Source organism: Cryomorphaceae bacterium (assembly GCA_017798125.1).
Lineage (GTDB): Bacteria > Bacteroidota > Bacteroidia > Flavobacteriales > ECT2AJA-044 > ECT2AJA-044.
The window spans coordinates 2,422,201-2,479,871 of sequence record CP059070.1 but is presented as its reverse complement, the minus strand read 5'-3'; the positions used below and the strand labels follow the sequence as shown (position 1 = coordinate 2,479,871).

The window sequence follows — 57,671 nt, the reverse complement described above, 5'->3', positions numbered from 1 at the left end:
ATGAAGGGCAAACAGATGCCTTCTTTGACGCGGCTCAAATACTTGTACGAACCTCCTTGAGCACGCCGAACAATGGGAATGACAACTACGTCATGCGCACCACAGACGGCTTGACCATGTACCTTGCTATTCAGTCAAAAGTAAATGTCCTCATCAATGGAAACTAAGAAAAGACTATCGCTAGCTGCAGCCCTTTTCGTCGGACTTTTGACGTTGGCTCAGCCGAATCAGACCTTAACTAATTTTTATACTGTTCCGCAGTCAACTTTGATTAATCCTGCTTTGCGTCCTGAAGGAGACCTTCATATCGGTTTGCCTGGATTATCAAGCGTAGGAGCATACTTTAATCAGACGCTTTTCAGCCTATCACTTTTTAGCCCGGACACGGATTTTCAACAAGAGCTCGAGTCCCAAGTGGGCGATCTTACTGTGGACGATTATTTTCAAACGAGTGTTGATTATGACCTTCTGTTTGTGGGCTTCGGTTTAGGAGAGAAGGGCTATTTAAGTCTTGGTGCTTCTTATCGTATGGCGCAGACGGCCAAGTTGGCCCCTGATATGATGAAGTTCTTGGTCAATGGAAATGCTCCGTACATCGATGAGCAATTGGATTGGTCGCCAACATCCACGACAGGCCACCATTACGCTTTTTACCACGTGGGGTATAGCCATTCCTTGCTTGAGGATAAACTTCGTCTTGGCGCTCGCGTAAAGTTGGTGAGTGGACTTGGAGCAATTCAAACCAATATTGATGACTGGCTCGTTGTCACGCAGGCTACTACACCGAATCCGTATACAGTGCAGTTAACGGCAGGTGGTACCATCAATGCTGCTGGAATACCTGACGATGACTTGACTTCTGGGGACTTAATTCGCTTCGGATATGATTTCTCGAATTTCGGTTTCGGATTAGACTTTGGGGCACAGTATCAAATCAATGATGAGTGGAGCGTGACAGCCAGTGTGCAAGACCTAGGAAATGTAACATGGGCTACTGAAGCAGAAAACTGGGTCATCACCAATCAAACCATCGACATTACAGGAATTACGGATGACCTTTTCAATGACGAAGACACAACAAGCTTTGGTGATAAATTGTCCTCATACTTTGACTCTATTGGTGAGCTCTTGAATCCAGATACGACGTTCAATGAGTTTACAACTTCCTTGAATCGCAAAATCAATCTAGGTGTTCAATGGAGGTTCCACCCCAAACATGAAGTTGGCCTTCAGTACTACAATGAAGATGCCTTTGGCATTGGGATTCAGGCCTTTGGTCTTTCCTATTACGGTGATTTAACCAATTGGTTCCAGGTTAAGGTACAGTACACTGCCTACAACCAAGGCTTTGATAATTTTGGTGCTGGATTCGCGCTGGGGCGGACGTTCCAATGGCATTTCATGGCGGATTATCTGCAAGGGGCAACCAATATTGAAAACCTGAACGAATTTAACTTCCGAACGGGATTTGCCTTGAACTTTGGGACAAAGGATAAATCAGTAGACGTTCCGGCTGAATCACCCGTTGAAACTCCGCTTGAGAATGCACCGGAACAGGCTCCAGAAGAGTCGCCTGAAGAAGGTGGTGGTGGCGGTTTAGTCTACTACTTCGACTAAGGCTTAATAACCATATTTATCTTTCCAGCGCTCCTGCAGAAATGTACGGAGCGCTTTTTCTCTTTGGTTGTTTCCGGGCTCGTAGAACTTCGTCCCAGAAATAGTCTCGGGCAAGTACTCTTGATCAGAAAAGCCCTGTGCGTAGTCATGGCTGTACTGGTATCCTTTGCCGTAGTTCAGGTCCTTCATGAGGTTTGTTGGAGCGTTGCGTAAATGTAAGGGGACCGGGAGTGCGCCACTTTTTTGAACTTCGGCTTGGGCTTGACCGATAGCGGAATAGGAGGCGTTACTCTTCGGAGAGCTTGCTAAGTAGGTGACGCATTGGGCCAGAATAATTCGAGATTCTGGGTAGCCAATGGTGTTGACTGCTTGAAAACAATTGTTGGCCATGATCAAGGCTGTCGGATTAGCGTTGCCAATATCCTCTGAAGCCAATATGATTAAGCGTCGGGCAATGAACTTTAAATCTTCACCACCCTCAATCATTCTGGCCAACCAATAGATTCCTGCATTGGGATCAGATCCGCGAATACTCTTAATAAACGCTGATATTATATCGTAATGCTGTTCACCAGTCTTGTCATAAAGGGCGAGTTTCTCTTGGCTTTGACCCAGAACAAATTCATCCGAAATGGACTGGCCGACTTCCGCAGAGGCGGCTACCAATTCTAGGGTGTTCAAAAGCTTCCGAGCGTCTCCTCCCGAAATTCGCAAGAGTGCCTGGTCTTCTGCAAGGGAGATTTTGCGCTGGGATAGCCAAGCATCGTGCCGTAAGGCACTATCCAATAGGCTTCTGAGCTCTTCTGCAGAGAAGGGGAGCAAGGTGTAGACCTGACAGCGAGAGAGTAGGGCCGGGATAACCTCAAAACTGGGGTTTTCTGTGGTAGCACCGATTAAGGTAATGACTCCCTTTTCGACTGCGCCCAAAAGGGAGTCTTGTTGGGATTTACTGAAGCGATGAATCTCATCGATGAAGACAATGGGCCGGCCGCTCGAGAACATGCCTTGGTCTCCCGCCTTGCTGATCACTTCTCGCACGTCCTTCACACCTGCCGAAATGGCACTTAATCGGTAAAAAGGTCGGTCCAATTCGTGTGCGATTATTTCGGCTAAAGTTGTTTTTCCAACACCTGGCGGTCCCCAAAGAATGAAACTCGCAATGTTGCCTGATTCAATCATCTTGCGGAGTACGCCGTCTGGACCGACCAGCGCCGATTGTCCCATATACTGATCTAGAGACTTAGGGCGAAGCCTCTCCGCTAATGGCGTGTCCGGAATTTGCACGGTTTTTGAATCCAATGGCATACCGCCGAAAATAGCCATTAATTCCTACTTTACGCTTATGTCTGCAGCCCCCAATATGCGCGTTGAACGACCGGGTCTTATTCATCTATTGCCTGCCTTCTATTTGATGCTCGCAGCGTGGATCGTCTTTTATTTGGAGTGGAGAAGTGGTTCTTCATGGAGTTCCTGGGGACTTTATCCCAGAACGCTGAACGGACTCATAGGAGTCGTGACCATGCCCGTACTTCACGCTGACATGACGCATTTGATCAATAACTCTATACCTCTGATCATTCTCGGATCTGTCTTGAGGTACTTCTACAAGGAACTGTTTTGGAGGGTAATTGGGGTCACTTGGATTCTCACGGGCCTAATCACTTGGATCATGGCCCGGGAGGCTTTTCATATCGGAGCTTCGGGTTTGGTCTATGCCCTGGCAAGCTTCTTGTTTTTTTCCGGCGCGTTCCGCTTGCACCGGCCCTTGATGGCCGTATCATTTTTTGTAGTTTTCGCCTACGGAAGTATGGTCTGGGGTGTATTGCCCATAGAACCGACCATCAGTTGGGAAGGTCATCTTGGTGGAGCTATCGCCGGGCTTTTAGTGGCAGTTCTTTTCCGGAAAGTTGGACCTCAAGCGCCGCCAAAGCCTTTGGAGGTTCAACACCTAACGACCGAAAGGGATGTGTACTTGGAGCAACAGGCCATGCAGTTTCCCAGCCCAGACGCCTACGGCGCGAAGTATTGGGAGGAGCATGCACATCAGACGCAACCCGTGAGGATTGTGTATCGGTTTAAAAGATCAGATGAAGAGAAGGGGGAGCAAACCAACCCTGCTGATTAGAAAAGAATAAGGGTTAAAAGTTTTATGGCAAAACGCGCATCAAAGAAATCCAAACCAGGAAATAATGAGGTTTCTGGAGTTTTGTGGCCTATACTTGCTGTAGGTGCATTGACGGTCATTAGCTTCGCTTTCAATTCCGAGGCAAGGGATCAGCTAACAGGTATACGGCTCTTTTATTCCGGATTGACAGGTGGGGCTATTGCGGTTTTGATCTTTGCATTCAAGCCAAAGATGGCCAGTGTTTCGGATAAGGGGGAAAGGTTGTTTTGGATGGTCTTCGCAGGTTTGTTGGTCTGGACGGTGGTAACTTCCATGATGTCCATTAATTCTACAGAAGGTACTCAGCGAACGGTTAAATTAATGAGTCTGGGCGGATGGACCTATCTACTTGCCTATGTCGTCTATCAGCAAAAGTCATCGTGGGAAATATTTGTTCGTGGAATATCCTTCTTAGGGGCTATTCATGCAGGCGCTGCCATTTTGAATTACTACGAAATTGCTCCAACTTTAATAAAAGCTGTTCACCCAAGCGCGGGATATATGGTGAATCGAAATATGCAAGGAAGCTTTATTGCGCTCATGTTTCCATTTGCAATTGCTGCCGCACTTTCGTCTACCAGAAATAGGGTTATTGATTTGTTGAACGTTTCAATATTTATCTTACTCTCTTGGGCGCTGATTATTGCCAAGACTAGGTCCGCATGGTTGTCCGTCGCGGTAATAGCCATAGCTTGTCTTGTATTTCTGATATCGAAGTGGCGACTCTTTGAAGCCAAGGAAAGGAAGAGTTGGATCAAGGCCATAGTATATGCGACAGGGACGCCTTTGCTAGTCTTCATTCTTTTGACCCAGGTGGCACCGGATAAAAGCGTTCGTGATAGAGGTAGTCGAATGGCTAATGTAGTATCTGGGAAAGTTCAGTCCGATGGAAGTGCAAGTGCTAGATTGGATTGGAATTTGGCCACTTTAGAAATGATAGGGGATTACCCAGTTACTGGGGTAGGACCTGGTTTGTGGAGACTATATATTTCTGATTATAATCTTGGAAGTGGTCCTAATCAAAAAGGCACTGCAACTCGAGCAAGATTGCACAACGATTACTTGCAGATGGGAGCGGAAAGGGGAATCATTGGATTGTTCTTATTTCTTTGTCTTGCAACTATAGCGGTGTGGTTGGCCGTTAAGAGAATTAGAAAATCGGATTATAAATGGGGACATATGTCATTCATAGGACTTCTTGGACTGTTGAGCTTTGGGGTGGATATGCTCTTCAGTTTTCCTTTGGAGCGAGTGGTGCATCCCGTAGTCCTTGCCAGTCTGATAGGAATGATCATTGTTCCACATTCGGACAATTCGGCCAGTCGCGTACTTTCAGAGTCTAATAAATCCATCTTAGCTGTAGTCATACTGTCATTTTTCTTCGTTGGCTTCGTGGGTAGGGAAATTGATCAATTCAATGTTAAGATGGGAAGAACGATTGCCTTTAAGAATGCAGCGGGCCAGTCAGCGCAATACTGGACTAATTCACTCGAGGAGGCACAAGCCGGGAAGAGTGCCTGGATCTCCATGGATGAGACGTGCAACACAATGGAACTTTATGAAGGGATTGCGCTCAAGAACTTAGATCGATTCGACGAAGCAATTGAAGCATTAGAAAGAGGGTTGAAGTATTACCCAAGGTCTCCTCGAATGAATAATATGATGGCATCTGTGTATACGGAGATAAATGATTTCGAGAAAGCTGCACCATATTATGAAATCGCATTTCAATCAACTCCACTCAGCCAATCCCTTAGATTGAACTACGCCATCAACGAATATTACAGAGAGGAGTACGCTAAGGTATTGGAATTGTTGGACGGCACTTCCTATAAGGATTACCCTTCCATTGTTGCTATCTACGAGAGTGCTCAAGAACAGGTGAATATTCAAAATTTAGAAAAAGAAAAAGCCCCTCCAACGGAAGGGCTTTCTGAAGAGGCCTCTCAGGAAGACCAGTAATTTACAAGTGGATCACCTCGCCGTAGGCAGCTGCAGCAGCTTCCATTACGGCTTCACTCATCGTTGGGTGAGGGTGAACCGTTTTCACGATTTCATGTCCTGTGGTTTCGAGCTTTCGCGCGGCAACAGCCTCAGCGATCATCTCAGTCACGTTAGCACCAATCATGTGGCAACCTAACCACTCTCCGTATTTCGCGTCGAAGATGACTTTGACGAATCCGTCGGAGTGACCAGCGGCTTTTGCTTTACCCGAAGCACTGAAGGGGAACTTGCCCACTTTGATTTCGTAGCCCGCATCTTTGGCGGCCTTTTCGGTAAGGCCTACGCTCGCGATTTCAGGCGCGCAGTAGGTACATCCAGGAATGTTTCCGTAGTCCAAAGGTTGTGGATTCTCGCCGGCAATTTTCTCCACGCAGATAATACCTTCCGCTGAAGCAACGTGCGCCAAGGCCTGTCCTGGAACGCAATCCCCAATGGCGTAGTAACCCGGCATGTTGGTCTCGTAGTAGTCGTTGACCATGATCTTACCGCGATCGGTTGCAATACCCACTTCCTCAAGTCCAATATTCTCGATGTTGGCGGCAACTCCGACAGCGCTCAAGACTACATCTGCCTCCAGAACTTCCTCGCCCTTCTTGGTTTTGACATTGACCTTACAGCCTTTGCCTGAAGTGTCGACTGATGTCACCTCGGAGCCAGTCATGATCTTCATGCCCATTTTCTTGAAGGAGCGGGCCAATTGCTTCGATACTTCTTCGTCTTCGACGGGAACGATGTTCGGCATGTACTCCACGATGGTTACCTCGGTGCCCATTGCGGCGTATACGTAGGCGAACTCCACGCCAATGGCTCCAGATCCGACAACCACCAATTTAGAAGGCTGCTTTTCGAGGGTCATCGCCTCGCGGTATCCGATGATCTTTTTACCGTCTTGCGGAAGAGAAGGCAATTCACGCGAACGGGCTCCGGTGGCAATAATAATGTTGTTGGCTGAAACCTCACGGACTGATCCGTCTTCTGCCGTAACCGCTACCTTCTTACCCGGCTTTACGGTTCCCATTCCATTGATGACCTCAATCTTGTTCTTCTTCATCAAGAACTGAACGCCATTGCTCATTCCGTTCGCCACTTCTCGGCTGCGGCCAATCACGGCGCTGAAATCTTTATCCACCCCTGTCGCCTTCAGACCGTAGTCCTCGGCGTGGTTGAGGTATTCGAAAACATTCGCACTCTTGATGAGCGCTTTGGTTGGAATACATCCCCAATTCAGACAAACTCCGCCCAAATTCTCCTTCTCAATAATGGCCGTTTTTAGGCCCAACTGCGAGGCGCGAATGGCTGCCACATAGCCGCCTGGTCCGCTACCCAATACGATCAAATCAAAATCCATGGATGTATGCTTTAATTGTTTTCAATGCTGCTGCGAATTTAGCAATTTAGAGCCATGCAGTACACCTTCCGTTGTCCCAACCTCACCGATCATTATTTGCACATCGAACTCCACATCGATAATCCGCCGGAGGGAGAGGTGTTTTTGCAGCTTCCCGCTTGGCGCCCAGGCCGGTATGAGCTTCAAAATTTTGCCAAGAATGTGCGTAGTGTACGGGCCCTACGGGCCGATGGTTCACCCCTAGAGATTCGAAAGGTCAGCAAGGATCGATGGCGTATCGCGCCGCAGGCGGAAAAAGAAATCACCATTCACTACCAGTACTACGCCAACCAGTTTGACGCCGGGGGCACTTATGTTGACGAGGACCAATGGTACGTCAATCCGTGCACCTGTTGCCTGAGCCTTGAAGGTGGGGAGAGCAGGGAACATCACGTGCAACTTGAAGTTCCCGAAGACTATCAATTGGCTGGGGCTTGGGAACATACGGGGTCTAATAGTTTTAAGACGCCCAATTTCGATACGCTGGCCGATAGTCCATTTATCGCATCGAATGCCCTGCAACATCAGGATTACGAAGTAAATGGTCATCGCTTCCACCTCTGGTTCATGGGCTGGAAGGAGATTCCCTGGGATAAAATATTATCGGCCTTCAGATCCTTCACCAAGGCTCAGGTTGAGGCCTTCGGGGCCATGACCGTGCCGGAGTATCACTTTCTCTTTCAAATCGCGCCAACCAAGAAATACCACGGTGTAGAGCATCTGAATTCCACGGTGATTGTATTGGGGCCTGAAAAGAATATGGAAGGCGAGGAGCTGTGGGAGAACTTTTTGGGCGTTTCGTCCCATGAACTCTATCATACCTGGAACATCAAGAGTATCCGGCCCGCGGAAATGCTTCCCTATGATTTGAGTCGGGAGCAGTATTTTGACACGGGGTACGTGGCTGAAGGGGTGACTACCTACAAGGGTGATCTATGGCTGATCAAGAGCGGTGTTTTCAGTTGGGAGCAATTCGTAAAAACACAAGAACAAAACCTTCAGCGCCACAGCGATACCTCTGGAAATCTCTATTCGAGCGTTGCTGAAAGCAGTTTCGACTTATGGCTTGATGGATATGCTCTCGGAGCGCCAAATCGCAAAGTGTCCATCTATTCGGAAGGCGCTTTGATTTCCCTCATGCTGGACTTGATAATTCGAAAAAACACCAACGGAGAAAGGGGGCTGGAGCAGGTGATGAAAACCTTGTACCACGATTACGCAAAGAAAGGGAAGGGGTACACCACCGAAATATATCGAAACCTCTGTCGACAGGAGGGAGGTGCACTGGTCGATACGATTTTTGCTCGGCACGTCCATGGCTTTGGGTATTATTGGGACTCGCTTGATCCGTTGCTCATGGAAGTGGGGCTTCAACGGATCGAAGAAGAGCATGAGACTACGGCGATGAACCGCTTCGGGATTAGGGCCTTCAAACGTTCAAACGGAATTATGCCCACCGAGATTTGGCCAGGGTCCATAGCGCATGAAGCTGGACTGGAACCAGAGTCATTCCTAACGCATGTGAATGGTGAAGAACTTCAAGATTCGCTGTCTGATGTGTTGGACAAGCACCTTGATCAAATCATTGATCTGACGGTCCAAACACCTATGCGTACTAAAATCTTGAAGATGAAGGCTGATGAGCGACGATTCTTCCCCAAGCAGAAGCTTCGAAAAAATGAAGAAGCCAGCGATGAGCAAAAAGCGCTGTTCGAGGCTTGGTGCGGATTGAAATTCTAGTACACGTCGGCAATCCCCGTGAATACGGCGTCCCAATACGTGTCTCCGTATTTACGACCTAAGCGAACAATGATTAGATTCTTTTCGGGATGTACGTAGACGAATTGACCGAGAATCCCTTCGGCCATGAAGTCTACCCCTGGAGTGGGCATCCACCACTGGTATTGATAGTAATCTCTACTGCCCATGGAGGTATCGACCTTGGTCGATTGAGCCACCCAATCCGCAGATATGATGCGTTGACCGTTCCAATCACCTTCGTTTAGGTAAAGCCGGCCCAGCTTCGCGAAATCTCGCGCCGTGGCGTTAAGGCAACAGAAGGTTTTTTCCAATCCGTCCTTTTTCCGATCGATGCTCCAGGAGGCGTCGTGTTCCATGCCCAAAGGCGTCCAAATCTTTTCTTGTAAATAAGAGGTGATGGTAGGACCGTCTAGAGATCGCTCCAAGACGAGTCCGAGTAGCTGCGTGGTTCCGCTGGTGTACTTGAACCGCTCTCCAGGCGGGTAGGCGAGTTCCATTTTCTCGATTTGCTTTCGCAGATTCAGCCCGTAGTAGAAAGCCGCGGCATCCCCGAAGGGATTGACATAGCTTTCGTTGTAATCAATTCCCGAAGTCATTTGAAGCAGATGCTCTATGGTGACATCGTCGAATCCTTTACTGGCCAGTTCTGGAATATACTTTGTAATCGGTTCTTGAATGGAGTCAATAAATCCATCGTCAATGGCGCAACCGATTAAAATCGAAGTCACGGACTTTGCCATAGAGAAGGAGGGAACAATACTGGTAGAGTCATACTTCCTGAAGTAGTTCTCGTACAATATGGTGTCGTTTTGGATGATCATGAAGGCCACTGTCTTGTTCTGCTCCAAGTAGGTGTCAAATGGAATCCCACTGATGGCCTTGGGAACACGACCAGAATCCGTCTCATAAAAAGTAAAGGCCTCTTCAGGCGCTTCTAGAGGACGAGATTTAAACTTCTTGTGATCCTTAACGTCGGCAAAATTGTAAAAAACAAATCGGCCCAATTGGCATGAGCTGAAAAGACCTACGGTCAGTACAAAGACTAGAGATCGGAAGAGGAAAGAAGAATTCATGTACACCAAACGAGAACCGCCTGAATTAGTTCTTGTAGTACTTCAGGGCTTCAGGCATATACTCATTGAGCTCGCGGATCCGACGTTCATCGGAAGGATGCGTGCTCAGCAATTCATCCGGAGCTTCTCCAGTGCTCAACGCACTCATGCGTTCCCAGAATTCGGGTGCAACTCGAGGATCGTATCCCGCCATGGCCATAAAGACAAGCCCCATTTTATCGGCTTCAGACTCCTGTAAACGGCTAAAAGGAAGAATTGCGCCCACTTGGGATCCCAAGCCATAGGCCTGAAGAAATAGCGCCTGCGTCTCCTCTGGCTTGGTGCTTAGCGCCTCTGATAAGGCAACGGCCCCGAGTTGCTGAGCTAAACCCTGTGTCATCCGTTCGTTTCCATGGCTTGCGATCGCATGGGCGATCTCATGCCCCATTACAACAGCAACACCTGCGTCGTCCTTGCAGACCGGTAAGATTCCCTCGTAGAAGGCGACTTTTCCTCCGGGCATAGCCCATGCATTGACAGTGGGTTCTGCAATCACATTGAATTCCCATTCAAAACCTTCAAGCAATTCAGAATGTCCATTGTCGTATAAGAACTTCTCCGTAGCCGTTTTAATCCTATTCCCAACCCGACGGACTTGATTAACACTCGACTGATTCTGTGAAAGAGGGCCAGTTGCAATAACCTGCGCGTATTGCTGCGAGGCCATAGCTACAAGTTCACTGTTGGGAATAGCAGCTACCTGTCGTCGCCCCGTTAGGGGCACCGTTTTACATCCGACATATAAAAAGGCCGAAGCCAACCCCAGAAAAAGGACTTTTGATAGACGCATAAATTTCTATTTTACTGCGGTGATCGAGATCTCGACCCGCGCATCTTTAGGTAATCGAGCTACTTCGACGGTTTCGCGCGCTGGATAATTATTGATGAAATATCCGCCGTAAATACGGTTGACCACTTCAAAGTCATTCAGGTCTTTCAGGAAGATACTCACCTTCACCACGTTGGCGAATTCCATTCCCGCTTCGGATAAAAGCGACTTAATATTGGACATCACCTTCTTGGTTTCCTCCTCCACATCAGCATTGTGCATAGCGCCGCTCTCGGCGTCCAAGGCAATTTGCCCAGAAGCATACATGGTGTTACCAACCATAACGGCCTGACTATAAGGTCCAATAGGGGCGGGCACACGTTCGCTTTGAATAATCTTTTTCATGAGGTTCAGCTTTGTTCCCCGCCAATTTAAGCGCAAATTTGCCACATGTCCAAAAAGTTATTGTTGCTCGACAATTACGATTCCTTTACCTATAACTTGGCCCATTCTCTCGAGGCCCTACGGGCCGATGTCTACGTTCGAAGAAACGACGAACTCTCCGTTTCTGAAGTGGACGAATACGACTATTTGGTACTGAGTCCCGGTCCCGGACTGCCGAAAGATGCGGGACTGATGCCCGAGATTATAACCACTTACGCCGGTAGAAAACCAATACTCGGAGTTTGCTTGGGCTGTCAAGGATTGGCTGAACTCTATGGTGCAGAGCTGTACAATCTACCGGACATTCAACACGGTCAGCCCATTTCTTTAAGTTGGTCCAAAGACGGGCGATTATCGGAATGCATGGAGGTTCATCCCGCCGTAGGCGGTCTTTATCATTCTTGGGCAATTGATCGATCAAACCTTCCTGAATCCATCAAGGTGTTGGCCGAGGATGATCGCGGCGTTCTGATGGCTTGGGAACACACCTCAGAACCGACCTGGGGCGTGCAGTTTCATCCAGAGTCCATCATGACGGACCACGGGAAGGAGCTTTTGAAGGCTTGGTTAGAAGTCTCCGAATCCTTTTCGGTGGGTCACCTTTAAGTCTTGAAGAATAGGTGCTTTGACACCTACGTGGAAGTTGTAGCTCTGCTGGATTCCGAAAGGCACCCAGCTAAAGCGCATTTCCCAGCTGTGCAAGTCGCGATAGATATCGAGGGTGGTGTAGGTCAATTGGCCCGATTCAAAGTCAAATCCCGAGGTAAAGCCAATCTTCCAATTCGGAGTTAAGCTGAAATCACCATTGAAGCTAAGGGCCTGAGTAATGGTCTCCGTAGTGGTGGGTTTGCTGTAGCTGAGTTTGTAGTTGGCGCCGAATTTCCAGGGAATACTGAAGTCCACATAGCCATCGGGGGGTAGGGCCACAAATTCGCCCGAGGCCTGTTGCTGCAACATTTCGGAAGGGAATCGACTTTCCTTGCCCTCCACGCGTTTCTTGCTCTGGAATCGAAAACCAAAGGCCAGGTTGATCGAGGTAAGGCGCATGAGTTTGCGTTGGGTCTCCCACATAAAGCGATCCACCTTCTTTCCCTCGGCGTCTAGGTCATAAAAGTCGAAGGCACCATCGAGCCGTATGGTCACTTTGTTTTTCAATATCCGTGTTCGACCATTGAACGAGAAGGGCGCCCACTTCAAGCTATCCGCGGCCATGTTGTAGCTGGTTCCGAATTGGAAGCTTTCGATGAGGTTGATCTTTTGGAGCTCTCCGGTGGTGTCGCGTTTGGACATCACCTTGGCGTCCAGGTTGTTGATGATCTGAAAGCTGACGGTTCCCGAACGCCCGGATGGCGCCGTTCCGAAGATTCCCTGTTCATAGTAAGAGTAGGTGACCGTATCTCCATCCCCGTCGATGTAGAAATCGTACATGTTCCAATTGGGCTCGGAGAAATCAGGGCGGTAGCTGAAACGAACCGATGGGGTAATGACATGGCGCATCGCCCGGAGCCATCCTCCGCGGTATTGCCACATGCCGTATAGTTTGGTGGTAATGCCCGCAGATACATTGAAATCTCTTGCGGCACCGAACTCCTGAATGGTATCCGTTTCAACCCTTGCGCTATCCGTGTTGTAGCTTCGACGGATTTGACTGAAGTACCAGCGTTCGTTGTAGGTTGCCGAAGGACTCACGGTGAAGTGGTTCAATACCTTGAAATTGGTCGCAATGGGAATATTGTGACGCATCCCGTACTCGAACTCATTCAAGGTTTGGGGGCGGAACAGAAGGGAATCGTAAGTGTCGAGTTGGTTTCGTGCATCGAGTCGATACTGAACACCGATCTTCTCGTACCATTTCTTACCCCCTACAGGACTGCGGCGTTCGAAAGGGTAGAAGCGTTGTACGTTGAAGCTGACGTCCGGCAGCGTTACGCTAAAGGCTCGAGTTTTGGTGTTCTGATTATGTCGGGCAGATGCCGTCAGTGACCAAGGCTGATTCGGATTGTTGTAGGTGTAGCTAATACTCGAGGTCATCTGGTTGGTCAAGAAGTCCCCGGGATTGGTTGTGTTTTGCTGGAAGTACTGGCTAGAACCTAGGTTCACAGAGGCCGTAAAGCGGGAATTGGGTCGAGCCTTAGGGTCTTGGTTATGGGTCCAGTTGATGTTGAATTCGTTGGATCGGCTGTAGGTAGATGGAATGTCGATATCTCCTTCTTTGATGACCGTATAACTCAAGCGGAAGTTTCCATTATAGGCGTAGCGTTTTCGGTAATTGGAATTGGCGTACAATGCCCAACCCCCGCGAGAGTAGATGTCCCCGGTCAAGGATAAGTCCATGTAGTCATTCATGGCCCAATAGTACCCTCCTCCGCGCAAGTAGAATCCTCGTCGGTTGTTTTCTCCATAAGTGGGCATCAAAATACCACTGGCACGCCCACTTTGACCTGGGAAAACGCCAAAAGGAACAGCCAAAGGGGTGGGTACATCTGCGATGACCATGTAGGCGGGCCCAGTGATGATCTTGTCGTCCGTGACCACCTTGATCTTATCGGCTTGTATGTAGTAATCGGGTGGGTTTCGATCGTCTGTCGTGAATTTTCCATCCCGAACATAGAGAATGTCCTCATTGACCTTTTTGACTTTATCACCGTACAGGTAGCCTTCGCCTTCCATGGTAACGACATCCTTGATTCTCCCTTTTTGGGTTTCAAAGTTGTAGGTCATTTCGGCCGCATCATAGGTCTTTCCGGCCTGTGTAAATATGGGTAGCTGGGTTATTTCCCCAGTACTGTCCGGTATTCCACGGGCATATAAGAGGTTATTGGACAAGTCGAATTCTATGTATCCAGCTTCTAATTTGATGTCCCCGTAAACCACAACCCCTTGGTTGTACATATAGATTTTGTTCTCGGCAACGTTAAGATAGTTGGAGTCCAGTGCGTCGTATTCTACACGGGATTGCAGAAAACCAGTAGGAACTGCAGTGGCGGTATCCGCTAAAGTCAGTGAATCCGTGTAGGCGCGAAGAGAGTCGCTGTAGGCATACAGCGAGTCATCCACCGCGAAAAGTGAGTCCACAAAAGTGCTCGTAGAGTCCGGTCCATTCGTTTCATTCACCTGTGCCGATACGTCGGAATACGGCAGGAGAAATAAACATAGGACTATGGAAAACTGGAGTATTGTGGGCCAAAAGCGCACGGGCAAGTGTCGTAAGTTTGTATCAAACCGCGGTGCCGTCAAAGGTACGTATTAAAAATAGTCCGATAGTGAAACGCCTATTGCTGCTGATTCTTGTGACCCTGGCGGTTCCTTTGTTGAGTTTCATGGAACCCGCGAATGATCCCGACAAGATCGAGCGTGTCGTGATTGATGCTGGTCACGGAGGAAAAGATTCTGGAACGCACAATCTAAGCGGTCCCAAAACATACGAGAAGGATGTGTCCTTGTCGGTTGCCCTAAAACTCGGGGCTTATATTGAGGAAAACCTCCCTGATGTAGAAGTGATCTACACGCGTCGAACCGATGTGTTCCTCGAGCTTTGGGAGCGCACACAACTCGCCAATAGAGTCCAAGGAGACATCTTTATTTCCATTCACTGTAACGGAGTTTCGCGCACCGATGCCTACGGAACCGAAACCTGGACCATTGGAATGCACAAAACCAATGCACAGCTTGAAGTCGCCAAAAGAGAAAATTCGGTCATTCTCTTGGAGGAGGATTATCAAGACAAATACGCAGGGTTTGACCCTAGTGCTCCTGAGAGCTACATTGCATTGAGCTTGAATCAGCGAAACTTTATTGACCAAAGCCTGGAATTAGCCAGCAATATTCAATACCAATTCCGGGAGCGGGTTAAGCGGCGTGATCGAGGGGTTAAGCAAGCCGGGTTTTACGTCATTTCCCGCACCGTTATGCCATCGGTCTTGGTGGAGCTCGGTTTTTTGAGTAATCCCAAAGAGAAGGACTTCCTCAAGTCTGAAGCGGGTCAGGATTACATGGCGTCCGCCATCTATCGGGCTTTTAAGCAGTATAAGCTGGATCGGGAATCCGGAGTAGAGCCGGGACAGAAGCGGGAGCCAGAGAATATCGCGCCGCAAGGCGCAACACCAGTGGCTTCTGAAATTAAAGAAATGGAAAATGAGGAACCCGTCGAGCGAGATTTGATTTACCGAATTCAATTGGCCACGCTTTCGTCTCAAGTTCCGCTCAGAGATTCGCGTTTTCAGGGCTTGTGGCCTCTGGTCATGATGGAGTCCAACGGGTACTACAAATACGCTTATGGAGCGTGTGGAACTATGGAAGAGGCACAGAAATTGAAGTCAGAAGCAATAGAGCGAGGCTTTTCTTCTGCCTTTGTGATTGCCTATTACAAAGGGGACCGAATTTCCATCGAAGAAGCCCGTGCCTACGAGTCTAAACCCTAAGGTTGTTCGCCCATTAATCGCTATTATTGCGTAAACGCTTAATACCCCCAGTTTGAAGATTTCTAGAGAGACTTATATCGGGTTGATTGCCGTGGCCACCATTGCGCTTGCCGTGTGGGGATTCAATTGGCTCAAGAAAAACGATGTGTTTTCGGATGAGCGTGTTTTTTACTCCGTTTATGAGACTGTCGATGGGCTCATTAAAGACCGTCCGGTTACCCTCAATGGCTTTCAGGTGGGGTATGTGAAGGAAGTGGGTTTTCATCCAGATGGAAGTGGAAAGCTCTTGGTGTCTTGGTCCATGCAGGATGATTTTCCCATCTCGCAAAATGCCGTTGCTGAGATTTATGCCCTGGATCTGCTCGGAACCAAAGCAATTAAAATCAATCTAGCCGAAGGACCCATTGCGGCCACGGGAGATACATTGACCGGAGCGACGGAGCTTTCCTTGCAGGATGCGGTGAATCAGGAAGTGGCTCCAATCAAGGCGAAGGCGGAAGACCTTTTGAATAGCTTGGACAGTGTATTGGTCTACGTACAGGCCTTTTTTGACAAGGAATCGCGTAGTCAGTTTGAAAATACCTTTGCGGAGGTCGAGGCGACCTTTACGGCTCTTCAGCAAACCATTCTGTCCATCAACCGGGTAGTTACCGGGAATGAGCAAAGTTTTAACAACATCATTGTCCATTTGGACAGCATAACAGAAACTCTTGAAGGGTCTGAAGAGGACTACGCTCGTCTGATGTCGAACTTGGCGAATGTTTCTGACTCTCTAGCGCAGGTGGACTTCATTTCTACCATGGAAAACTTAAATTCTGTTATGGCGCGGATAGATTCGCTTACGGCCCGAATTGAAGCGGGAGAGGGAACATTGGGAAAACTGTCCCAAGACGAAGCACTCTACGACAACTTGGCTCAGAGTACCGAAGAGCTTTCGGAACTCTTGTATGATTTGAAAATGAATCCTTCTCGATACGTTCGATTCTCGGTTTTTGGCGGGAACAAAGGTTATCAAGAGCCGGTTGAAGAAGATAAAGAAGAGGAGTAATGCACTTTGGACTAGCCAACATCATTTTTATCGCCTTTTTGGGTGCCGCAATCTTTTTGTTTGCCCGAAATGTGGGGCGGATTAGACGAAACATTAAACTGGGAAAGGACGTCGATCGCACCGATAATCCTAGTGCCCGTTGGGCTGAGATGACTCGAGTGGCCCTTGGGCAAAGTAAGATGGTACGAAGACCCGTTGCCGGTTTTCTTCACATTGTGATTTACGCCGGATTTGTCATCATCAATATTGAAGTTCTTGAAATTATCATTGACGGTGTATTGGGAACGCATCGAGTATTCGCCTTCCTCGGTCCTCTTTACGACTTCTTGATCGGGGCTTTTGAAATCCTTGCCCTGGGCGTATTACTGGCTTGCGTGGTATTCCTGACCCGCCGCTACATTTCTCAGATTCCTCGATTTTGGAATAAGGAAATGAAGGGGTGGCCAACGAAGGATGCGACGATCATTTTGGTTGCCGAGATTCTCTTGATGCTGGCCTTCTTAAAAATGAATGGGGCAGACCTCGTTCTTCAAAGCCGTGGAGTAGAGCACTACACCGCTGCGGGATGGTATCCCATTAGTTCATGGATGATGGCTCCCATTCTTTCGGGCTTCTCGGACAGTTGGTTGATCATGGTGGAGCGCGGTGCATGGTGGTTCCACATCATCGGAATCCTGGCCTTTTTGAACTACCTAGTCGTTTCTAAGCACTTCCACATTATCCTGGCGTTCCCCAATGTTTGGTTCTCCAACCTAAAAGCAAAAGGGCGATTCACGAATATGCCGGAGGTGACCAAGGAAGTCAAAATGATGATGGACCCCAATGCAGATCCATTTGCTGCTCCAGCAGAAGGAGCAGAGCAGCCCGGTCGATTTGGTGCCAAGGATGTGATGGACCTGAACTGGGTTCAGTTGATGAACGCTTACAGCTGTACGGAGTGCGGACGATGTACCAGTGCCTGCCCGGCCAATCAAACGGGGAAGGAGCTTTCACCGAGAAAGATCATGATGGACACCCGCGATCGCTTAGAGATTGTTGGAAAGAATATTGACGCCAACGGAGGAACCTTCCAAGACGACGGTTCTTCTTTATTGGACGGTCACATTAGCCGAGAAGAATTGTGGGCATGTACGAGCTGTAACGCTTGTGTGGATGCCTGCCCCATCAATATTGACCCACTCTCCATTATTGTGGATATGCGCCGATACTTGGTGATGGAAGAATCAGCAGCTCCGAGTCAATTGAATGTAATGATGACCAATGTGGAGAATAATGGAGCGCCTTGGGCCTTTTCCGCTGCGGACCGATTAAACTGGAAAGATGAGTGATCAGGAATTAATTCCTTTAGAAGACGAGCTGGGAAATCACCTAAGTCCAACCTTGCCCAATAAGGTAAAGAACTACCTTATTGATATCGATGGAACCATTTGTGACGATATTCCCAATGAAGAACCAGAACGGATGGCGACGGCGGAGGTATATCCAGATGCCCTGGCCACCTTAAACAAATGGTATGACGAAGGACACATCATCACGTTCTTCACCTCACGAACCGAGGATCATCGCGAGGTAACCACAGATTGGCTAGACCGACATGGATTCAAGTACCATGGATTGTTGATGGGTAAACCGCGTGGGGGAAATTATCATTGGGTCGACAATCATTTGGTACGCGCGACCCGTTATAAAGGCCGTTTTACGGACTTAGTGGATAAAGAAGTTACGATACAAGTATTCAAAGGAGATCATGAGTGAAGGATTGAACGTACGGACGATGGCCGAAATGATGGCCGCAGGTGAAACACCGGAAGTCCTGTTTTGGGTAGGATGCGCCGGAAGTTTTGATGATCGAGCTAAGAAGATCACGCGGGCATTTGTCAAGCTCTTGAATAATGCTGGAGTTTCTTTTGCCGTCCTCGGAACCGAGGAGAATTGTACGGGAGATCCGGCCAAGCGCGCTGGAAATGAATTTCTTTTCCAAATGCAGGCCATGATGAACATCGAGGTCTTGAACATGTACGAGATCAAGAACATCGTGACCACATGTCCTCATTGCTTCAACACCTTAAAAAATGAATACCCGGAGCTGGGTGGCAACTACGACGTTCAACACCACAGCCAGTTCCTCCAAAAGTTACTCAATGATGGTCGCTTGACCATTGAAGGCGGTGAATTTAAGGGTAGACGAATCACTTTCCATGACCCGTGCTATTTAGGTCGGGCGAATGACGTCTACGAAGCTCCACGGGAGTTGATTCGCAAGTTGGATGCTGAGCTCGTAGAAATGCGTCGCTGTAAGTCGAACGGTTTCTGTTGCGGCGCTGGTGGTGCTCAGATGTTTAAAGAGCCAGAGAAGGGCAATAAGGATGTCAATATTGAGCGTACGGAAGAAGCTCTGGAGACCAAGCCGGACATCATTGCGGCGGGATGTCCTTTCTGCAACACCATGATGACCGATGGTGTGAAGAACGCAGAGAAAGAAGAAAGTATTAAAGTTTACGATATTGCAGAAATACTAGCTACTGCAAAAGACCTGTAACATGTACGTGCCCTTTTCTGAAATGCCCGATCATGCTCGCGTTTGGTTCTACCAATGTGATCGAGCCATGACTGTTGAGGAAATTGAAGTCATCAGTGCCTTTCTCCTCAATTTCACGGAACAATGGACTGCTCACCAGAACGATCTAAAAGCGTCCTTTACCGTCCTGTACGATCGTTTTATCATTTTGACGGTTGATGAGCGTCAAGCAGGTGCTTCAGGATGTAGTATTGACTCCTCCGTCCGAGCCATTCAAGGAATAGAAAAGGAGTTGAATCTGAGTTTATTCGACCGTACCATCATCCATTATCGAGATGGTGAAGGAATTGGGACCATGAATTTATCCGCCTTTCAAGAAGCCTTGGCCAATGGTCAGGTGACCGACGAGACCATAGTCTTCAACAACATGGTTGAAAGTGTAGGAGATTTGAACCAGAACTGGGAAGTTCCAGTCAAACACAGCTGGCACAGCCAGCTCATGGCTTAAAAACGGACTTTACTTCGCCGTAAAGCCTTCTTTTCCGCCGAGAATCTGAAAGTATAGTTTAAAATCGGAAGCCAAACTCCACAGTGGGTATTGGAAGGTGGCTGGTTTGTTTTTCTCGATGAAGAAGTGACCAATCCAAGCCCAGCCATAGGCCAGGACTACACCCATGAGGAACAGCCATCCATTACCCATGACTAGGCTGTAAAGCACCAAGAGAATGAACAGCGAGGTACCGATAAAATGGGTGATTCGGGTCCCTCGCTTACTGTGTTCTGTCAGGTAGTACGGGTAAAATTCCTTGAAGGACTTGTAGACTCTTTCTGCCATAGTTTCTAAGTGCTTGCACTAAAGATAAAAATTTGATCAGGGCGAGGCAAAGTTCTGTACAATGTAGACCATTGGAATTTCATCAGGAAACTGCCTTTGATCAAGGGCATAACCCATACCGAGGTATTCGTAATTGGGGTTCAGCAGGTTTTGTCGGTGACCTTTAGAACCCATCCATTTGTCTGTGACGAACTCCGCAAAGGAGTAGTAGGTGTGCAGCTCTAGAGGCTTCTTTTGACTGTCGAGCCAATCATAAGTTCCATCGTCGTTCTCCTGGATAAAGTACTTCGCTCTCATCTTGCTGATGCGATAGGGGGAGAATTCAGCCAGGTTTTCACCGGTATATTGCACTTCTGGCCATTGGGCTTTTATCCGATCAACGGGTGTCCGAAGCGACTCATTGTGCGGATGAACATGCCCAAAGAAATCAAAGCTGGCCATTTCTCCGGCGTAACCTGTGGCCGTGAAATCCAAGTTTTTAGAGTACTCCAATTTTTGGAGACCCCGCTTCATGCGTATTTGATTTAGTGCTTCTTGGAAAGAGCGATCTAGGAGCTCCTGATCAAGCTGATCAATCTTCAGCAAGGTCGATCTCGCTCGGCTCTCCCAACTCTTCGGGCTCAACCGATCCTCCTTCGACGGATTCCAGAGGTGGGGGAGGGACCAACTGCTCACGAGGATCCACGTAAATCCCATAACGATCCAATGGACGCCAAGCGCCTTTCCAGGCAAACCCCTCCAAATACCAAGACGAGGGTTCAAGCTCTTGCGGCGGAATGAGGTCCGACGAGGGTTTGTTGATGAAGGAGATACTGTGAATGTCATTGTCGCGCAAATAGATATGCATATCCGAGCATTCCGTCTTGTTGATTCCGATGAAATCCCCGTCGTCTTCCAGAACGAAATATATGGATTGTCCATTGCCCTTTACGTTCAAACGGTACAACTCTTTTTCGTTGAACAGGCCAATCATCCTTTTTCCCTTGATCTGCTGATACTTCAAGCTGTCCTCTTGAGCCACAATAAAGGCCTCTCGATCTATGAACATGGAATCCAAACGCGAGGCCCGCATTTTCACACGTATGCTGTCTCCTGTGATTTGATTGCGGTCCGACCACATGATGGGGTCACGATAAAGATGAATCAGGCTGTCTCGTTCCGTATAATGGAGTGAATCACACTGACCTTGCATACTGTTTTGAAAGAACCGGGTAAAAGGATAGCTCGAAAGTCGAGATGCATTGGTGGTATCCGTAGACCACAGCAAGGTATCGGCATGGAGGTACATGGAATCTCCGCCAAAGTCCAATACGGCTGTAGGCAGTCCCCATAGCTTCCCTGACTTGTTGGCCTCGAAGTATACCCCGTAGTCGCCAATAATTCGGACACCCTCGGCTGTGTCTAGCAGCTCTACCGAACAGAATCCTCGACCCAGACCCGCAATTCGATCATAAAACAGAGAATCACCACTCAGTTCTGCCGTTTCATTAGTCATCACTGCATTCTCTTGAAACTGTGCCTGATCTTGACGAGTGTCGTACCAACCATTCTCGCAGTAAATGGTCGACTCATCATTGTAGATATACGTTGGGCCGTAGAAGTAGGCCACTTCAGTTGCTGAATTATAGAAAAGAGTATCACTCTCCATCAGGTAACTCGGGTGCTCGAGGCGAAACGCTGTCCCTAAAAAGAACTCATCTCGGTCCATATCGTACCGCCCGCGACGACTATACAAGTCTTTATCCCCATCCTTGATGAAACCTTCAGTAAGGTAGTAGGCGAGGTTTCTGTTTCGATCCCAATCGAGCCTCTGCGTCCGCAAGGTGAGCCCCCCATTGTCCAAGATGACGTTTGAGTAGGCCATCGCGCGCTTCGTGTTTCCTTGGTAGTACAAACTATCGCAGCGCAGATCTGCCGAGTCTCCGACAATGCGAACATTGCCGTACATCCGCGTATCGTTCCTTGTCTTATCCAGCATAGCTGAATCGCAGTACAAGAGCGTGCTTTCTTGCTTGAGGATCACATTGTCCGTCAAGTACTGCCAGTTCTTACCGCCCGTGCGATCACCAGCCAGTGTTCCTGCTTGAACAATCTCTAATTTGGTTTGGCCTACGGCCCGATGATTCGCCGCGCAGACCAGAATCAGCATCAATCCGGCGATGAGCCATCTCGTATCCGTAAAGAAACCCAATCGGTTCATTCCACAAAGGTGCAAATAAAAAACACCCCTCTACCAACGTAGAGGGGTGCTGCTTTATTGAGAAGCCTTCGGTTTAGGCGTTCACATTCAATTTTGGTGAAGCGCTTAAAATGGCTGCGCTACATCCTTCTTCAAATTGCTCAAAGTTCTTCAAGAATTTCTCGGCAAGAACATTCGCTTTTTGATCATAAGCTCCTTTATCGCTCCACGTGTTGCGCGGATTCAGAACTTCGTCTGGAACATTTGGGCAGGTCTTTGGCATGTGCAATCCGAATACATTGTGCGTTTCGTATTCCACATTGTCCAAGTCGCCTTCCATGGCTGCCGTAATCAAAGCTCGAGTGATCTTGAGACTCATGCGTTCTCCAACGCCAAATCCTCCACCAGACCACCCGGTATTGACAAGCCATACGTTCACTCCCGCTTCTTGCATCTTCTTGCTCAACATCTCTGCATACTTTGTTGGATGCAAAGGCATGAATGGAGCTCCGAAGCAGGCGCTAAACGCGGTCACCGGATCGGTAATCCCAGCTTCAGTACCCGCCACCTTGGCTGTATAGCCACTGATGAAGTGATAGGCCGCTTGCTCTGGACTCAAACGCGCAATCGGAGGCAGGACTCCAAAGGCGTCACAGGTCAAGAAGAAAATGTTCTTCGGATTGTGGCCAATACTGGGAACAATGATGTTGTCAATGTTGTCCAGCGGATAGCTCACACGCGTGTTTTCCGTGATTTCCGTGTTGTGGTAATCCACTTCATTGGTTCCCGGCTTAAAGCGAATGTTCTCCAGCAAAGCGCCTTCTTTCACAGCGTGGAAAATTTCCGGCTCGTTCTCTTCGGTTAGGTCAATGGCTTTTGCGTAGCAACCGCCTTCGAAATTGAAGACCGTGTTCTCATTGCTCCAACCGTGCTCATCGTCACCAATCAATTGACGATTGGGATCGGCACTCAGGGTTGTTTTACCCGTTCCTGATAGACCGAAAAAGATTGCGGTATCTCCATCCTTGCCTACGTTCGCTGAACAGTGCATGCTGAGCGTATTCTTCATATGAGGAAGAATGAAGTTCAGGGCGGAGAAGATTCCTTTCTTGATTTCCCCAGTATATCCCGTCCCTCCGACCAAGGCAATTTTCTTGGTGAAGTTGAGGATGGCGAAATTGTGTTGGCGTGTATGATCTACTTCAGGATCCGCCATGAATCCCGGAGCATTGATGACGACCCACTCAGGATCGAAGTTTGCAATTTCATCTTCCGTTGGGCGAATGAACATGTTGTACACGAACTTATTCGACCAAGGGTACTCGTTGATGACGCGAAGTCCCATTTTGTAATTTGGATCGGCACAAGCAAAGGCATCGCGCACATAAAGCTCCTTTCCCGAGAGATAATCAACGACCTTGTTGTAGAGCGCATCAAAGTGATCGGGCTCAAAAGGGATGTTGATATCTCCCCACCAAACAGCATCTTTTGTGATGTCGTCTTTAACGAGGAAGCGGTCTTTAGGTGAACGTCCGGTGAATTCGCCGGTGTCAATGGTGATTGCTCCAGTAGAGGTGTATTGGCCCATGCCTTTGTCTACTGTGATTTGAGCTAGGGTTTTCGGGTCGAGGTTCCAGTGAGCGGTGGCATCTTTAATACCGTAATCTGCGACGGTCGCATGTGCCGCTTTTGTGCCCTTTTCCGTCATAATCAGTAAGGTTGGTTACACTTGATTAAAGAACAAATGTAGGCGAATATTGACCGGATTCCGAAGCTTTTTGTCCTAGTTTTTCACATTCAAAATGTGTACTTTTCACACTAAGCACGGCCTTTCCAGGCCCCTATGAGGAGCACCACCCACGCTGTGATCAGCAATAGCCCGCCCAAAGGTGTGATAGGCCCCAACCAGGACAAACCGCTGAGTCCTGTAGCCGATCGAGTGGCCAGCAAATAGATACTCACGCTAAACAGAACCGTCCCCCAACTTATGAGCTGAAGACCCAGTCGAAGCATTCGTTCATGTATGTGGTCTGAAACGGCTATCCAAGCGAGAATGGCGAGGGCATGGAACATTTGATAACGAACGCCGGTCTTAAAGCTTTCGAGCGATTCAGAACTTAAAACTTCTTCCAATGCGTGAGCGCCTAATGCTCCGAGTAAAACGCCTGTGGCTCCGAATAGGGCGGCTCCAATGAGGTACTTTTTCATGAATTGTGGAATTACTGTTCGAAACTAAGAAGCGATTATCATCTACAAAACATCTCAACTTAAATATATTCGCTGTCATGAAGCAAATTACCGTCATCGGAGCAGGTCGCTCGACCATTAGCTTGATAGAATACTTGTTGAGCAAAGCGGAACGTCACGATTGGCACGTATGTGTGGTCGATCGGGACGTCGCCTTATGCCGTGAAAAAGTAGGTGATCATCCTCGCGGAGAGGCAAGGGCATTTGACGTTGGCGACGGATCGGCCCGCAGGGCCTTAATCGAAGAAAGCTATGTAGTGGTCAGTATGCTTCCGGCGCACATGCACGTGCCTGTAGCGGAGGACTGTATTGAAACGGGGACACACATGGTGACGGCCAGCTATATATCGGAAGAAATGAAGGCCTTGGATGAAAAGGCCAAGGCGTCGGGATCCATTTTAATTAACGAGATAGGCGTAGATCCAGGGATTGACCATTTGAGCGCCATGCAATTGATCGACCGAGCGAGAAACGCAGGAGCAGAAATTTTGCTCTTTGAAAGCTTCACGGGCGGACTTGTTGCACCGGAATCGGACAATAATCCATGGAACTATAAATTTACCTGGAATCCGCGTAACGTCGTTTTGGCCGGTGGAGGTGGAGCGGTTAAGTTCAAGCAAGAAGGCAAGTACAAGTACATTCCGTACCACCGCCTTTTCCGCAGAACGGAATTCATGGAAGTCGGGGAGTGGGGGCGATTTGAAGCATACGCGAATCGTGATTCACTGAAATATCGGTCCGTTTACGGGTTGGAAGATGTGCCTACCCTGTATCGAGGCACCATGCGCCGACCGGGATTTTGCCGCGCTTGGGACACTTTTGTCAAGTTGGGCATGACTGATGATTCCTATGTGCTGGAAGGAACGGAAACCATGACCTTTCGCCAGTTCACCAATACCTTCTTGGCCTACAACCCCAATGACTCTGTAGAGCTCAAGCTTATGCATTACCTCAAACTAGACCAGGACGACACCTTGATGGATAAGCTTCGTTGGTTGGATTTATTTGAGGATATCACCATTGGCAAACCCGATTTGACTCCGGCTCAAGTGTTGCAGCTCATCCTCGAGCGAAAATGGACCTTGGCTCCTGAAGACAAGGATATGGTCATCATGGTGCACAAGCTCGGGTATCGACTTAATGGACTGGAAGTCCAAATCAACAGCCATATGGTCTGTAAAGGAGACGATGCACAGCGCACGGCCATGGCCAAGACGGTTGGCCTACCCGTAGCTATTGCGGTGCGTCATATCTGCGAGGGAAACATCACAACTCCAGGCGTACAGATTCCGATTACCCCGGAAATCTATGAACCGATGCTGCAAGAACTGGCCGAGTACGGGATTGAATTCCTCGAGGAAGAAGTCGAGTACCGAGGCTACTAGAGGTAAAAGTCCTTCGTGAGTTCCCGATGTTCGGGACTGTGGCTATTGCCTTCATGAATGGCCATGGTGTTTTGTTCCAATTCCCGTGGCTCCTTACTCCATTGCAAAAGGGCCCGATTAGTCGATTTGCGCCCCTTTACTAGCGTTTGGCGCCACAACTTCCACCCACTAGCTGAACTCCAATGCAGCGCCTCATCCAACCGGTCTGAGGGCCAAACAATGGCCATCGAAGCCTTTTCTGTGCTGCGCTCATAGGAGAGCTTAAACAAGTTCTCGGGCCCAAGTTCAGTCTCTTGACGCGCTTGTTTTCGCGCTCCATCGGGCATCCCCGCATGAATGTGGTAAAAGGGCGGATTGCTAACCATCAAGTCCGCGAGCTCAACATCACCGGCGTCCTGCCATCGTCCTGGAATCATGGAACAGCGGTCCGCAAAGGGACTCATGGCCATATTCTCTTGGCCCTCACGGGCCGATGCGGCATCCAGCTCAAAGCCAATCACTCGTGCGGCAGGAACTCTTTGCGCCAACATCAGTCCAATGAGTCCGGTGCCGCTTCCTACATCGTGGATGACGGCTGTTTGCTCCGGAATACGAACCCAAGCGCCAAGTAAAACGCCGTCCGTGCCCACCTTCATGGCAGAGTCGCGATGACGAACAGAAAACTGTTTAAAACGGAATATATCGGACATCAGTCGAGGTCGCGATCTTCATCTTCAGATGGACCAACGTATAGGGCGATGAGGCCCTCTGGGGCATCGACCCGTAAGGTCTTGGCTTCACGATCCACCTCGCGGATCAATTCATCGAGTACAGGGATCAGAACCTCCGTCCCACTGTGATCAATCACGAGTAAATCTTGGGCGTTGCCTTCGCGAACATCGCGGATGGTTCCGACCGAGCCGTATTGGCTATCGATTACCTCGAATCCGACAACTTCGTGGTAGTAGAAATCTGTTCCCTCCAGATCGGGTAAGAGGGCCAGAGGCAACCACAAATCGGATCCAACCAAGCGCTCTGCGTCCTGCTCAGAATCCACGCCCTCAAAGTGTACCCGTACAAAGCCTTTATCCTCCATGGAATAGGCCTCAAAAAAGAAAGGAACCAGTCCGGTCTTTGTTTCGACCAGTACTGATTCCAATTCTTGATACTCTTCCGGATAGTCAACATCAAACCGAAGTTTGAGGTCGCCTTTGTATCCGTGCTTTTTGACGACTCTACCGAGGTAGAAGCAGTCTTCCTTACGCATCTTCTTTTTTAGCTTCAGCGTCATCACCTTCTGCTTCTGCAGCAGGTGCTTCTTCAGCAGCAGCTTCCTCAGCTGGCGCTTCTTCAGCAGCAGGTGCTTCTTCAGCAGCAGCTTCCTCAGCTGGCGCCTCTTCAGCAGCAGGTGCTTCTTCAGCAGCCGCTTTCTCAGCTGGCGCTTCTTCAGCAGCAGGTGCCTCTTCAGCAACAGCTTCCTCAGCTGGCGCTTCTTCAGCAGCAGCTTCTTCAGCTGGCGCTTCTTCAGCAGCAGCTTCTTCAGCTGGCGCCTCTTCAGCAGCAGCCTCAGCTTCAGCAGCGGCAGCTTCCGCTTCAGCAGCAGCTTTCGCTTCCGCCTCTGCTTTAGCTACTTCAGCAGCTTCTTCTTCACGCTTAGCTTTCTCAGCATCGCGTTGCGCTTGGATTGCGTCCTGCTTAGCTTTGCGGTGTGCATCAGCCTTAGCAGTAATCTTTCCTTCTTTCTCTGCCTTCCAAGCTTCAAAGCGCTCTTGCGCTTGCTCTTCAGTCAAAGCGCCCTTTTTCACGCCTTCCAACAGGTGCTTGCGAAGCAAGATACCCTTGTATGAAAGGATCGCGCGGGCAGTGTCACTTGGTTGAGCACCCTTCATCATCCAGTCCAATGCACGATCATCGTTCAAATCGATAGACGCAGGATTGGTGTTTGGATTGTACACACCGAGTTTTTCAATAAAGCGACCGTCGCGCTTTGCGCGTTTGTCAGCTACTACGATGTGGAAGATGGGAGCGCCTTTACGGCCGTGACGTTGCAAACGAATTCTTGCAGACATATGTGTTAGATTTTGAGGAACACGTCCTCGGTTACTAAATTTTTGAGCGTGCAAATATCTGAATAATATTCCTGAATCAGAAGACTTTAGACTTTATTTATTTTCCTGTATTTCAGTGCCTGCAGCACGATGTTTCCCTTCCCTCAAGCGCTTTTCAATTTTTATCAACACCACTAGTACATCGTTTTCGGTCGTAGTACTTTAGTAAGATGTATCTAGTCTTCGACACCGAAACCACCGGTTTACCCCAGAATTTTAACGCACCGATCTCAGATTCAGACAATTGGCCTCGCTTGGTTCAATTGGCTTGGCAACTCCACGATGATCAGGGATACCTCATTCATGCGCGCAATGAAATCGTGTATCCGGATGGATTCGACATTCCGTTCAACTCGGAGAAGATTCACGGAATTTCAACAGCGAAGGCCCGTGCGGAAGGGCGGCCCTTAAAAGACGTCCTCGACGAATTCTATGCCGATGTAGCTCAGGCCTCCCATGGAGTCGGCCATAACATCGAATTCGACTACAACATCGTTGGAGCTGAATTGTGGCGGATGGATCGCCATGATGATGCCGAGACCTTTATGGCTTTACCGCCCATAGACACCAAGAATGATGCAACTACTGAGTACTGTGCCATTCCGGGTGGAAAAAGTGGTAAGTTCAAGTGGCCCACGCTTTCTGAACTGCACAATAAGCTCTTCGACAAACCTTTTGATGAAGCCCACAATGCGGCGGCGGACGTGGAAGCGACGGCCCGATCCTTTTTCCGCCTCGGTGAACTTCGCGTCATTCCATTAGAGAAGCCCTTGGCTAGTGACTTGATGGAGCACTTGGCCAAAAAGGCTAAGGAAATCCTGAAAACGGTCGACAAGCGATCGGCCGCGGACACGGACGGAGGACTGTCCTCCTCGTCTTCAGGAGATGACCATGGAATTGAGGTTCCGTACAGTCATCTGCACAATCATACGAGTTTCAGTGTCCTTCAAAGCACCATTAAAACGCAGGAATTGGTCACCATGGCGGCTGAGCAAGGTATGCCCGGTGTGGGGATGACCGACAACGGCAACCTAATGGGTGCTTATCACTTTACAGCGCAAGTCGCCGCCCACAACAAGACCATTGCAGAACACAATGAGAAAGTGGCCGCTGGTGAAGCGGAAGGGGAGAAGCCCCTCTTAAAAGGTGTAGTTGGATGCGAGTTAAACGTCTGTAAAGACCACACAAACAAAGAGGTAAAAGACAATGGTTCGCCCATGGTTTTCTTGGCCAAGGATCGAGCGGGATACCTCAATTTGGCTAAGCTCAGTTCTCATGCCCACATCGATGGCTTCTACTACGTTCCGCGTATCGATCGAGCGTTGGTCGAGAAGTATAAGGAAGGCTTGATGATCTTGACCGGGAGTCAATACGGTCTATTGCCCTCCTTGCTCCTTAACGTTGGTGAAAAACAGGCCGAAGAAGAGTTTCACTGGTGGCGGGAACAGTTTGGCGAGGATTTCTACCTCGAGCTCTGTAACCACGGACTAGAGGAGGAGAAACGAATCAATGAGGTCATGTTGCGCTGGTCTAAGGACTACGGTGTCAAGGTGGTCGCCGCAAACGATGTGTTCTACGGGGCACAGAAAGACGCGAATGCACAGGACATTTTGCTTTGCGTCCGGGACGGTGCCAAGCAGAGCGACCCGATCGGAAAGGGGCGCGGATTCCGATACGGACTGCCCAATCAGGAGTATTACTTCAAATCGCAGGATGAAATGAAAGCCTTGTTTTCGAACCTCCCTGAGGCCATCGAAAACACCAATGAAATTCTGGGCAAGGTGGAGAACTTCACTCTCGCCCAAGACGTCTTGCTTCCCGCTTTTGACATTCCCGAGGAGTTTCGCGATCCCTTGGACGAACAAGACGGGGGCAAGCGCGGGGAAAATGCCTACCTACGTCATTTGACCTATGAAGGGGCCAAGGAGCGCTGGGGAGAAGAACTCAACGATGAAATCCGCGAACGACTGGATTTCGAACTCGCAACGATTGAGAATACGGGCTATCCGGGGTACTTCTTGATTGTCCAAGATTTTACGGGGCAGGCTCGGAAAATGGGTGTGAGCGTAGGGCCCGGTCGAGGCTCCGCTGCCGGCTCTGCCGTGGCCTATTGTGTGGGGATTACCAATGTAGACCCCATCAAGTACGACCTGCTTTTTGAGCGATTCTTGAATCCGGATCGGGTATCCCTGCCGGATATTGATATTGATTTCGACGATCGAGGTCGAGACAAGATTATTGAATGGGTGGTCGACAAATACGGATATCATCAGGTCGCCCAGATCATTACCTACGGTACGATGGCCGCTAAATCCGCCATTCGCGATGCCGCGCGCGTACTCGACTTGCCCTTACCGGATGCGGACCGTTTGGCCAAGCTTGTTCCCGACACTAAGCTGCGCAAGCTCTTCGGCTGGACCGATAAGGAAATGAAGGATAAGCTGCGCAGTGAGCAAATAGGCATGGCTCAAGAGCTCCTGAAAATTTCAGAAGGATCTGACCTCATGTCCGATACCTTGAATCAAGCGCGCATCTTGGAAGGATCGGTGCGGAATACGGGAATTCACGCCTGCGGGGTCATCATTACTCCATCTCCTTTGACCGAGCACGTGCCCATGACCACGGCCAAGGATGCCGATCTATTGGTGACTCAATTCGACAACTCGGTCGTAGAAAATGCCGGTCTGCTCAAGATGGATTTCTTGGGACTGAAAACCCTGACCCTGATCAAGGACGCCATTGCACTAGTGAAGCAGCGCCACGGGGTAGAGATTGATCCAGACGAAATTCCACTAGACGATGAAAAGACCTACGAGCTTTTCCAGCGTGGCGAAACGGTGGGGATTTTCCAGTACGAGAGTCGAGGAATGCAGAAGTACATGAAGGAGCTGGTCCCTACTCAGTTCAGTGACCTCATTGCGATGAATGCCCTGTACCGTCCAGGACCGCTGGAATACATTCCGAATTTCATTGCTCGAAAGCACGGTCGTGAGCCCATTACCTACGACCTCGAGGACATGAAGGAGTACTTGGAAGAGACCTATGGAATTACGGTCTACCAGGAGCAAGTGATGCTACTGAGCCAAAAGCTCGCGGGATTTACCAAGGGTGAGGCAGACGTCCTTCGTAAAGCCATGGGTAAGAAAATCTTTGCCCTCCTAGAAAAGCTCAAACCCAAGTTCCTAAACGGGTGCGCCGAACGAGGTCACGATACCGAAGTGGCCGAGAAGGTATGGAAGGATTGGGAAGCGTTTGCGGCCTATGCCTTTAATAAATCGCACAGTACCTGCTATGCCTATGTGGCCTATCAAACGGCCTACCTCAAGGCAAACTACCCGGCCGAGTTCATGGCGGCGGTGCTGTCCAACAACTTGAACAACATCAGCGATGTGACCTTCTTTATGGAGGAGTGTAAGCGCATGCAAATCCCGGTCCTGGGGCCGCACGTCAACGAATCCGATTATTATTTCACCGTAAATGATGAAGGAGCCATTCGATTCGGATTGGGGGCTATTAAAGGAGTAGGGGGTGGTGCAGTAGAGGCCCTGGTTGCCGACCGTGAAGAAAACGGCTCCTATTCAAGTATTTTTGACCTGTGCAAGCGCTTAGATCTCCGTACGGTGAACAAGAAGACCTTGGAAGGATTGGCCTTGGCCGGCGCTTTTGATGGTTTTGAAGGACACCACAGAGCCTTATTCTTCTATGAGGATGGAGACGGACGATCATTCTTGGAAAGAGCTATGCGCTTTGGAAATGCGGTACAACAGCAAGCAGCAAGTGCTCAAGCGAGCTTGTTCGGCGGAACGGATGATATGGAGATTCCAGAGCCCATCCTGCCGCAGGCAGAACCCTGGGATAAAATTGAGGCGCTTCGAAAGGAAAAAGAAGTGGTCGGTATCTTCATAACGGGTCATCCTTTAGATGATTTCAAGGTGGAGATGGAGTACTTCTGCAATTCCCATTTGGGCTACTTTAAGTTTCCGGAGAAGAATGTTGGCAAAGAAATGCGCGTTGCGGCCATCATTACTTCCGTGGAGCATTTAACGACCAAGACGGGTAAGCCTTGGGGTAAATTCACTCTTGAGGATTACCACGATAGCCATGAATTCCGTGTATTCTCTGAGGATTACCTCAAACTGCGGCATATGCTGGTGCCCGGTAGTTTTGTTTATGCGCGCATTCGAATTGTACAGCGGGAGTGGGTGAACAAGCAAACGGGAGATCGGACCGTGCGCTTGGAAGAGAAGATCGCTCACATCGGTTTGTTGCAAGAAGTCATGGAACAGTCAGATAAAGGACTTTTCCTCACCATACCATTGAGTAATTTAGCACCGACATTCAACGATCAGCTGGAAGCAGTTTTGAAGCGCCACCACGGCAAACAGAGTGTGAAAATGCGGATAGTAGATGCGGAAGAAGAGCTTTCGGTAGAGATGCCGGCGCGCAAATTTCGGGTCGATGTCAATAAAGAACTTCTATCGGAATTAGAAGAAATAAAAGGTCTGGAGTTCACGTTAAAGTGAACAAAGTGCGACCTTGCGGATTAGTTTAATTGAGTTAATTTTGAGCGGCTCACGAGCCACCTAAAAAGTTTAAAAGCATGGCACTGGAATTAGATCAAAGCAACTTCGATACCATCATCAATTCGGACAAACCAGTATTGGTGGATTTCTGGGCAGAATGGTGCGGACCATGTCGCATGGTAGGACCCATCGTCGAAGAATTGGCCAACGACTACGCGGACAAAGCGGTCGTCGGTAAAGTAAATGTGGATAACAACAGCGAGATTTCCATGAAGTACGGAATTCGCAACATTCCTACGCTTCTCGTCTTCAAAAACGGTGAAGTCGTTGATAAGCAAGTAGGAGTGGCCCCGAAAGAAGTACTGGCAGGGAAATTGGATGCTCAGTTATAATAGGGAAAATTAAGGAAGAAGGGCTAATGGCGACATTAGCCCTTTTTTTATATTCGTTTGAATGGCGGAAGAAATCAAAGAAGAGTATTTGCGTGACTTTGGCTCCTTAGAGCTCTTGGCACGACAAGTGGTGGAGGGATTTATCACCGGCTTGCACAAAAGCCCGTACCACGGCTTCAGTGTTGAGTTTGCCGAACACCGCTTGTACAACACAGGTGAATCCACACGTCACATTGATTGGAAGCTCTACGCCCGAACGGATAAGCTCTTTGTTAAGCGCTACGAAGAAGAAACCAACCTTCGATGCTACTTGGTCCTCGATCAAAGCTCATCCATGTTCTTCCCGGTCCGAAAGAAGCACAACATTGAAGAGCCCAATAAAATGCAGTTCAGCATATATGCGGCCGCCGCTTTGATGAATATTCTCAAGCGACAGCGCGACGCTGTGGGCTTGGCACTCTTCGACAGCGAACTTCGGACCATCACCCCAGCGCGAACCACCACACGCCACCACAAGCTTTTGTACCACGAATTGGAGCAGCAACTGACCGCTTTCGACGCTTCCCAGCGACGTGAAACCTTTGCCGTACAGGCCCTACATGAAATTGCAGAGAAAGTCCATCAGCGCTCGATGATTGTGCTGTTTAGTGACATGTTTGACACCTCTCCCGAAGGGCAGGACGAACTCTTTCAGGCCCTGCAACACCTCAAGTACAACAAGCACGAAGTACTGCTCTTCCACGTGGTGGACCGGGCTGCTGAAATCGAATTTGACTTTGAGAACCGACCCTACAAGTTCGTCGATATGGAGAGTGGGGAAGAGATCAAGGTTCAGGCCGGAGAAATTCAAGAGGAATACGTGAAGAAAATCACGGCTTTGGAAAAGGAATTGGAATTGCGCTGTGCCCAATACCACATCGATTTCATCCCCGCCGATATCAACTTGGGCTTTCAACAGGTCCTCCTTCCATATTTGCTCAAAAGACAACGCCTGTACTGATGAGACGCCTTTTCCTCTTGTTCGGAGTACTTCTATCTACCTTGATATCTGCACAAGAGGGAGATACGCTTTTGATTCGACCCGTGGATTCAACCGTCAATGTATTTCTTGCCGTTTTGGACTCTTTGCCTACTGAACCCTTTTCTCCGAACTGTCATGCGGCCTTTGGCCCTGAAGAGCGTTCTATTTATTTGCGCTGTTCCAAAACTCAGGAAGCTCAAGACGTAGTTGTTCAGTACAGCATCGGTCGAGATACGCTTTTTGATTTGGTAACAGTGTCGGACACCGGATGGATGTTGGTCAAGAATTTTCCCTTATTGGCGGATGATACGCTTTGTGCTTCATTGTTGGATTCAACGATTGACGCAGAGTGGTCCTTCAGAAGGGAAGGGATTGAGCCCGTGGTGCAAAATGAAGATTTCCGGGAGTTCACCGGAGATATTTGGTACTACAAAGACGTAGCGCTCTTGCGCATCGAAAAAACACGAGACTACCCGGAGAAAATGAATATCGTCGTGGGCTTACAGCGAGGATTCGACCTCGACCGCCTGTTTTTAAAAGTCAAGCTGATTCACCCCACGGAAGGAGTCAAGGAAGTTGAAAAGGAAGTCCGGGTGGCGGACGCCGATGAGCTCGGTAAAACCGATCGGTTATTACGCGTCTACATTCCCGAATGGACCTTGACGGAAAAGGGGCGTTACTTTCTGAGAATCAGCCATCAGCATTACGCGGATCGACTCAATGGAATTGACTTTGTCAGCTACGAAATGCTGACTCCTTGATGCGATAGGCCCTACGGGCTGTTAAGAGGCATCGTGCCGCAGGCACTCAGGGACACAAAAAACTTAAAGCGCGTGCTTTTACCTTCAGAAAAAGGTTTTATATTTGCGCTCCGCAAGCGATAAGCTTGCAACGTTCTTTAGAACACGGTCTGGTAGTTCAGTTGGTTAGAATACATGCCTGTCACGCATGGGGTCGCGGGTTCGAGTCCCGTCCAGACCGCCAACACAATGACCCATCCAAGAAATTGGATGGGTTTTTTTATGGAGAAAACCGAAGCTTGATTCAGGTTTTCGAAATAAAAACAAAGAGCGTAGCGATGGGTCATTGAATTGAACCGCCCCACCTTGGGTCCACGGCGCCGAAGGCGCGGTAGTCCCGTCCAGACCGCCAACACGGAAGCCTGCTTTCACAGAAAGCGGGCTTTTTTTGTGCCCAAAAATCAAGCTAGAGTTTGAGCTCCTCCCTCAAAAATTGATGCACCCCATCACTGAGAAAGACATACCGGTGTAAATCCGCCCATCGTCCAGCGCGCAAAGCGACCTTAAGGGCCGATTGGAAGTTCTTAGGGACAGAGCCTTCAAAAAAGGACTCCATCACGACCCGATCCTGATCGCGTACCACTTTCTGATAAACCGGTTCGAGCAAATTAAATACTTCGTGCACTTGAATGCCTTCGGGTAAATGAACCCCGGGATTCTTCCAAAGAGAGGCGCTCACTCCGAGCCCTACGTAATCCACAGGTTTGATTTGAAGGTCTTTCTTTTCCGCATAATCCATCACCTCCATCAAGTTCATGCTTTGCGAGTGATGCAGCAGATAGTCCCATGAGCAGGATAATACATGAGTTTGCTTTGCAACGTATTGGAGTGGAGTAAGGTCGAAATGCCGATAATCATCGCCCAGGTCTTGATTGGGATTCACCAGTTTTACGCCTCCTTTACCCCCAGGGCTCTGATGCATGGACTTCCACGTGATATCCGGAGCAAAAAGAAAGGCCTTGTCGAATATGGTCTCGTACTCATCGTTTTCGCCCCAAACCTGAAGTAGACTATTCAGAAACTGATGCGCATAGCTGTGCGTCATCAAGTAAAAGGGAATGCCCTTTCTCTTCAAATGATCCGAAACTTCAATGAGCAAATGCTCCAACATCTGGCCGCATTCCTGAGCCTGATCCCAGGCGCCATCATCGATTTGGTGCCTTTTATTGATGATGTCGCTGAATTCTCCGGTCATCCATTGAAAGAATATGAAGCTGCCTACGGCAGGATGCGCACCTCCGGAGTACCGATGACTCAGCTCACGAAAAAGGTCTAGGGTAACTAAAGCTTTGTGATTCCATCCAGGAATGTAGAAGACGACGGGTTTATCTCGGTGTTTCTTTCGGGAAATCGTCTCATCCAACTGACCAATGAATCGCCTCACGCGCAAAGGATTCATCGGTCCAAAGGAACGCTCGGAATACTTGTATTCCAACTGGGGGCGACCAAAACTCAAGGCGCCATTTTCAGCAGCCTTTTTCGGATTGATTCGACGCTCACCTCGCTGATTTTTGGAGGCGAGATTACTGAGCAAAAGGTGGTGGTGCTCGCGACTCATTTCCTTTTAATTTGCTCTAAAATAGCAAATTAGATATTTCAATATGAGCTGGTATACCTCTTGGAAGCGAAATTCACAATTGAATAACAAGCCGTTGGTATTAATTGCCAAATGACTAATTAAGTACCAGAAATATTGCATTGGCTTTTTCGGGAGAAGGCTTATGCAAGAAATCAACTAACTGGAGAAGGAGAGATAATGGGCAAAGAAGAAGTACGATTATGGACCAAAAAAATATGGAGAGAATCATCTTTTGATTCACTAGAACTATGAGTGGAACAAAATATAGTTCGAATCCAATTCGACCAGCCTTTCCCTTAGAGGTAATTTGCTTTTGGACATTAAATCCGGCTCTATCAATTTTCAAAAAGAACTCAGAATAGGATTCAACAATTCCGGAATTCTGGTCATCGTACGTGATATATCTACTCTTTAACCATTTAAGAAATGATAGTTCATGAATACCATTTACGGGTTGATGAAGACAAAGAAGGCATCCTTTTTTAATGTTCATCCGAAGTCCATCGTAAAGTTTTGGGTTTCGTACGTAAGGAAATACCGCGTTAGAATAATAGATCTGCCCCGGTGGAAGGTCCAGTTCTTGCTCCAAGTCAACGTATTGAGTAGACACATTCTTTATTTTAGCATACTCGCAGTACTTCTGGACCAAGTCTAATGAAGATTTAGATTTATCAAGTCCAATAAATTGATGGTCCGGAAATGTCCGAGCCAGGGACAGGAGGTTTTGACCATCTCCACATCCAATATCAACAATTGTGCTGCGCCCCTCTAAAAGCTTAATTTCTCTTCTTAGTTGGCGTTCGAAAACAATGTGTTTGCTAAAAAATAGGTAATTCCAAAAATGGATAAATCGAAGAAATCCAATATTCTTGATGAGCCACTTTGTTGGTTTGTGGCCAAAAGTATTGTCCTTAAGGGATTTCACGTTCTAATCTCCATTTATTCCATTGAAATACACACTTTCTTTAAGAGGGAAAGAGTATGCGAGTGCTTTAGAAAAGGGAGGGACTCTGAGCGGTATAACCGTTATTTAATATACGATGAAGTGTGTCCATTCGAAGTGGCTTGACCAGGTAATCTTTCACTTCTTTTATCTCCCCCGCACGATCAATGCTTTTCAAATCCTTATTGGAACTGAGGATAAAAAGTTCGATGTCCTCACGACAATCACAGGGTAGTTTTCGAAACTCTTCCAAGAATGCCCAACCATTCATGCCAGGCATTTCCAAATCCAGAAAAATGCGCGTGGGCATTTTATCGCACTTGTGTTCTTCTGCACACAACCGCTCAAGAGCCTGATGTGCGTATTGGAAGGTCTCCACAGGTTCATTCCATTCCAAACGCTCGAATTGGCGCTTGAAAACCATTTGAAACCCTAAATCGTCGTCAATTACAAAGATCATTCGTCAACTTCTTCTTGTTCGTCTCCTTCTTCCTCCAATTCATAGCCTTCGCCCATTTGGACGACAATGAATTCGGTTCTTCTATTGAGTTGGTGTTCAGCATCGCTACAAGGGACTCCGTTGGAGCAGCGGTTCACGAGTTTGGTTTCTCCATACCCGGTTCCGTAGATCCGCTCAGCTTCTATCCCCTGAGAGATGATGTAATTCACGCTGGATTCAGCGCGACGTTGTGATAGGCGTTGGTTGTAGGCGTCTCTTCCCCGGCTATCGGTGTGTGAACCACATTCGACCACCATGTCGGGATATTTTTTCATGACTTGAACGATCTTGTCCAGTTCTTCGGCTGCATCCGGACGTATATTAGATCGATCAAAATCGAAGTAAATCGGGTTGATGTCAATCTTCACACCAACCGCGTAAATTTTGTCCAATTCAGGAGCCAGAATAATGACTTCTTTGGGCGGCTCTGGTTCAGGAATGGGCTCCGGTTCCGGGATAGGACGCAGGTAGACCACCATGACCTGTTCTTCGCGAGGAATACCCCTGTAAACGAGCTCAGCCACTTCTGTGGTGTCGAAATACCCCTCCAAGCTGGCGCTAAAGGCCAGTGGAATTCCCGGAGGCATTACCCTCAATTCATTGGCGTAATTCGGCCATTGAATTAGGCTATCCAGAGCTACAGTAGAATCGGCCATTGAGAGATCTGGTGCCAGAGTCAGGTCGGCATTTTCAATCAATGAATCCGTTTCGAGATCACGTACTTGGACTTTGAGTAGTAGGGTAGGCTTGAGCCGGAATCGGTAAATATCATCCCGCATACTGGTGTCCCGATTTGTGCTGAAATAGCCTTCTGAACCACTTTCATCTACCCAAATACCAAAATCATCGCGGTTCGAATTAATGGGCGCACCCATATTGACGGCCTCTCCATATTGGCCCTTAGTTTCCTTGGCTGCAAAGAGGTCTAAGCCTCCAAGGCCGAAGAATCCATCGCTAGCAAAATAAAGTGTTCCGCTCGGGTGGAGGTACGGGAACATCTCGTTTCCAGAGGTATTGATCTTGGGTCCGCAATTAATCGGCTCACTCCAGAGGTTCGCAAAGCGAACCATGTAGTAGATATCCGTTCCACCGAAGCCGCCGGGCATATCCGATGCGAAGAAAAGTCTATCGCCCTGTTCCGAGATGGATGGGTGTCCACAGCTAAATTCATCAGAATTGAAGAAAAGCTCAACCGGTTCACCCCATTTATCATCTTCCCATTTAGTGTACAGAACCTTTAAGTGATTGGTGCCATCATCCCCGGTTTGGTACTTGTTGTCGACGTAGTTGTTTCGTGTGAAGTAGAGTTCTTTATAGTCTCCCGTTACGCTTAGTGGACCTTCATGATACTTTGTGTTCAATCGTTTGTCCCAAGGCCCAACTTCTGACCATTGACCAGTTTCGTTTTTAACCGCGTTGAATAGATCCAAATACGGCGTTTCGTTCCATTGGTACGAGCGCTTGACGGACCAGCTTTTGGCTCGGTTGGAGACAAAGACCAAGCTGTCTTGGAACACGTATGGGCTGAACTCATCGAGATTCGTATTGATGCTCAATGGCGCAATTTCATAGTCTGTGGACTGCACCATCAAGGATTCAAGTTTGTCCCGTTCAAAACCGGTGTAGTCTCGAGTCCGTGTATCGTTGATGTTCCGTTCCAGGAACATACTCATGTACTCTTTGGCCTTTCCAATTTCCCCATTGGCCTGATACATACGCGCTGTATGGAAATAATCTAGGGGATCAATCTTCAAGGTGTCTTGACGATCCAAGTAGATCTCATACCATTCAGCCGCTTTGAAAGTTTGATCATTTACGCGATACGCCGTCGCCAATTCATGGATGGCGTTGATGTATTTGATGGAAGTGTCCTTGCGCACCATGAACTCCTCATAATAGCGAATGGCTTCAGCGTAGTTGAAGAGCTCAAAGTTGTTTTGTGCGATGCGCAAATCCAACGGCTGAGCTTGCATCGCGCCGCAGGCGCAGATCCACAAAATCGCTATGTAAAGTCTCTTCTTCACTTTTAGTATCGGATATAGATATAACCGGAGACAGGATCGACTCCTTCAATTCCTAAATCGAGTACGTAGAAGTACGTTCCTTCTGGCAGCAACTGGCCTTGACCTGTCGGTACAGTCACATTAGCGCGACCGTCGAATTGGTTCAAGTACGGAGCGGCTTGATAGACTAGATTACCCCAACGGTTGTAGATCTTGAGTGTATTCAGAGGATAATCTTCAATTCCTTTGATCTCAAAGAACTCGTTGATTCCATCACCATTTGGTGAGATTCCGTCTGGTAATTGAGTTAGGACACAGAGGTCCGGATCAAGAAGGTCAGGTAATCCATCGCCGTCACAGTCGCCCGTAGGTGAATCGATTTCATCGGGTACACCGTCGTCATCGGAATCGACATCACGGAAGTCAGCCAACTTATCGTTATCAGTATTTCGTGGATTATCTCCGTTGTCACCCTTCTCATCCTCATCTGGCAAGCTATCATTGTCGGAGTCGAGATCGCGGAAGTCAGGAATGCCATCTTGATCTTGATCGTTCGGCTCTTGACCGAAGGTCCATTCGGAACTCGGAATATTGGTGTGGTCAGGATCGTAGGCATCATCAATACCGTCTCCATCGCTGTCAATTCCCGTAGGCGGTACAACGCTCAAGATATTCTCTACCCAGTCTGGAATACCGTCTCCATCGGAATCGATATCCAAGTAATCTGGAATACCATCTCCGTCTTCATCCCAAGCAAAGTCGTTGATGAGCGTACCGCCTTGATCTGGATCGTAAGCATCGTCGATACCGTCGCCATCGCTATCCACTCCTGAAGGTGGTCCAACCAATGAGCCATTGCTGCGCTCAAGGAAGTCGGCAATTCCGTCGTTATCCGAGTCAAGATCTAGGTGATCTGGTACTCCGTCTCCATCATTGTCGAATGGCTGCGGATCACAAGGATCAATTGGTGGACCGGCCTCGAGGTAATCACCAATTCCATCATTATCGCTATCTGGATCTAGGTAGTTTGGAACTCCGTCGTTGTCCGTATCCAATGTGAATCCTTCATAGAAGTCGGGTAGACCGTCGTTGTCAGAATCGTATGGTTGTACGGTAACGTAGATCCATGCCGTATCTCCAATACAGCTGTTATCTGCTCCGGTCACGAAATACATGGCACTATCCGTGTAACATCCGAGTGTAGAGTCTGGGATGTAGGTCAATACACTGTCCACTAGGGTATACGTACCGTAGAGGAATTGAGCAGTGTCTACGATTCCCGCTACGTATAGAGAGTCTCCAGCCAAGTCGTCATTGTCAAAGATGTCGATGACTGCGCTTTGTGTTCCTGGCGTGAGGATCGAATCCTGATTCGCAATAATAGAGGTATCAGGCGCACCTACGGCGCTTGCATCGAAGTATGCCGTCACGGTTGCACATGTAGCACCTACATTGTTGTTACATGGGAGATTCGGATCACCAGGAATGATTACGTCACAAACAGTATAGATGAGCGTGTCAATTCCATTGAAACATGGATCAGGTGTGTATGTGAAGACTCCAGTAAGACTGTCGTACACGACAAATCCGTTACTCACGTTTTGCTGGATGGTGACGCTGTCAAGATCCAATCCGCCAGTGCCATACTGTGTATCTGTGCTGTCAGAAACGAAGTCGGCAATGGTATAAGTCATAGATGTATCCGAAGCAGCTGTATCAATCGTCGCTCCATTGTTGAAGGTGATTGGGTCATTGACCGGTACTACGGTAATGTAGATCCAAGCGGTATCGCACAGCGTGAGGTCAAATGGAGGTAGACCGTATCCAGTATCACAAACGGCATACTGTATGGAGTCGATACCTGTGAAATCCGTATTCGGATTATAGATAATGTTGTTGTTCACATCCAAGCTGTACGTTCCATTACTTGGGCCAGACAATACAGTGAACCCATTGGCTGGATCCAAGAAGGCTAAGTCGATGGAGTCGGTGTCGTTCGCTAGAATATTGTAAGAAACAGTGGCTTGATCTTCGACTGTACACAAAGTATCATTCTGCGCAATTGGCGCATCATTCCGCGGCAATACGTTCAACATCACCCAAGCGCTGTCACAAGCACCAAAGTTGTCACAAATGACGTACATCAATGAATCGAGACCATAGTAATCCGGATCTGGTGTGTATGTAATGGTTCCATCAGGGTTGATAATCACAGTACCGTTCACTGGCATGGTAGTAATCGCGAAGCTAGTGCTGTCGATGTTTTGAGGACCGTCAGGATCAAAGTCGTTATTCAACGGATCAATGATAGCCGTGCTATCTTCCCACAATGTTCCTGAATCACCGTTGGCTACGACGCCATCATTCACTGGTGTTACATCAATAATGACCGTAACGGTATCGCACAATCCACCTGGGTCGCAAGCAACAAGAACGACGGTATCGTTTCCAACATAATTCGGATCAGGAGTATATGTAAAGCAGCTGTCGTTCGCACTCAATCCGCTCAATCCACCATTTTGTGGTAGCGTCAGAATACTACCCCAACTAATTGGATCTGCATCTGGGTCAAAGAATGGAACGCAGACCTGAATTGGAATATCTTCTGGAGTCGTAACTGGAATCGTATCCACTACCGCCACTGGTGGGTTGTTGACATCTACGACATCGAAGTAAACGACCGCTGTATCACAGATACTCGGCAATGGGAATCCGTTGTCGCAAACGACATAGATCAAGCTATCCGTGCCGGTGAAGCTGTTGTTTGGATCATAAGTAATGGTTCCATCTGGGTTCACAGTTGCGAGCCCGTTGAATGGTCCATTGAGAATCATTACGGATGAGGTATCCAATGGCAACCCATCAATGGAGTCGTTGTCGTTATTGAGAACATCAACAATGACGGTCATATCCTGATCCACAGAAGCTGTGTCATTGATCGCAATTGGTGGATCATTTATAGGCAACACTTCAATGGCCACGGTAATACTTGTGCAGGCTGCCGGTGTGAAGTCGTCACAGATTTCGACAGTTACTGTATCCCAACCGTACCAGTTTGGATCTGGCGTGTAGACGAAACAACTGTCGTTTCCAATGGCACTTCCTACGGTACCATTTGAAGGACCATTCAAGGCAGCCCCTACGCTTACGTTGTGACCATCTGGATCTGTAATATCAAAGCAAATCGTGATGGTGCTGTCCTCGTATGTCTGGAAGACGCAATTACCTTGAGCATCTACAGTTCCTGTACAATTAGCGACTGGTGGATTATTCTGGTTGATGTAGTAGTAGACAACAGCCGTGTCACACTCACTTGGAAGTGGTGTTCCGTCATCACAAACGGCATATACCAAGGAATCTACGCCTGTAAATCCTGGGTTAGGAATGTAGTCGAACATTCCGTTTCCATTGATTGGCCCGGTAGTACCATTTTGAGGACCACTGATGATAACCACAGTAGTTGGATCAATATTTCCATCTAGATCGTAGTCATTCGCTGTTGGATCGGTCGTCACACCTGAGCCACTCAACCCAGTCAAGGTATCGTTCACAGCAACAGGTGGTTCATTAGTATCCTCAATCTCAACAATTACTTCTGCACTAGCGCAAAGTCCGTCATTGTCGCATACTGTGTACGTAAAGACGTCCGTACCTGTGAATCCGGCGTTTGGCGTGTACGTGATGGCTCCAGTAACCGGATCAATACTAATCGAGCCATTTGCTGGTGGTGTTGAAACGGTAACCGTAGAAGGCACCAAGAATCCATCAGCATCTGAGTCATTGACAAGCACGTCGATAAGAACCGGAGTATTCACCGGGGTATTGACCGTATCATTGATCGCTACTGGTGGGATAAGCGTTGGTATTACGCCAATGGCCAACCAAGCCGTATCACATTCTGCAGGTAATGGCGTGCCATCGTCGCATACGCTGTACAATACAGAATCAACTCCAGTGTATCCTGGATTCGGTGTATAGGTAATTTCACCTGTGACTGGATCGACAGTGGCGGTTCCGTTAGTAGGTCCGCCAACTATAGTCACGGTTGTCGGATCAATGTTTCCATCGGTATCGCTGTCGTTGCTCACAACATCGACAGTAACTGGTGTGTCCTCTGGTGTACCCGTTGAATCGTATACAGCGATTGGTGGATCATTCACCGGCAATACTTCAATATAAACCCATGCTGTGTCACAAAGAGCAGGAAGTGGGGTACCTGTGTCACAGACCTGGTAGATCAAGGAATCGGTTCCAAAGAATCCTGGAAGTGGGGTATAGGTCACCTCTCCTGTCACAGGGTCAATATTCACCGAACCGTTAGTTGCGGGTTGAACGATGGTAACAGTCGTTGGATCTATTGTAGCATCGGTGTCAAAGTCATTCAAGACCACATCGATAACTACTGGAGTGTCTTCCAGAGTACTGCTAGAATCTACTAATGCTACTGGGGCATCATTAATGCTGCCTACTTGGACAAAGATCTGAGCCGTATCACAAAGACTTGGCAGCGGAGTACCATCATCACAAATGACATAGGTTAAGGTATCTACGCCTACAAAGTTGGTGTCAGGGGTATAGGTCACTTCGCCGGTCACAGGATCAACAGTTGCTGTACCATTCGAAGGTCCTGAAATGATGGTCAAAGTCGTTGGATCAATGTTTCCATCAATATCACTGTCGTTTCCTGGTGCTGCTATGGTCACGGGAGTATCCTCCAAAGTGCCCACAACATCGTCAACGGCGATTGGTGGATCGTTCACTGGAAGTACATCAATGTAAACAACTGCAGTGTCACACAAGCTCGGCAATGGAGTACCCGTGTCGCAAACGATATAGGTCAGACTATCTGTACCGACAAAGTCGATGTTTGGAACATATGTAACCTGACCGGTTACTGGATCAACGTTATAGCTACCGTTTTGTGGAGGTGTAATCACATTCACGGTTGTCGGATCGATGCTCGCATCTGTATCGAAATCATTGTTGGTCACGTCAATGACGACTCCAGTCTCCTCAAGGGTATTCGTAGTGTCATTAACGGCGACAGGTGGATCATTTTCTGGAGATACTGTAATTGTGATCCATGCAGTATCGCACAATCCGTCGTTGTCGCAGACTTGATACTGTACAGAATCTACTCCAGAGAAGCCTGGGTTCGGAGAATACAGTAATTGTCCAGTAACCGGATCATAGCTCACGGTTCCATTCGAAGGTCCACTTAGAATAGTGACACTTGAGGTATCAATAGTTCCATCGGTATCGAAATCGTTCACGAGCAAGCTGATGAGTACAGGCTGATCTTCTTGAGTACCCGTCACATCATCTACCGCTACTGGAGGCTGAAGCACACTAATAACATCGATGTAGACCCATGCGGTATCACATAGTGGCTGTGCGTTGTTATCGCAGACTACATAGCTCAAGCTGTCCGGACCCGCATATCCAGCCGTAGGCTGATAAGAAACTGTACCATTTGGATTCACGACAACTGTTCCGTTGTGAGGACCAGTCAATACAGCCACTGTTCCTGGATTCAATGTCGTGTCCGATGGGAGATCGTTGTTCAAGACCGCAATACTAATGCCCACGTCTTGAGGCGTACTCACGGTGTCATTGACCGCGATAGGATTGGACGGCGGCTCTGCACCACAAGCAGGGGTTGCCGGAGGATACGTCAAGGTTACCGTAGCGCTTGGGTTAATCGAGAAGGTTACCACAGCTTCAGGACGCAATCCTTCAAATCCATCGGCACCAGGCACCCAAATACCATTCTGTAGGATCCAACCCGGCCAGTCAAGTGGATTACCGTTGTTGTCGACTACCATACCCGGCCACAAGACGGTTCCCGTCAAGGCCAAGTTACTGTCCACGTGAATCACATTACCTAAGCTGTCTGCCCAAGTAATGGTCAATGGGGTTGGCCCAGGTGATGGGAAGTTCAATAAGTTGATGTCCCAAGAGAGCTTAGCTACATCATTATCACATTCAGGAACAACAAACCCGAAGGCAAATTCACGCTCCTCAACTTCAACTATAACTTGTGCTGTATCGCACTCACTTGGCAATGGAGTACCGTCATCACAAACGACGTAGGTAATGGTATCGCTGCCCACGAACGTACTGTCCGGGGTATAGGTGATGACTCCAGTAACTGGATCAACCGTAGCTGTACCGTTGTTTGGACCACCGATAATCGTAACCGTAGTCGGATCAATGTTCCCATCTGTGTCGCTATCGTTTGCGGTTACGTCGATAGACACTGGTGTACCAGAACTTGTGGTGTCAAAATCATTAATCGCGATCGGTGGATCGTTCACGGCATCTACATCGATGAATACCCAAGCTGTATCGCATTCTGCTGGCAATGGGAATCCATCGTCACAAATTGCATACTGAATGCTGTCTGTTCCTGTAAACCCAGCGTTTGGCGTATAGGTCAAAGCACCTGTTATTGGATCAACCGTAACGGAACCATTACTTGGCGATACCGTAACCACGACACTGGTTGGATCAATATTTCCATCAATTGGCGCGTAGTCGTTATTTGCTATGTCAATAGTCACAGGTGTCGCTTCCATTGTACCTACAGTGTCGTTGACAGCTACTGGGGGATCGTTGACAGGAATCACCGTAATAGTGCTGTACACTACTTGACAGTCGCCGCTTGCATCACAAATGATCGTCGTTACCGTATCTATTCCGTTGTAGTTTGGATCAGGGGTATAAGTAGCACAACCATCGCCGTCTCCGATACCAGTAATGGTACCATTGTTCGCTACCATGAAGGAGCCAAGGCTGTCCGCAACGTATAGCAGTGATGTTGTCACTGGATTACAGTGATTGAGCACAGAGTCTTCAAAGACACTCAAGTTACCCATTGGACCAACCGTTCCTGGATAAATTGTATCCGGCTGAGGAATCACGTTCACGTAAATCCAAGCAGTATCACAAAGTGCAGGTAGCGGAGTACCTGTATCACAGACTTGATAGATCAAGCTATCTGGACCATAGTAATCTGGATTCGGCGTGTATGTTATCTCACCAGTAATAGGATCCACTGTGGTGGTACCGTTCTGCGGCCCTGTAATGATGGATACAGTGGTAGGATCAATGGACGCGTCAGGATCACTATCGTTGGTCAACGGATCGATAACTACAGTCACATCCTCATCAGTAGTTACAGAATCTGTCACAGCTATAGGAGGAACATTCGAACCCACTACGGTAATGATGTTGTAAGCTGTAGAACACAATCCTAGGCTATCACACACTTGATAGGTCAATGTATCTACCCCCGTAAATCCTGGATTCGGTGTGTAGGTAATCTCACCGGTCAATGGGTTAACTACTGCCGTTCCATTAAGTGGTGGAATAATAATGGCAACAGAAAGGGTATCCAAGTTTCCATCCGGATCACTGTCGTTCACCGTGCAACCCAAAGTCACTGGTGTTCCGATAGGCGTACTTGCAGTATCGTCGACGGCCACTGGAGGCAAGTTATCATCAAGAACATTGAAGATTGCGACAGCCGTACAACCATTCGCATCTGTTACGGTAACACTATAAGGTCCAGAAGTCAATCCGCTGATATCTTGAGTATTGGCACCATTGCTCCATGCATAAGTGTATGATCCCGTTCCTCCAGATGGTGTAATATCTATACTGCCATTATTCAATGTTGTGGTGTTCACCACGGTTCCAACAACCGACACAGCAGTTGCTGGCTGGCTCAAAGAATAACTCTGAACGTTCTCACACCCATTGGCATCGGTTACGGTAACATCATAAGTTCCTGCAGCAAGGCTTGTGATGTTCTGCGTAGTTGAACCGTTCGACCAATCAAATGAGTAGACACCAGTTCCACCCGAAACGGTCAGACTCACACTACCCGTATTAGCTCCGAAGCAATCCACATCCGTTCCTGATCCAACGACTACAAGTGGCGCAGGCTCTGTAATAGTGACCGTTGTAGTCGCTGTACATCCATTGGCGTCGATCACTGTAACACCGTAGGACCCTGCTGCCAAATTGCTTCCAGTCACAGTGGTCTGATTCGCTGCAGATGCAGGCCAGATGTAACTATATGGAGTCGTTCCACCTACAAGGCTCAAGGTAGCTTCACCATCAGCAATTCCATTGCAGCTAACATTGGTTTGACTTCCTACACTAACATTCAATTGAGTAGGTTCGGCAATAACTACATTCAAGGTTGCTGATCCACCACATCCAACTCCCGTAACAGTAACGAAGTGAGTGCCTCCTGACAATGCCGTAGCCGTAGCCGTGGTCTCACCATTATCCCATAAGTACATGTATGATCCTGAACCTCCTGAAACGCTGACTAGCGCGGATCCATCGCTATCTCCGAAGCATGTCACTGGACTCAATTGACTTGTACTGGCATTAATTCCAGGATCGGTAACGGTTACATCCACGCTACAGGTCGCTATATTTCCTCCTGCATCTGTAACCGTAATGGTCACGGTTGTGGTACCGATTGGTAGAGGACTGCCTACGGCAGGATTCTGAACCGCACTCGTAATGCTACAGTTATCGGTTACACTCAAGCTGGTTAGGTAATCCGGAGCAAAGGCATCACAGCTTGCATCTACCTCAAATGTGGTATCCGCAGGACATGTCGCAATGACCGGGGTGATGGTATCCACAACGGTAATGGTCGTCGTACACTGGCTCGACAATCCACTCACGTCAATTACCGTCAAGGTTACGACCTGCGGTCCGATATCCGAGCAATCGAAGTCCGTCAAATCAATAGACATAGCGGAAATACCACAGTTATCGCTTGATCCTCCGTCAATGTCTACAACAGAAATAGTTGCATTTCCAGTAGCATCCAATGGCAAGCTGAAACTATTGCAAAGGGCAGTAGGTGGTGTCAAGTCCGTACCTGAAATTGTCACGCTCGTCGTTGCGTCACATCCATTCACATCCGTTACAGTCACTTCATACACTCCCGCTGCCAATCCCGTCGCGGTTGAAGTGATTTGGTTTCCAGCCGAAGCAGACCATAAGTAGGCGTACGGTGCCGTTCCTCCGCTAGCCGTGGCAGTGGCCGAACCATCAGAACCTCCTGGACAGTTAGCATCTGTGAAGCTCAAAATACTAGCGGTGAGCGCTTGGGCGGGCCCATCGACGGTAATCGTTGGGATATTCGTTGTACATCCATTTGCATCGGTAACAGTCACCGAATAGAGTCCTACAACAAGTCCCGAGATATCTTGAGTGCTTGCACCAGTGGACCAGCTGTACGTGTAAGGTGCGGTTCCACCAGAGACGGAAATGTCGATAGCTCCATTACTGTCTCCGAAGCAATCCACATTCAATAGATTATTGATTCCTGCAGTCAGTCCATTTGCAGGCTCATCAACCAATATATTACTAATTACGGCCGTACAACCATTATCATCGGTTACGGTGAGGCTGTATGTACCGACGGTCAATGCGGAGATGTCTTGAGTACTTTCCCCATTGGACCAAGTGTAGGTGTACGGAGCGGTACCCCCGGATACGGAGATATCGATAGCCCCATCGCTACCTCCAACGCAGGATATATTAGAGAGGTTATCGACACCAGCGCTAAGAGCTTGAGTTGGGCCATGGACGAATCCAGAAGCGGTGGAGGTACATCCGTTGTCATCGGTAATGGTGACGGTATAGTTACCTATGTCAAGCCCTGAGATGTTCTGTGTATTGTCGCCATTAGACCATAGGAATGAGTACGGAGCGGTACCGCCGGATACGGTGATATCAATAGCGCCATCATTTTGTCCGAAGCAGGAGACATCGGTGATGTTATCGGTACCGGCTGTAATCTGAGTTGGCTGGGTGATGGTTACACTCAGGATGGTATCGGAAGAGCAAGCGCCTGTAGTTACGGTTACGTTGTGTGCACCAGCGTTCAAGGCGATAGCGGTTGCGGTTGTTTCACCGCTATCCCACAAGTAGCTGTATCCACCGACATTACCGGATACGGAAACGGTAGCTGATCCGTCGTTACCTCCGAAGCAGCTGACGTTATCATTGACGGTAATGGAAGCAGCAGTAATAGTTGGTTCAATAACGGTCACTGTAGCGGTACAAGAGCTAGAGTTACCGTTGTTATCGGTGACGGTGAGCGTTACGGTATTGGTACCGACATCGCTACAGTCGAATGTAGTGGTGCTGAGTACAGTAGAGCTAATACCGCAAGCGTCGTTGGATCCGTTGTCGATGTCGCTTACTGCGATGGTAGCCTGACCATTAGCATCGAGTGTAACGGTGAAGTCTTGACAGAGTGCGGTAGGAGGAGTGATGTCTTGTACGGTTACCGTGGCGATACACTGATCGGTATTGCCGTTGGAGTCGGTAACGGTTAAGGTCACGCTATTCACGCCAACATGAGCACAGTTAAAGCTGGTTTGACTTAGGGACACTGATGTGATCGCACAGTTATCGGCCGACCCGTTGTCGATATCGGAAGTGGAGATGGAGGCGTTACCGGAAGCGTCGAGTTGGATGGTGATGTCTTGACAGATGGCTGTCGGATCGATGTTGTCTTCGACGGTCACCGTAGCGGTACACTGATCGGTATTGCCATTCTCATCGGTGACGGTAAGGGTCACGGTGTTTGGTCCGACGTTGGTACAATCGAATGTGGTTATATCGAGGAGATGTTGTCGATGCCACAGTTATCGGCCGACCCGTTGTCGATATCGGAAGTGGAGATGGAGGCGTTACCGGAAGCGTCGAGTTGGATGGTGATGTCTTGACAGATGGCTGTCGGATCGATGTTGTCTTCGACGGTCACCGTAGCGGTACACTGATCGGTATTGCCATTCTCATCGGTGACGGTAAGGGTCACGGTGTTTGGTCCGACGTTGGTACAATCGAATGTGGTGATATCGAGGAGATGTTGTCGATGCCACAGTTATCGGCCGACCCGTTGTCGATATCGGAAGTGGAGATGGAGGCGTTACCGGAAGCGTCGAGTTGGATGGTGATGTCTTGACAGATGGCTGTCGGATCGATGTTGTCTTCGACGGTCACCGTAGCGGTACACTGATCGGTATTGCCATTCTCATCGGTGACGGTAAGGGTCACGGTGTTTGGTCCGACGTTGGTACAATCGAATGTGGTGATATCGAGGAGATGTTGTCGATGCCACAGTTATCGGCCGACCCGTTGTCGATATCGGAAGTGGAGATGGAGGCGTTACCGGAAGCGTCGAGTTGGATGGTGATGTCTTGACAGATGGCTGTCGGATCGATGTTGTCTTCGACGGTCACCGTAGCGGTACACTGATCGGTATTGCCATTCTCATCGGTGACGGTAAGGGTCACGGTGTTTGGTCCGACGTTGGTACAATCGAATGTGGTGATATCGAGGGAGATGTTGTCGATGCCACAGTTATCGGCCGACCCGTTGTCGATATCGGAAGTGGAGATGGAGGCGTTACCGGAAGCGTCGAGTTGGATGGTGATGTCTTGACAGATGGCTGTCGGATCGATGTTGTCTTCGACGGTCACCGTAGCGGTACACTGATCGGTATTGCCATTCTCATCGGTGACGGTAAGGGTCACGGTGTTTGGTCCGACGTTGGTACAATCGAATGTGGTGATATCGAGGAGATGTTGTCGATGCCACAGTTATCGGCCGACCCGTTGTCGATATCGGAAGTGGAGATGGAGGCGTTACCGGAAGCGTCGAGTTGGATGGTGATGTCTTGACAGATGGCTGTCGGATCGATGTTGTCTTCGACGGTCACCGTAGCGGTACACTGATCGGTATTGCCATTCTCATCGGTGACGGTAAGGGTCACGGTGTTTGGTCCGACGTTGGTACAATCGAATGTGGTGATATCGAGGAGATGTTGTCGATGCCACAGTTATCGGCCGACCCGTTGTCGATATCGGAAGTGGAGATGGAGGCGTTACCGGAAGCGTCGAGTTGGATGGTGATGTCTTGACAGATGGCTGTCGGATCGATGTTGTCTTCGACGGTCACCGTAGCGGTACACTGATCGGTATTGCCATTCTCATCGGTGACGGTAAGGGTCACGGTGTTTGGTCCGACGTTGGTACAATCGAATGTGGTGATATCGAGGAGATGTTGTCGATGCCACAGTTATCGGCCGACCCGTTGTCGATATCGGAAGTGGAGATGGAGGCGTTACCGGAAGCGTCGAGTTGGATGGTGATGTCTTGACAGATGGCTGTCGGATCGATGTTGTCTTCGACGGTCACCGTAGCGGTACACTGATCGGTATTGCCATTCTCATCGGTGACGGTAAGGGTCACGGTGTTTGGTCCGACGTTGGTACAATCGAATGTGGTGATATCGAGGGAGATGTTGTCGATGCCACAGTTATCGGCCGACCCGTTGTCGATATCGGAAGTGGAGATGGAGGCGTTACCGGAAGCGTCGAGTTGGATGGTGATGTCTTGACAGATGGCTGTCGGATCGATGTTGTCTTCGACGGTCACCGTAGCGGTACACTGATCGGTATTGCCATTCTCATCGGTGACGGTAAGGGTCACGGTGTTTGGTCCGACGTTGGTACAATCGAATGTGGTGATATCGAGGAGATGTTGTCGATGCCACAGTTATCGGCCGACCCGTTGTCGATATCGGAAGTGGAGATGGAGGCGTTACCGGAAGCGTCGAGTTGGATGGTGATGTCTTGACAGATGGCTGTCGGATCGATGTTGTCTTCGACGGTCACCGTAGCGGTACACTGATCGGTATTGCCATTCTCATCGGTGACGGTAAGGGTCACGGTGTTTGGTCCGACGTTGGTACAATCGAATGTGGTGATATCGAGGGAGATGTTGTCGATGCCACAGTTATCGGCCGACCCGTTGTCGATATCGGAAGTGGAGATGGAGGCGTTACCGGAAGCGTCGAGTTGGATGGTGATGTCTTGACAGATGGCTGTCGGATCGATGTTGTCTTCGACGGTCACCGTAGCGGTACACTGATCGGTATTGCCATTCTCATCGGTGACGGTAAGGGTCACGGTGTTTGGTCCGACGTTGGTACAATCGAATGTGGTGATATCGAGGAGATGTTGTCGATGCCACAGTTATCGGCCGACCCGTTGTCGATATCGGAAGTGGAGATGGAGGCGTTACCGGAAGCGTCGAGTTGGATGGTGATGTCTTGACAGATGGCTGTCGGATCGATGTTGTCTTCGACGGTCACCGTAGCGGTACACTGATCGGTATTGCCATTCTCATCGGTGACGGTAAGGGTCACGGTGTTTGGTCCGACGTTGGTACAATCGAATGTGGTGATATCGAGGGAGATGTTGTCGATGCCACAGTTATCGGCCGACCCGTTGTCGATATCGGAAGTGGAGATGGAGGCGTTACCGGAAGCGTCGAGTTGGATGGTGATGTCTTGACAGATGGCTGTCGGATCGATGTTGTCTTCGACGGTCACCGTAGCGGTACACTGATCGGTATTGCCATTCTCATCGGTGACGGTAAGGGTCACGGTGTTTGGTCCGACGTTGGTACAATCGAATGTGGTGATATCGAGGAGATGTTGTCGATGCCACAGTTATCGGCCGACCCGTTGTCGATATCGGAAGTGGAGATGGAGGCGTTACCGGAAGCGTCGAGTTGGATGGTGATGTCTTGACAGATGGCTGTCGGATCGATGTTGTCTTCGACGGTCACCGTAGCGGTACACTGATCGGTATTGCCATTCTCATCGGTGACGGTAAGGGTCACGGTGTTTGGTCCGACGTTGGTACAATCGAATGTGGTGATATCGAGGGAGATGTTGTCGATGCCACAGTTATCGGCCGACCCGTTGTCGATATCGGAAGTGGAGATGGAGGCGTTACCGGAAGCGTCGAGTTGGATGGTGATGTCTTGACAGATGGCTGTCGGATCGATGTTGTCTTCGACGGTCACCGTAGCGGTACACTGATCGGTATTGCCATTCTCATCGGTGACGGTAAGGGTCACGGTGTTTGGTCCGACGTTGGTACAATCGAATGTGGTGATATCGAGGAGATGTTGTCGATGCCACAGTTATCGGCCGACCCGTTGTCGATATCGGAAGTGGAGATGGAGGCGTTACCGGAAGCGTCGAGTTGGATGGTGATGTCTTGACAGATGGCTGTCGGATCGATGTTGTCTTCGACGGTCACCGTAGCGGTACACTGATCGGTATTGCCATTCTCATCGGTGACGGTAAGGGTCACGGTGTTTGGTCCGACGTTGGTACAATCGAATGTGGTGATATCGAGGGAGATGTTGTCGATGCCACAGTTATCGGCCGACCCGTTGTCGATATCGGAAGTGGAGATGGAGGCGTTACCGGAAGCGTCGAGTTGGATGGTGATGTCTTGACAGATGGCTGTCGGATCGATGTTGTCTTCGACGGTCACCGTAGCGGTACACTGATCGGTATTGCCATTCTCATCGGTGACGGTAAGGGTCACGGTGTTTGGTCCGACGTTGGTACAATCGAATGTGGTGATATCGAGGGAGATGTTGTCGATGCCACAGTTATCGGCCGACCCGTTGTCGATATCGGAAGTGGAGATGGAGGCGTTACCGGAAGCGTCGAGTTGGATGGTGATGTCTTGACAGATGGCTGTCGGATCGATGTTGTCTTCGACGGTCACCGTAGCGGTACACTGATCGGTATTGCCATTCTCATCGGTGACGGTAAGGGTCACGGTGTTTGGTCCGACGTTGGTACAATCGAATGTGGTGATATCGAGGAGATGTTGTCGATGCCACAGTTATCGGCCGACCCGTTGTCGATATCGGAAGTGGAGATGGAGGCGTTACCGGAAGCGTCGAGTTGGATGGTGATGTCTTGACAGATGGCTGTCGGATCGATGTTGTCTTCGACGGTCACCGTAGCGGTACACTGATCGGTATTGCCATTCTCATCGGTGACGGTAAGGGTCACGGTGTTTGGTCCGACGTTGGTACAATCGAATGTGGTGATATCGAGGAGATGTTGTCGATGCCACAGTTATCGGCCGACCCGTTGTCGATATCGGAAGTGGAGATGGAGGCGTTACCGGAAGCGTCGAGTTGGATGGTGATGTCTTGACAGATGGCTGTCGGATCGATGTTGTCTTCGACGGTCACCGTAGCGGTACACTGATCGGTATTGCCATTCTCATCGGTGACGGTAAGGGTCACGGTGTTTGGTCCGACGTTGGTACAATCGAATGTGGTGATATCGAGGGAGATGTTGTCGATGCCACAGTTATCGGCCGACCCGTTGTCGATATCGGAAGTGGAGATGGAGGCGTTACCGGAAGCGTCGAGTTGGATGGTGATGTCTTGACAGATGGCTGTCGGATCGATGTTGTCTTCGACGGTCACCGTAGCGGTACACTGATCGGTATTGCCATTCTCATCGGTGACGGTAAGGGTCACGGTGTTTGGTCCGACGTTGGTACAATCGAATGTGGTGATATCGAGGGAGATGTTGTCGATGCCACAGTTATCGGCCGACCCGTTGTCGATATCGGAAGTGGAGATGGAGGCGTTACCGGAAGCGTCGAGTTGGATGGTGATGTCTTGACAGATGGCTGTCGGATCGATGTTGTCTTCGACGGTCACCGTAGCGGTACACTGATCGGTATTGCCATTCTCATCGGTGACGGTAAGGGTCACGGTGTTTGGTCCGACGTTGGTACAATCGAATGTGGTGATATCGAGGAGATGTTGTCGATGCCACAGTTATCGGCCGACCCGTTGTCGATATCGGAAGTGGAGATGGAGGCGTTACCGGAAGCGTCGAGTTGGATGGTGATGTCTTGACAGATGGCTGTCGGATCGATGTTGTCTTCGACGGTCACCGTAGCGGTACACTGATCGGTATTGCCATTCTCATCGGTGACGGTAAGGGTCACGGTGTTTGGTCCGACGTTGGTACAATCGAATGTGGTGATATCGAGGGAGATGTTGTCGATGCCACAGTTATCGGCCGACCCGTTGTCGATATCGGAAGTGGAGATGGAGGCGTTACCGGAAGCGTCGAGTTGGATGGTGATGTCTTGACAGATGGCTGTCGGATCGATGTTGTCTTCGACGGTCACCGTAGCGGTACACTGATCGGTATTGCCATTCTCATCGGTGACGGTAAGGGTCACGGTGTTTGGTCCGACGTTGGTACAATCGAATGTGGTGATATCGAGGAGATGTTGTCGATGCCACAGTTATCGGCCGACCCGTTGTCGATATCGGAAGTGGAGATGGAGGCGTTACCGGAAGCGTCGAGTTGGATGGTGATGTCTTGACAGATGGCTGTCGGATCGATGTTGTCTTCGACGGTCACCGTAGCGGTACACTGATCGGTATTGCCATTCTCATCGGTGACGGTAAGGGTCACGGTGTTTGGTCCGACGTTGGTACAATCGAATGTGGTGATATCGAGGGAGATGTTGTCGATGCCACAGTTATCGGCCGACCCGTTGTCGATATCGGAAGTGGAGATGGAGGCGTTACCGGAAGCGTCGAGTTGGATGGTGATGTCTTGACAGATGGCTGTCGGATCGATGTTGTCTTCGACGGTCACCGTAGCGGTACACTGATCGGTATTGCCATTCTCATCGGTGACGGTAAGGGTCACGGTGTTTGGTGTCCGACGTTGGTACAATCAATCGAATGTGGTGATATCGAGGGAGATGTTGTCGATGCCACAGTTATCGGCCGACCCGTTGTCGATATCGGAAGTGGAGATGGAGGCGTTACCGGAAGCGTCGAGTTGGATGGTGATGTCTTGACAGATGGCTGTCGGATCGATGTTGTCTTCGACGGTCACCGTAGCGGTACACTGATCGGTATTGCCATTCTCATCGGTGACGGTAAGGGTCACGGTGTTTGGTCCGACGTTGGTACAATCGAATGTGGTGATATCGAGGAGATGTTGTCGATGCCACAGTTATCGGCCGACCCGTTGTCGATATCGGAAGTGGAGATGGAGGCGTTACCGGAAGCGTCGAGTTGGATGGTGATGTCTTGACAGATGGCTGTCGGATCGATGTTGTCTTCGACGGTCACCGTAGCGGTACACTGATCGGTATTGCCATTCTCATCGGTGACGGTAAGGGTCACGGTGTTTGGTCCGACGTTGGTACAATCGAATGTGGTGATATCGAGGAGATGTTGTCGATGCCACAGTTATCGGCCGACCCGTTGTCGATATCGGAAGTGGAGATGGAGGCGTTACCGGAAGCGTCGAGGTTGGATGGTGATGTCTTGACAGATGGCTGTCGGATCGATGTTGTCTTCGACGGTCACCGTAGCGGTACACTGATCGGTATTGCCATTCTCATCGGTGACGGTAAGGGGTCACGGTGTTTGGTCCGACGTTGGTACAATCGAATGTGGTGATATCGAGGAGATGTTGTCGATGCCACAGTTATCGGCCGACCCGTTGTCGATATCGGAAGTGGAGATGGAGGCGTTACCGGAAGCGTCGAGTTGGATGGTGATGTCTTGACAGATGGCTGTCGGATCGATGTTGTCTTCGACGGTCACCGTAGCGGTACACTGATCGGTATTGCCATTCTCATCGGTGACGGTAAGGGTCACGGTGTTTGGTCCGACGTTGGTACAATCGAATGTGGTGATATCGAGGAGATGTTGTCGATGCCACAGTTATCGGCCGACCCGTTGTCGATATCGGAAGTGGAGATGGAGGCGTTACCGGAAGCGTCGAGTTGGATGGTGATGTCTTGACAGATGGCTGTCGGATCGATGTTGTCTTCGACGGTCACCGTAGCGGTACACTGATCGGTATTGCCATTCTCATCGGTGACGGTAAGGGGTCACGGTGTTTGGTCCGACGTTGGTACAATCGAATGTGGTGATATCGAGGGAGATGTTGTCGATGCCACAGTTATCGGCCGACCCGTTGTCGATATCGGAAGTGGAGATGGAGGCGTTACCGGA

Annotated in this window: 54 protein-coding genes, 1 tRNA gene and 1 pseudogene (2 of these 56 only partly in view); 18 read left to right on the top strand and 38 right to left on the bottom strand. The window is 49.0% G+C overall.

Annotated features, from left to right (window positions below; all coding sequences use genetic code 11):
• A protein-coding gene (locus tag HZ996_11000; protein QTN39643.1) for a membrane lipoprotein lipid attachment site-containing protein crosses the window boundary here: on the top strand, positions 1–167 show its 3' portion. The gene continues 1,888 nt to the left of window position 1, outside the view; 167 of the gene's 2,055 nt are visible here — the last part of the coding sequence; the start codon falls outside the window, past its left edge; the stop codon is at positions 165–167.
• On the top strand, positions 157–1,617 hold the full coding sequence (locus tag HZ996_10995) for a hypothetical protein (GenBank protein QTN39642.1): 1,461 nt from the start codon (positions 157–159) through the stop codon (positions 1,615–1,617). The genes HZ996_11000 and HZ996_10995 overlap by 11 nt, the downstream gene beginning before the upstream one ends.
• Positions 1,618–1,620: 3 nt before the next feature.
• Here HZ996_10995 and HZ996_10990 read toward each other — a convergent pair whose 3' ends face one another.
• Positions 1,621–2,922 (bottom strand): replication-associated recombination protein A, encoded by a 1,302-nt coding sequence (locus HZ996_10990; protein QTN40043.1) that lies wholly within the window; start codon positions 2,920–2,922, stop codon positions 1,621–1,623.
• A gap of 37 nt (positions 2,923–2,959) precedes the next feature.
• Here HZ996_10990 and HZ996_10985 point away from each other — a divergent pair, with 37 nt between their 5' ends.
• Both HZ996_10985 and HZ996_10980 read left to right on the top strand, forming a co-directional pair.
• Positions 2,960–3,742, top strand: a complete 783-nt coding sequence (locus HZ996_10985; protein ID QTN39641.1) for a rhomboid family intramembrane serine protease — start codon at positions 2,960–2,962, stop codon at positions 3,740–3,742.
• 24 nt (positions 3,743–3,766) lie between these two features.
• Positions 3,767–5,743, top strand: a complete 1,977-nt coding sequence (locus tag HZ996_10980) for an O-antigen ligase family protein (protein QTN39640.1) — start codon at positions 3,767–3,769, stop codon at positions 5,741–5,743.
• 1 nt (position 5,744) lies between these two features.
• Here the strand turns inward: HZ996_10980 and lpdA are convergent, their stop codons facing one another.
• Positions 5,745–7,133, bottom strand: coding sequence for a dihydrolipoyl dehydrogenase (lpdA, locus tag HZ996_10975; GenBank protein QTN39639.1), 1,389 nt, complete (start codon positions 7,131–7,133; stop codon positions 5,745–5,747).
• A gap of 54 nt (positions 7,134–7,187) precedes the next feature.
• Between lpdA and HZ996_10970 the strand changes: the two genes are divergently transcribed.
• Positions 7,188–8,912: a M61 family metallopeptidase gene (locus HZ996_10970; protein QTN39638.1), complete on the top strand. Its 1,725-nt coding sequence runs from the start codon at positions 7,188–7,190 to the stop codon at positions 8,910–8,912.
• Here HZ996_10970 and HZ996_10965 read toward each other — a convergent pair.
• From HZ996_10965 to HZ996_10955, 3 genes are read right to left on the bottom strand one after another with little or no spacing between them, the layout of a single operon-like run.
• Complete coding sequence (locus HZ996_10965) at positions 8,909–10,006, bottom strand: serine hydrolase (protein ID QTN39637.1); 1,098 nt, start codon at positions 10,004–10,006, stop codon at positions 8,909–8,911. The two genes, HZ996_10970 and HZ996_10965, sit on opposite strands and share 4 nt — an antisense overlap.
• A gap of 25 nt (positions 10,007–10,031) precedes the next feature.
• Positions 10,032–10,835 carry a M48 family metallopeptidase gene (locus HZ996_10960; protein QTN39636.1) on the bottom strand — a complete coding sequence of 268 codons (804 nt, stop codon included), beginning with the start codon at positions 10,833–10,835 and terminating at the stop codon, positions 10,032–10,034.
• 6 nt (positions 10,836–10,841) lie between these two features.
• Positions 10,842–11,219, bottom strand: coding sequence for a RidA family protein (locus HZ996_10955; GenBank protein ID QTN39635.1), 378 nt, complete (start codon positions 11,217–11,219; stop codon positions 10,842–10,844).
• Positions 11,220–11,264: 45 nt separating this feature from the next.
• On the opposite strand from HZ996_10955, the gene HZ996_10950 reads away from it, so the two are divergent.
• Positions 11,265–11,864 (top strand): aminodeoxychorismate/anthranilate synthase component II, encoded by a 600-nt coding sequence (locus tag HZ996_10950; protein QTN39634.1) that lies wholly within the window; start codon positions 11,265–11,267, stop codon positions 11,862–11,864.
• Here the strand turns inward: HZ996_10950 and HZ996_10945 are convergent.
• Complete coding sequence (locus HZ996_10945; protein ID QTN39633.1) at positions 11,826–14,372, bottom strand: LPS-assembly protein LptD; 2,547 nt, start codon at positions 14,370–14,372, stop codon at positions 11,826–11,828. The genes HZ996_10950 and HZ996_10945 overlap by 39 nt on opposite strands.
• Before the next feature lie 149 nt (positions 14,373–14,521).
• Between HZ996_10945 and HZ996_10940 the strand changes: the two genes are divergently transcribed.
• Genes HZ996_10940 through HZ996_10915 form a run of 6 tightly spaced genes read left to right on the top strand, consistent with a single transcriptional unit; the run spans position 14,522 to position 19,753 of the window.
• A complete protein-coding gene (locus HZ996_10940) occupies positions 14,522–15,679 on the top strand; it encodes an N-acetylmuramoyl-L-alanine amidase (GenBank protein ID QTN39632.1) in 1,158 nt (385 codons plus the stop codon).
• 52 nt (positions 15,680–15,731) lie between these two features.
• On the top strand, positions 15,732–16,727 hold the full coding sequence (locus tag HZ996_10935) for an MCE family protein (GenBank protein QTN39631.1): 996 nt from the start codon (positions 15,732–15,734) through the stop codon (positions 16,725–16,727).
• The gene (locus HZ996_10930; protein ID QTN39630.1) at positions 16,727–18,055 is read left to right on the top strand and encodes a (Fe-S)-binding protein; all 1,329 of its coding nucleotides are present in this window, start codon (positions 16,727–16,729) and stop codon (positions 18,053–18,055) included. The genes HZ996_10935 and HZ996_10930 overlap by 1 nt, the downstream gene beginning before the upstream one ends.
• Positions 18,048–18,482, top strand: coding sequence for a phosphoheptose isomerase (locus HZ996_10925; protein QTN39629.1), 435 nt, complete (start codon positions 18,048–18,050; stop codon positions 18,480–18,482). The genes HZ996_10930 and HZ996_10925 overlap by 8 nt, the downstream gene beginning before the upstream one ends.
• A complete protein-coding gene (locus HZ996_10920; GenBank protein ID QTN39628.1) occupies positions 18,475–19,266 on the top strand; it encodes a (Fe-S)-binding protein in 792 nt (263 codons plus the stop codon). Before HZ996_10925 ends, HZ996_10920 begins: the two co-directional genes overlap by 8 nt.
• A gap of 1 nt (position 19,267) precedes the next feature.
• On the top strand, positions 19,268–19,753 hold the full coding sequence (locus HZ996_10915; GenBank protein QTN39627.1) for an ABC transporter ATPase: 486 nt from the start codon (positions 19,268–19,270) through the stop codon (positions 19,751–19,753).
• Between the two features lie 9 nt (positions 19,754–19,762).
• Here the strand turns inward: HZ996_10915 and HZ996_10910 are convergent, their stop codons facing one another.
• From HZ996_10910 to HZ996_10890, 5 genes are all read right to left on the bottom strand, one after another.
• On the bottom strand, positions 19,763–20,080 hold the full coding sequence (locus HZ996_10910) for a DUF962 domain-containing protein (GenBank protein ID QTN39626.1): 318 nt from the start codon (positions 20,078–20,080) through the stop codon (positions 19,763–19,765).
• A 36-nt stretch (positions 20,081–20,116) separates the two neighbouring features.
• The gene (locus HZ996_10905) at positions 20,117–20,593 is read right to left on the bottom strand and encodes a hypothetical protein (GenBank protein QTN39625.1); all 477 of its coding nucleotides are present in this window, start codon (positions 20,591–20,593) and stop codon (positions 20,117–20,119) included.
• 58 nt (positions 20,594–20,651) lie between these two features.
• Positions 20,652–22,280 (bottom strand): hypothetical protein, encoded by a 1,629-nt coding sequence (locus HZ996_10900; protein QTN39624.1) that lies wholly within the window; start codon positions 22,278–22,280, stop codon positions 20,652–20,654.
• Positions 22,281–22,353: 73 nt separating this feature from the next.
• Positions 22,354–23,967, bottom strand: coding sequence for a phosphoenolpyruvate carboxykinase (ATP) (gene pckA / locus HZ996_10895; GenBank protein QTN39623.1), 1,614 nt, complete (start codon positions 23,965–23,967; stop codon positions 22,354–22,356).
• Between the two features lie 110 nt (positions 23,968–24,077).
• Entirely contained in the window at positions 24,078–24,467 is a 390-nt protein-coding gene (locus tag HZ996_10890; protein ID QTN39622.1) for a DUF423 domain-containing protein, read from the bottom strand.
• A 77-nt stretch (positions 24,468–24,544) separates the two neighbouring features.
• On the opposite strand from HZ996_10890, the gene HZ996_10885 reads away from it, so the two are divergent.
• On the top strand, positions 24,545–25,891 hold the full coding sequence (locus HZ996_10885; GenBank protein ID QTN39621.1) for a saccharopine dehydrogenase NADP-binding domain-containing protein: 1,347 nt from the start codon (positions 24,545–24,547) through the stop codon (positions 25,889–25,891).
• Here the strand turns inward: HZ996_10885 and HZ996_10880 are convergent.
• From HZ996_10880 to HZ996_10870, 3 genes are read right to left on the bottom strand one after another with little or no spacing between them, the layout of a single operon-like run.
• Positions 25,888–26,580, bottom strand: a complete 693-nt coding sequence (locus tag HZ996_10880) for a methyltransferase (GenBank protein QTN39620.1) — start codon at positions 26,578–26,580, stop codon at positions 25,888–25,890. The two genes, HZ996_10885 and HZ996_10880, sit on opposite strands and share 4 nt — an antisense overlap.
• Positions 26,580–27,137, bottom strand: coding sequence for a 16S rRNA processing protein RimM (gene rimM / locus HZ996_10875; protein QTN39619.1), 558 nt, complete (start codon positions 27,135–27,137; stop codon positions 26,580–26,582). The genes HZ996_10880 and rimM overlap by 1 nt, the downstream gene beginning before the upstream one ends.
• Positions 27,130–27,939, bottom strand: a complete 810-nt coding sequence (locus HZ996_10870) for a 30S ribosomal protein S16 (protein ID QTN39618.1) — start codon at positions 27,937–27,939, stop codon at positions 27,130–27,132. Before HZ996_10870 ends, rimM begins: the two co-directional genes overlap by 8 nt.
• A gap of 209 nt (positions 27,940–28,148) precedes the next feature.
• Between HZ996_10870 and dnaE the strand changes: the two genes are divergently transcribed.
• The 5 genes from dnaE (at position 28,149) to HZ996_10845 (ending at position 34,898) form a co-directional block, all read left to right on the top strand.
• Positions 28,149–32,501 carry a DNA polymerase III subunit alpha gene (dnaE, locus tag HZ996_10865; GenBank protein ID QTN39617.1) on the top strand — a complete coding sequence of 1,451 codons (4,353 nt, stop codon included), beginning with the start codon at positions 28,149–28,151 and terminating at the stop codon, positions 32,499–32,501.
• Positions 32,502–32,578: 77 nt separating this feature from the next.
• Positions 32,579–32,893, top strand: a complete 315-nt coding sequence (gene trxA, locus HZ996_10860; protein ID QTN39616.1) for a thioredoxin — start codon at positions 32,579–32,581, stop codon at positions 32,891–32,893.
• A gap of 61 nt (positions 32,894–32,954) precedes the next feature.
• A complete protein-coding gene (locus HZ996_10855) occupies positions 32,955–33,893 on the top strand; it encodes a DUF58 domain-containing protein (protein ID QTN39615.1) in 939 nt (312 codons plus the stop codon).
• On the top strand, positions 33,893–34,675 hold the full coding sequence (locus HZ996_10850; GenBank protein ID QTN39614.1) for a hypothetical protein: 783 nt from the start codon (positions 33,893–33,895) through the stop codon (positions 34,673–34,675). Before HZ996_10855 ends, HZ996_10850 begins: the two co-directional genes overlap by 1 nt.
• Positions 34,676–34,821: 146 nt before the next feature.
• A tRNA-Asp gene (locus tag HZ996_10845) sits at positions 34,822–34,898 on the top strand.
• Positions 34,899–35,120: 222 nt separating this feature from the next.
• Here the strand turns inward: HZ996_10845 and HZ996_10840 are convergent.
• The 24 genes and pseudogenes from HZ996_10840 to HZ996_10725 form a co-directional block, all read right to left on the bottom strand.
• Positions 35,121–36,272 carry a hypothetical protein gene (locus tag HZ996_10840; GenBank protein ID QTN39613.1) on the bottom strand — a complete coding sequence of 384 codons (1,152 nt, stop codon included), beginning with the start codon at positions 36,270–36,272 and terminating at the stop codon, positions 35,121–35,123.
• 115 nt (positions 36,273–36,387) lie between these two features.
• Positions 36,388–37,218 carry a class I SAM-dependent methyltransferase gene (locus HZ996_10835; protein QTN39612.1) on the bottom strand — a complete coding sequence of 277 codons (831 nt, stop codon included), beginning with the start codon at positions 37,216–37,218 and terminating at the stop codon, positions 36,388–36,390.
• Between the two features lie 67 nt (positions 37,219–37,285).
• The gene (locus tag HZ996_10830) at positions 37,286–37,696 is read right to left on the bottom strand and encodes a response regulator (protein QTN39611.1); all 411 of its coding nucleotides are present in this window, start codon (positions 37,694–37,696) and stop codon (positions 37,286–37,288) included.
• Between the two features lie 956 nt (positions 37,697–38,652).
• Positions 38,653–39,708 (bottom strand): annotated as a pseudogene (locus HZ996_10825) (PD40 domain-containing protein).
• Between the two features lie 53 nt (positions 39,709–39,761).
• A complete protein-coding gene (locus HZ996_10820; GenBank protein QTN39610.1) occupies positions 39,762–50,360 on the bottom strand; it encodes a tandem-95 repeat protein in 10,599 nt (3,532 codons plus the stop codon).
• 35 nt (positions 50,361–50,395) lie between these two features.
• Positions 50,396–50,599 (bottom strand): hypothetical protein, encoded by a 204-nt coding sequence (locus HZ996_10815; GenBank protein ID QTN39609.1) that lies wholly within the window; start codon positions 50,597–50,599, stop codon positions 50,396–50,398.
• Complete coding sequence (locus HZ996_10810; GenBank protein QTN39608.1) at positions 50,596–50,838, bottom strand: hypothetical protein; 243 nt, start codon at positions 50,836–50,838, stop codon at positions 50,596–50,598. The genes HZ996_10815 and HZ996_10810 overlap by 4 nt, the downstream gene beginning before the upstream one ends.
• Positions 50,835–51,317, bottom strand: a complete 483-nt coding sequence (locus HZ996_10805) for an HYR domain-containing protein (GenBank protein QTN39607.1) — start codon at positions 51,315–51,317, stop codon at positions 50,835–50,837. Before HZ996_10805 ends, HZ996_10810 begins: the two co-directional genes overlap by 4 nt.
• Positions 51,314–51,556, bottom strand: a complete 243-nt coding sequence (locus tag HZ996_10800; protein ID QTN39606.1) for a hypothetical protein — start codon at positions 51,554–51,556, stop codon at positions 51,314–51,316. Before HZ996_10800 ends, HZ996_10805 begins: the two co-directional genes overlap by 4 nt.
• Positions 51,553–51,795, bottom strand: a complete 243-nt coding sequence (locus tag HZ996_10795) for a hypothetical protein (GenBank protein ID QTN39605.1) — start codon at positions 51,793–51,795, stop codon at positions 51,553–51,555. Before HZ996_10795 ends, HZ996_10800 begins: the two co-directional genes overlap by 4 nt.
• Positions 51,792–52,274 (bottom strand): HYR domain-containing protein, encoded by a 483-nt coding sequence (locus HZ996_10790; GenBank protein QTN39604.1) that lies wholly within the window; start codon positions 52,272–52,274, stop codon positions 51,792–51,794. The genes HZ996_10795 and HZ996_10790 overlap by 4 nt, the downstream gene beginning before the upstream one ends.
• Complete coding sequence (locus HZ996_10785) at positions 52,271–52,753, bottom strand: HYR domain-containing protein (GenBank protein ID QTN39603.1); 483 nt, start codon at positions 52,751–52,753, stop codon at positions 52,271–52,273. The genes HZ996_10790 and HZ996_10785 overlap by 4 nt, the downstream gene beginning before the upstream one ends.
• Entirely contained in the window at positions 52,750–53,232 is a 483-nt protein-coding gene (locus tag HZ996_10780) for an HYR domain-containing protein (protein ID QTN39602.1), read from the bottom strand. Before HZ996_10780 ends, HZ996_10785 begins: the two co-directional genes overlap by 4 nt.
• Entirely contained in the window at positions 53,229–53,711 is a 483-nt protein-coding gene (locus HZ996_10775) for an HYR domain-containing protein (protein ID QTN39601.1), read from the bottom strand. The genes HZ996_10780 and HZ996_10775 overlap by 4 nt, the downstream gene beginning before the upstream one ends.
• Positions 53,708–54,430 carry a hypothetical protein gene (locus HZ996_10770; GenBank protein QTN39600.1) on the bottom strand — a complete coding sequence of 241 codons (723 nt, stop codon included), beginning with the start codon at positions 54,428–54,430 and terminating at the stop codon, positions 53,708–53,710. The genes HZ996_10775 and HZ996_10770 overlap by 4 nt, the downstream gene beginning before the upstream one ends.
• Entirely contained in the window at positions 54,427–54,669 is a 243-nt protein-coding gene (locus HZ996_10765; protein QTN39599.1) for a hypothetical protein, read from the bottom strand. Before HZ996_10765 ends, HZ996_10770 begins: the two co-directional genes overlap by 4 nt.
• Complete coding sequence (locus tag HZ996_10760; GenBank protein QTN39598.1) at positions 54,666–55,388, bottom strand: hypothetical protein; 723 nt, start codon at positions 55,386–55,388, stop codon at positions 54,666–54,668. Before HZ996_10760 ends, HZ996_10765 begins: the two co-directional genes overlap by 4 nt.
• Positions 55,385–55,867, bottom strand: a complete 483-nt coding sequence (locus HZ996_10755) for an HYR domain-containing protein (GenBank protein ID QTN39597.1) — start codon at positions 55,865–55,867, stop codon at positions 55,385–55,387. The genes HZ996_10760 and HZ996_10755 overlap by 4 nt, the downstream gene beginning before the upstream one ends.
• Positions 55,864–56,346: an HYR domain-containing protein gene (locus HZ996_10750; GenBank protein ID QTN39596.1), complete on the bottom strand. Its 483-nt coding sequence runs from the start codon at positions 56,344–56,346 to the stop codon at positions 55,864–55,866. Before HZ996_10750 ends, HZ996_10755 begins: the two co-directional genes overlap by 4 nt.
• Before the next feature lie 27 nt (positions 56,347–56,373).
• Positions 56,374–56,592 (bottom strand): hypothetical protein, encoded by a 219-nt coding sequence (locus HZ996_10745; protein ID QTN39595.1) that lies wholly within the window; start codon positions 56,590–56,592, stop codon positions 56,374–56,376.
• Positions 56,589–56,831 (bottom strand): hypothetical protein, encoded by a 243-nt coding sequence (locus HZ996_10740; protein QTN39594.1) that lies wholly within the window; start codon positions 56,829–56,831, stop codon positions 56,589–56,591. Before HZ996_10740 ends, HZ996_10745 begins: the two co-directional genes overlap by 4 nt.
• 237 nt (positions 56,832–57,068) lie before the next feature.
• The gene (locus HZ996_10735) at positions 57,069–57,311 is read right to left on the bottom strand and encodes a hypothetical protein (protein QTN39593.1); all 243 of its coding nucleotides are present in this window, start codon (positions 57,309–57,311) and stop codon (positions 57,069–57,071) included.
• Positions 57,308–57,496, bottom strand: a complete 189-nt coding sequence (locus HZ996_10730) for a hypothetical protein (GenBank protein ID QTN39592.1) — start codon at positions 57,494–57,496, stop codon at positions 57,308–57,310. The genes HZ996_10735 and HZ996_10730 overlap by 4 nt, the downstream gene beginning before the upstream one ends.
• A 31-nt stretch (positions 57,497–57,527) precedes the next feature.
• On the bottom strand, positions 57,528–57,671 hold the final stretch of the coding sequence (locus HZ996_10725; GenBank protein QTN39591.1) for a hypothetical protein. The gene runs 363 nt beyond the window's last position; only the last 144 of its 507 coding nucleotides appear in the window; its start codon lies off the right edge, out of view; it ends in the stop codon at positions 57,528–57,530.

Coding starts and splice junctions, on each gene's coding strand:
- HZ996_10995 (QTN39642.1), top strand. CDS start 157: ATGGAAACTAAGAAAAGACTATCGCTAGCTGCAGCCCTTTTCGTCGGA.
- HZ996_10990 (QTN40043.1), bottom strand. CDS start 2,922: ATGCCATTGGATTCAAAAACCGTGCAAATTCCGGACACGCCATTAGCG.
- HZ996_10985 (QTN39641.1), top strand. CDS start 2,960: ATGTCTGCAGCCCCCAATATGCGCGTTGAACGACCGGGTCTTATTCAT.
- HZ996_10980 (QTN39640.1), top strand. CDS start 3,767: ATGGCAAAACGCGCATCAAAGAAATCCAAACCAGGAAATAATGAGGTT.
- lpdA (QTN39639.1), bottom strand. CDS start 7,133: ATGGATTTTGATTTGATCGTATTGGGTAGCGGACCAGGCGGCTATGTG.
- HZ996_10970 (QTN39638.1), top strand. CDS start 7,188: ATGCAGTACACCTTCCGTTGTCCCAACCTCACCGATCATTATTTGCAC.
- HZ996_10965 (QTN39637.1), bottom strand. CDS start 10,006: ATGAATTCTTCTTTCCTCTTCCGATCTCTAGTCTTTGTACTGACCGTA.
- HZ996_10960 (QTN39636.1), bottom strand. CDS start 10,835: ATGCGTCTATCAAAAGTCCTTTTTCTGGGGTTGGCTTCGGCCTTTTTA.
- HZ996_10955 (QTN39635.1), bottom strand. CDS start 11,219: ATGAAAAAGATTATTCAAAGCGAACGTGTGCCCGCCCCTATTGGACCT.
- HZ996_10950 (QTN39634.1), top strand. CDS start 11,265: ATGTCCAAAAAGTTATTGTTGCTCGACAATTACGATTCCTTTACCTAT.
- HZ996_10930 (QTN39630.1), top strand. CDS start 16,727: ATGCACTTTGGACTAGCCAACATCATTTTTATCGCCTTTTTGGGTGCC.
- HZ996_10925 (QTN39629.1), top strand. CDS start 18,048: ATGAGTGATCAGGAATTAATTCCTTTAGAAGACGAGCTGGGAAATCAC.
- HZ996_10920 (QTN39628.1), top strand. CDS start 18,475: ATGAGTGAAGGATTGAACGTACGGACGATGGCCGAAATGATGGCCGCA.
- HZ996_10915 (QTN39627.1), top strand. CDS start 19,268: ATGTACGTGCCCTTTTCTGAAATGCCCGATCATGCTCGCGTTTGGTTC.
- HZ996_10910 (QTN39626.1), bottom strand. CDS start 20,080: ATGGCAGAAAGAGTCTACAAGTCCTTCAAGGAATTTTACCCGTACTAC.
- HZ996_10905 (QTN39625.1), bottom strand. CDS start 20,593: ATGAAGCGGGGTCTCCAAAAATTGGAGTACTCTAAAAACTTGGATTTC.
- HZ996_10900 (QTN39624.1), bottom strand. CDS start 22,280: ATGAACCGATTGGGTTTCTTTACGGATACGAGATGGCTCATCGCCGGA.
- pckA (QTN39623.1), bottom strand. CDS start 23,967: ATGACGGAAAAGGGCACAAAAGCGGCACATGCGACCGTCGCAGATTAC.
- HZ996_10890 (QTN39622.1), bottom strand. CDS start 24,467: ATGAAAAAGTACCTCATTGGAGCCGCCCTATTCGGAGCCACAGGCGTT.
- HZ996_10885 (QTN39621.1), top strand. CDS start 24,545: ATGAAGCAAATTACCGTCATCGGAGCAGGTCGCTCGACCATTAGCTTG.
- HZ996_10880 (QTN39620.1), bottom strand. CDS start 26,580: ATGTCCGATATATTCCGTTTTAAACAGTTTTCTGTTCGTCATCGCGAC.
- rimM (QTN39619.1), bottom strand. CDS start 27,137: ATGCGTAAGGAAGACTGCTTCTACCTCGGTAGAGTCGTCAAAAAGCAC.
- HZ996_10870 (QTN39618.1), bottom strand. CDS start 27,939: ATGTCTGCAAGAATTCGTTTGCAACGTCACGGCCGTAAAGGCGCTCCC.
- dnaE (QTN39617.1), top strand. CDS start 28,149: ATGTATCTAGTCTTCGACACCGAAACCACCGGTTTACCCCAGAATTTT.
- trxA (QTN39616.1), top strand. CDS start 32,579: ATGGCACTGGAATTAGATCAAAGCAACTTCGATACCATCATCAATTCG.
- HZ996_10855 (QTN39615.1), top strand. CDS start 32,955: ATGGCGGAAGAAATCAAAGAAGAGTATTTGCGTGACTTTGGCTCCTTA.
- HZ996_10850 (QTN39614.1), top strand. CDS start 33,893: ATGAGACGCCTTTTCCTCTTGTTCGGAGTACTTCTATCTACCTTGATA.
- HZ996_10840 (QTN39613.1), bottom strand. CDS start 36,272: ATGAGTCGCGAGCACCACCACCTTTTGCTCAGTAATCTCGCCTCCAAA.
- HZ996_10830 (QTN39611.1), bottom strand. CDS start 37,696: ATGATCTTTGTAATTGACGACGATTTAGGGTTTCAAATGGTTTTCAAG.